Source organism: Oceanimonas baumannii (assembly GCF_002245495.1).
Lineage (GTDB): Bacteria > Pseudomonadota > Gammaproteobacteria > Enterobacterales > Aeromonadaceae > Oceanimonas > Oceanimonas baumannii.
Map to the genome: position 1 here is coordinate 1 of NZ_NQJF01000018.1, position 57,019 is coordinate 57,019.

The 57,019-nt window shown below is 52.3% G+C and carries 59 protein-coding genes, 4 tRNA genes and 1 pseudogene (1 of these 64 cut by a window edge); 43 read left to right on the forward strand and 21 right to left on the reverse strand.

Annotation, left to right across the window (positions count from 1 at the left end; translation table 11 throughout):
• The 24 genes and pseudogenes from B6S09_RS16760 to B6S09_RS16875 all read left to right on the forward strand — a co-directional run.
• A partial coding sequence (locus B6S09_RS16760; protein WP_141201994.1) for an ISAs1 family transposase occupies positions 1-420 on the forward strand: 420 nt, incomplete at its 5' end.
• A gap of 536 nt (positions 421-956) precedes the next feature.
• The gene (locus B6S09_RS16765; protein ID WP_208321797.1) at positions 957-1,316 is read left to right on the forward strand and encodes a GNAT family N-acetyltransferase; all 360 of its coding nucleotides are present in this window, start codon (positions 957-959) and stop codon (positions 1,314-1,316) included.
• Between the two features lie 39 nt (positions 1,317-1,355).
• Positions 1,356-1,919 (forward strand): dihydrofolate reductase family protein, encoded by a 564-nt coding sequence (locus tag B6S09_RS16770; RefSeq protein WP_094279644.1) that lies wholly within the window; start codon positions 1,356-1,358, stop codon positions 1,917-1,919.
• Positions 1,920-2,208: 289 nt separating this feature from the next.
• Complete coding sequence (locus tag B6S09_RS16775; protein ID WP_244900108.1) at positions 2,209-2,967, forward strand: leucine-rich repeat domain-containing protein; 759 nt, start codon at positions 2,209-2,211, stop codon at positions 2,965-2,967.
• A 150-nt stretch (positions 2,968-3,117) separates the two neighbouring features.
• Positions 3,118-3,630: a peptide deformylase gene (gene def / locus B6S09_RS16780; RefSeq protein ID WP_094279646.1), complete on the forward strand. Its 513-nt coding sequence runs from the start codon at positions 3,118-3,120 to the stop codon at positions 3,628-3,630.
• 422 nt (positions 3,631-4,052) lie between these two features.
• Positions 4,053-5,234, forward strand: a complete 1,182-nt coding sequence (locus B6S09_RS16785) for an MFS transporter (RefSeq protein WP_094279647.1) — start codon at positions 4,053-4,055, stop codon at positions 5,232-5,234.
• Positions 5,235-5,335: 101 nt separating this feature from the next.
• The gene (locus B6S09_RS16790; protein ID WP_094279648.1) at positions 5,336-5,677 is read left to right on the forward strand and encodes an SH3 domain-containing protein; all 342 of its coding nucleotides are present in this window, start codon (positions 5,336-5,338) and stop codon (positions 5,675-5,677) included.
• A 40-nt stretch (positions 5,678-5,717) separates the two neighbouring features.
• Positions 5,718-5,921 (forward strand): annotated as a pseudogene (locus B6S09_RS18805) (putative quinol monooxygenase); the annotation flags it as partial.
• A gap of 110 nt (positions 5,922-6,031) precedes the next feature.
• Positions 6,032-6,628, forward strand: coding sequence for a DUF998 domain-containing protein (locus B6S09_RS16800; RefSeq protein WP_094279650.1), 597 nt, complete (start codon positions 6,032-6,034; stop codon positions 6,626-6,628).
• Positions 6,629-6,824: 196 nt separating this feature from the next.
• Positions 6,825-7,808 carry a hypothetical protein gene (locus tag B6S09_RS16805; protein WP_094279651.1) on the forward strand — a complete coding sequence of 328 codons (984 nt, stop codon included), beginning with the start codon at positions 6,825-6,827 and terminating at the stop codon, positions 7,806-7,808.
• 227 nt (positions 7,809-8,035) lie between these two features.
• Positions 8,036-8,920, forward strand: a complete 885-nt coding sequence (locus B6S09_RS16810) for an alpha/beta hydrolase family protein (RefSeq protein WP_094279652.1) — start codon at positions 8,036-8,038, stop codon at positions 8,918-8,920.
• 142 nt (positions 8,921-9,062) lie between these two features.
• Complete coding sequence (locus B6S09_RS16815) at positions 9,063-9,587, forward strand: LysE family translocator (RefSeq protein WP_279586681.1); 525 nt, start codon at positions 9,063-9,065, stop codon at positions 9,585-9,587.
• Between the two features lie 110 nt (positions 9,588-9,697).
• Positions 9,698-10,468, forward strand: coding sequence for a hypothetical protein (locus B6S09_RS16820; protein ID WP_094279653.1), 771 nt, complete (start codon positions 9,698-9,700; stop codon positions 10,466-10,468).
• Position 10,469: 1 nt separating this feature from the next.
• On the forward strand, positions 10,470-10,931 hold the full coding sequence (locus B6S09_RS16825) for a hypothetical protein (RefSeq protein WP_094279654.1): 462 nt from the start codon (positions 10,470-10,472) through the stop codon (positions 10,929-10,931).
• Between the two features lie 76 nt (positions 10,932-11,007).
• A complete protein-coding gene (locus tag B6S09_RS16830; RefSeq protein WP_094279655.1) occupies positions 11,008-11,325 on the forward strand; it encodes an antibiotic biosynthesis monooxygenase family protein in 318 nt (105 codons plus the stop codon).
• A gap of 60 nt (positions 11,326-11,385) precedes the next feature.
• A complete protein-coding gene (locus B6S09_RS16835; RefSeq protein ID WP_094279656.1) occupies positions 11,386-11,949 on the forward strand; it encodes a GNAT family N-acetyltransferase in 564 nt (187 codons plus the stop codon).
• Positions 11,950-12,045: 96 nt separating this feature from the next.
• The gene (locus B6S09_RS16840; RefSeq protein ID WP_094279657.1) at positions 12,046-12,474 is read left to right on the forward strand and encodes an N-acetyltransferase; all 429 of its coding nucleotides are present in this window, start codon (positions 12,046-12,048) and stop codon (positions 12,472-12,474) included.
• Positions 12,475-12,497: 23 nt separating this feature from the next.
• Positions 12,498-12,737, forward strand: a complete 240-nt coding sequence (locus B6S09_RS16845; protein WP_094279658.1) for a hypothetical protein — start codon at positions 12,498-12,500, stop codon at positions 12,735-12,737.
• Positions 12,738-12,777: 40 nt separating this feature from the next.
• Complete coding sequence (locus B6S09_RS16850) at positions 12,778-13,662, forward strand: acyl-CoA thioester hydrolase/BAAT C-terminal domain-containing protein (protein WP_094279659.1); 885 nt, start codon at positions 12,778-12,780, stop codon at positions 13,660-13,662.
• Positions 13,663-13,718: 56 nt separating this feature from the next.
• Positions 13,719-14,471, forward strand: coding sequence for an alpha/beta hydrolase (locus B6S09_RS16855; protein ID WP_094279660.1), 753 nt, complete (start codon positions 13,719-13,721; stop codon positions 14,469-14,471).
• Positions 14,472-14,562: 91 nt separating this feature from the next.
• Positions 14,563-15,612 carry a lipoate-protein ligase LplAB gene (gene lplAB, locus B6S09_RS16860; RefSeq protein ID WP_094279661.1) on the forward strand — a complete coding sequence of 350 codons (1,050 nt, stop codon included), beginning with the start codon at positions 14,563-14,565 and terminating at the stop codon, positions 15,610-15,612.
• Between the two features lie 165 nt (positions 15,613-15,777).
• Entirely contained in the window at positions 15,778-16,116 is a 339-nt protein-coding gene (locus B6S09_RS16865; RefSeq protein ID WP_094279662.1) for a zinc ribbon domain-containing protein YjdM, read from the forward strand.
• Between the two features lie 111 nt (positions 16,117-16,227).
• The gene (locus tag B6S09_RS16870) at positions 16,228-16,887 is read left to right on the forward strand and encodes a DUF2959 domain-containing protein (protein ID WP_094279663.1); all 660 of its coding nucleotides are present in this window, start codon (positions 16,228-16,230) and stop codon (positions 16,885-16,887) included.
• A 7-nt stretch (positions 16,888-16,894) separates the two neighbouring features.
• Complete coding sequence (locus B6S09_RS16875; RefSeq protein ID WP_094279664.1) at positions 16,895-17,374, forward strand: 2-thiouracil desulfurase family protein; 480 nt, start codon at positions 16,895-16,897, stop codon at positions 17,372-17,374.
• 55 nt (positions 17,375-17,429) lie between these two features.
• Here the strand turns inward: B6S09_RS16875 and B6S09_RS16880 are convergent, their stop codons facing one another.
• Together B6S09_RS16880 and B6S09_RS16890 are read right to left on the reverse strand one after the other, a co-directional pair.
• Complete coding sequence (locus B6S09_RS16880; protein WP_094279665.1) at positions 17,430-18,737, reverse strand: DUF945 family protein; 1,308 nt, start codon at positions 18,735-18,737, stop codon at positions 17,430-17,432.
• Between the two features lie 303 nt (positions 18,738-19,040).
• Complete coding sequence (locus B6S09_RS16890; protein WP_134114018.1) at positions 19,041-19,331, reverse strand: hypothetical protein; 291 nt, start codon at positions 19,329-19,331, stop codon at positions 19,041-19,043.
• A gap of 28 nt (positions 19,332-19,359) precedes the next feature.
• On the opposite strand from B6S09_RS16890, the gene B6S09_RS16895 reads away from it, so the two are divergent.
• The 4 genes from B6S09_RS16895 to B6S09_RS16910 all read left to right on the forward strand — a co-directional run bounded on the left by B6S09_RS16895 (position 19,360) and on the right by B6S09_RS16910 (position 21,626).
• Entirely contained in the window at positions 19,360-20,418 is a 1,059-nt protein-coding gene (locus B6S09_RS16895) for a linear amide C-N hydrolase (RefSeq protein WP_094279668.1), read from the forward strand.
• Positions 20,419-20,663: 245 nt separating this feature from the next.
• The gene (locus B6S09_RS16900; protein ID WP_094279669.1) at positions 20,664-21,029 is read left to right on the forward strand and encodes a SpoIIAA family protein; all 366 of its coding nucleotides are present in this window, start codon (positions 20,664-20,666) and stop codon (positions 21,027-21,029) included.
• A 65-nt stretch (positions 21,030-21,094) separates the two neighbouring features.
• Positions 21,095-21,457: a hypothetical protein gene (locus B6S09_RS16905; RefSeq protein ID WP_094279670.1), complete on the forward strand. Its 363-nt coding sequence runs from the start codon at positions 21,095-21,097 to the stop codon at positions 21,455-21,457.
• Positions 21,450-21,626, forward strand: a complete 177-nt coding sequence (locus B6S09_RS16910; protein ID WP_094279671.1) for a DUF1289 domain-containing protein — start codon at positions 21,450-21,452, stop codon at positions 21,624-21,626. The genes B6S09_RS16905 and B6S09_RS16910 overlap by 8 nt, the downstream gene beginning before the upstream one ends.
• A gap of 41 nt (positions 21,627-21,667) precedes the next feature.
• Here the strand turns inward: B6S09_RS16910 and B6S09_RS16915 are convergent, their stop codons facing one another.
• Together B6S09_RS16915 and B6S09_RS18490 are read right to left on the reverse strand one after the other, a co-directional pair.
• A complete protein-coding gene (locus B6S09_RS16915; protein WP_094279672.1) occupies positions 21,668-22,216 on the reverse strand; it encodes an OmpA family protein in 549 nt (182 codons plus the stop codon).
• Positions 22,217-22,247: 31 nt separating this feature from the next.
• The gene (locus tag B6S09_RS18490; protein ID WP_169713358.1) at positions 22,248-22,391 is read right to left on the reverse strand and encodes a hypothetical protein; all 144 of its coding nucleotides are present in this window, start codon (positions 22,389-22,391) and stop codon (positions 22,248-22,250) included.
• 79 nt (positions 22,392-22,470) lie between these two features.
• Between B6S09_RS18490 and B6S09_RS16920 the strand changes: the two genes are divergently transcribed.
• Together B6S09_RS16920 and B6S09_RS16925 are read left to right on the forward strand one after the other, a co-directional pair.
• Complete coding sequence (locus B6S09_RS16920; RefSeq protein ID WP_094279701.1) at positions 22,471-23,619, forward strand: mechanosensitive ion channel family protein; 1,149 nt, start codon at positions 22,471-22,473, stop codon at positions 23,617-23,619.
• A gap of 3 nt (positions 23,620-23,622) precedes the next feature.
• Positions 23,623-24,141, forward strand: a complete 519-nt coding sequence (locus B6S09_RS16925; RefSeq protein ID WP_094279673.1) for a lipocalin family protein — start codon at positions 23,623-23,625, stop codon at positions 24,139-24,141.
• 66 nt (positions 24,142-24,207) lie between these two features.
• On the opposite strand, the gene B6S09_RS16930 is transcribed toward B6S09_RS16925, so the two are convergent.
• The 7 genes from B6S09_RS16930 to B6S09_RS16960 form a co-directional block, all read right to left on the reverse strand.
• Positions 24,208-24,768 carry a histidine phosphatase family protein gene (locus B6S09_RS16930; protein ID WP_166670366.1) on the reverse strand — a complete coding sequence of 187 codons (561 nt, stop codon included), beginning with the start codon at positions 24,766-24,768 and terminating at the stop codon, positions 24,208-24,210.
• Positions 24,769-24,865: 97 nt separating this feature from the next.
• Entirely contained in the window at positions 24,866-25,462 is a 597-nt protein-coding gene (locus B6S09_RS16935) for a PqiC family protein (protein ID WP_094279674.1), read from the reverse strand.
• Positions 25,462-27,099, reverse strand: a complete 1,638-nt coding sequence (gene pqiB / locus B6S09_RS16940) for an intermembrane transport protein PqiB (RefSeq protein ID WP_094279675.1) — start codon at positions 27,097-27,099, stop codon at positions 25,462-25,464. Before pqiB ends, B6S09_RS16935 begins: the two co-directional genes overlap by 1 nt.
• Positions 27,092-28,438, reverse strand: coding sequence for a paraquat-inducible protein A (locus B6S09_RS16945; protein ID WP_243832901.1), 1,347 nt, complete (start codon positions 28,436-28,438; stop codon positions 27,092-27,094). Before B6S09_RS16945 ends, pqiB begins: the two co-directional genes overlap by 8 nt.
• Positions 28,439-28,555: 117 nt before the next feature.
• Complete coding sequence (locus B6S09_RS16950) at positions 28,556-29,746, reverse strand: amino acid aminotransferase (protein WP_094279677.1); 1,191 nt, start codon at positions 29,744-29,746, stop codon at positions 28,556-28,558.
• A gap of 102 nt (positions 29,747-29,848) precedes the next feature.
• A complete protein-coding gene (locus B6S09_RS16955) occupies positions 29,849-31,039 on the reverse strand; it encodes a Bcr/CflA family multidrug efflux MFS transporter (RefSeq protein WP_094279678.1) in 1,191 nt (396 codons plus the stop codon).
• A gap of 64 nt (positions 31,040-31,103) precedes the next feature.
• On the reverse strand, positions 31,104-32,003 hold the full coding sequence (locus B6S09_RS16960; protein ID WP_094279679.1) for a DNA replication terminus site-binding protein: 900 nt from the start codon (positions 32,001-32,003) through the stop codon (positions 31,104-31,106).
• Between the two features lie 326 nt (positions 32,004-32,329).
• Here B6S09_RS16960 and B6S09_RS16965 point away from each other — a divergent pair, with 326 nt between their 5' ends.
• Positions 32,330-32,617, forward strand: coding sequence for a YebG family protein (locus B6S09_RS16965; RefSeq protein WP_094279680.1), 288 nt, complete (start codon positions 32,330-32,332; stop codon positions 32,615-32,617).
• Position 32,618: 1 nt separating this feature from the next.
• Here the strand turns inward: B6S09_RS16965 and B6S09_RS16970 are convergent, their stop codons facing one another.
• A complete protein-coding gene (locus B6S09_RS16970; protein ID WP_094279681.1) occupies positions 32,619-34,406 on the reverse strand; it encodes an ABC transporter ATP-binding protein in 1,788 nt (595 codons plus the stop codon).
• Positions 34,407-34,479: 73 nt separating this feature from the next.
• Between B6S09_RS16970 and B6S09_RS16975 the strand changes: the two genes are divergently transcribed.
• The 8 genes from B6S09_RS16975 (at position 34,480) to B6S09_RS17010 (ending at position 47,326) form a co-directional block, all read left to right on the forward strand.
• On the forward strand, positions 34,480-34,941 hold the full coding sequence (locus B6S09_RS16975) for a free L-methionine (R)-S-oxide reductase MsrC (protein WP_094279682.1): 462 nt from the start codon (positions 34,480-34,482) through the stop codon (positions 34,939-34,941).
• Between the two features lie 94 nt (positions 34,942-35,035).
• Positions 35,036-35,581 (forward strand): RNA chaperone ProQ, encoded by a 546-nt coding sequence (gene proQ, locus B6S09_RS16980; RefSeq protein ID WP_094279683.1) that lies wholly within the window; start codon positions 35,036-35,038, stop codon positions 35,579-35,581.
• A gap of 10 nt (positions 35,582-35,591) precedes the next feature.
• On the forward strand, positions 35,592-37,598 hold the full coding sequence (gene prc / locus B6S09_RS16985; protein WP_094279684.1) for a carboxy terminal-processing peptidase: 2,007 nt from the start codon (positions 35,592-35,594) through the stop codon (positions 37,596-37,598).
• Between the two features lie 80 nt (positions 37,599-37,678).
• Positions 37,679-40,285: an aminopeptidase N gene (pepN, locus tag B6S09_RS16990; protein WP_094279685.1), complete on the forward strand. Its 2,607-nt coding sequence runs from the start codon at positions 37,679-37,681 to the stop codon at positions 40,283-40,285.
• On the forward strand, positions 40,285-40,503 hold the full coding sequence (locus B6S09_RS16995) for a DUF2835 domain-containing protein (protein WP_094279686.1): 219 nt from the start codon (positions 40,285-40,287) through the stop codon (positions 40,501-40,503). The genes pepN and B6S09_RS16995 overlap by 1 nt, the downstream gene beginning before the upstream one ends.
• Before the next feature lie 302 nt (positions 40,504-40,805).
• Positions 40,806-45,638, forward strand: a complete 4,833-nt coding sequence (locus tag B6S09_RS17000; protein WP_094279687.1) for an NAD-glutamate dehydrogenase — start codon at positions 40,806-40,808, stop codon at positions 45,636-45,638.
• A 58-nt stretch (positions 45,639-45,696) separates the two neighbouring features.
• Positions 45,697-46,704: a quinone-dependent dihydroorotate dehydrogenase gene (gene pyrD, locus B6S09_RS17005; protein WP_094279688.1), complete on the forward strand. Its 1,008-nt coding sequence runs from the start codon at positions 45,697-45,699 to the stop codon at positions 46,702-46,704.
• Between the two features lie 88 nt (positions 46,705-46,792).
• Positions 46,793-47,326 (forward strand): cell division protein ZapC, encoded by a 534-nt coding sequence (locus tag B6S09_RS17010; protein ID WP_094279689.1) that lies wholly within the window; start codon positions 46,793-46,795, stop codon positions 47,324-47,326.
• Positions 47,327-47,390: 64 nt separating this feature from the next.
• On the opposite strand, the gene B6S09_RS17015 is transcribed toward B6S09_RS17010, so the two are convergent.
• The 4 genes from B6S09_RS17015 to B6S09_RS17030 all read right to left on the reverse strand — a co-directional run bounded on the left by B6S09_RS17015 (position 47,391) and on the right by B6S09_RS17030 (position 47,802).
• Positions 47,391-47,467 (reverse strand) — tRNA-Met (locus tag B6S09_RS17015).
• Positions 47,468-47,496: 29 nt separating this feature from the next.
• Positions 47,497-47,573: transfer RNA gene (locus B6S09_RS17020), tRNA-Met, on the reverse strand.
• A 42-nt stretch (positions 47,574-47,615) separates the two neighbouring features.
• Positions 47,616-47,692: transfer RNA gene (locus B6S09_RS17025), tRNA-Met, on the reverse strand.
• Positions 47,693-47,725: 33 nt separating this feature from the next.
• Positions 47,726-47,802 (reverse strand) — tRNA-Met (locus B6S09_RS17030).
• Between the two features lie 215 nt (positions 47,803-48,017).
• Here B6S09_RS17030 and rlmKL point away from each other — a divergent pair.
• The 4 genes from rlmKL to rmf all read left to right on the forward strand — a co-directional run bounded on the left by rlmKL (position 48,018) and on the right by rmf (position 52,708).
• Positions 48,018-50,120 carry a bifunctional 23S rRNA (guanine(2069)-N(7))-methyltransferase RlmK/23S rRNA (guanine(2445)-N(2))-methyltransferase RlmL gene (gene rlmKL / locus B6S09_RS17035; protein ID WP_094279690.1) on the forward strand — a complete coding sequence of 701 codons (2,103 nt, stop codon included), beginning with the start codon at positions 48,018-48,020 and terminating at the stop codon, positions 50,118-50,120.
• Positions 50,117-50,350 carry a glutaredoxin family protein gene (locus B6S09_RS17040; protein WP_094279691.1) on the forward strand — a complete coding sequence of 78 codons (234 nt, stop codon included), beginning with the start codon at positions 50,117-50,119 and terminating at the stop codon, positions 50,348-50,350. Before rlmKL ends, B6S09_RS17040 begins: the two co-directional genes overlap by 4 nt.
• Complete coding sequence (gene uup, locus B6S09_RS17045; RefSeq protein ID WP_094279692.1) at positions 50,347-52,248, forward strand: ATP-binding cassette ATPase Uup; 1,902 nt, start codon at positions 50,347-50,349, stop codon at positions 52,246-52,248. Before B6S09_RS17040 ends, uup begins: the two co-directional genes overlap by 4 nt.
• Before the next feature lie 283 nt (positions 52,249-52,531).
• Positions 52,532-52,708, forward strand: a complete 177-nt coding sequence (gene rmf, locus B6S09_RS17050) for a ribosome modulation factor (protein ID WP_014292547.1) — start codon at positions 52,532-52,534, stop codon at positions 52,706-52,708.
• Positions 52,709-52,777: 69 nt separating this feature from the next.
• Here rmf and fabA read toward each other — a convergent pair whose 3' ends face one another.
• The 5 genes from fabA to B6S09_RS17075 form a co-directional block, all read right to left on the reverse strand.
• Positions 52,778-53,308, reverse strand: coding sequence for a 3-hydroxyacyl-[acyl-carrier-protein] dehydratase FabA (fabA, locus tag B6S09_RS17055; protein WP_208321795.1), 531 nt, complete (start codon positions 53,306-53,308; stop codon positions 52,778-52,780).
• 93 nt (positions 53,309-53,401) lie between these two features.
• Positions 53,402-55,357 carry an AAA family ATPase gene (locus B6S09_RS17060; protein ID WP_094279694.1) on the reverse strand — a complete coding sequence of 652 codons (1,956 nt, stop codon included), beginning with the start codon at positions 55,355-55,357 and terminating at the stop codon, positions 53,402-53,404.
• Positions 55,358-55,387: 30 nt separating this feature from the next.
• Positions 55,388-56,116 (reverse strand): PhnD/SsuA/transferrin family substrate-binding protein, encoded by a 729-nt coding sequence (locus B6S09_RS17065; RefSeq protein ID WP_094279695.1) that lies wholly within the window; start codon positions 56,114-56,116, stop codon positions 55,388-55,390.
• Positions 56,117-56,282: 166 nt separating this feature from the next.
• Positions 56,283-56,582 carry an MTH1187 family thiamine-binding protein gene (locus B6S09_RS17070; protein WP_094279696.1) on the reverse strand — a complete coding sequence of 100 codons (300 nt, stop codon included), beginning with the start codon at positions 56,580-56,582 and terminating at the stop codon, positions 56,283-56,285.
• Between the two features lie 211 nt (positions 56,583-56,793).
• On the reverse strand, positions 56,794-57,019 hold the 3' end of the coding sequence (locus B6S09_RS17075; RefSeq protein WP_094279703.1) for a tyrosine-type recombinase/integrase. It continues 1,067 nt past the right edge of the window; 226 of the gene's 1,293 nt are visible here — the last part of the coding sequence; the start codon falls outside the window, past its right edge; its stop codon occupies positions 56,794-56,796.

The following is a 57,019-nucleotide window of genomic DNA, read 5'->3' on the forward strand; positions in this document are numbered from 1 at the left end:
GTCATGGACGATCTTAGTATCCTGGGTGATCAGGAATATGAGTGGCCTGCGCTGAAAACACTGGGAATAGTAGGGACAATCCGCGAAGAGCGTGGCCAGCCGGCGAAAGAGCTGGATATCACGGTGCACTACTACATCAGCTCGGCGCAGCTGTCGCCTAAAGAAATGCTGGAAGCTACCCGCTCACATTGGTCAATCGAGTCGCAACTACACTGGCGGCTGGACGTGGCCATGCGGGAAGGTGACCGTCGCATTCGCCGTGAACAGGCGGGTGAAAACATGGCGGCAGTTCGCCATATCGCGTTCAATGCCTTGAACAGTGATACTAGTTTCAAGGCTGGTATCAAACGTAAACAAAAACGGGCAAGTCGAAATACCGCTTACCTGTCGCAAGTCCTGTCAGGGCTGGGGCTTTCGTAATCTTGCCCTGTCAATACAGCCCGCCATCTGGTGGGCTGTATTTTTTTGCATCCTGAGACACCCATTATGCAAAGTTCCATTTGAATTCTATTCATCTGCAGGCACAATTACTGTTTCCCCCCGGTGAAAGCAGAGAGGCCCGGTCGCCCACAAGATCCGGGCGGTAGCGTGGCCAAAGCAGATGTGGTTATTTCAGGCAGCCTGTTATCCGCTCAGAAGATGCCATGCGCTAGTCACCAGACCATGCTCGAATTCAGCCTACAGGCTACAAAAATATTGTAATTAAAGTGGGTTTATATCCGGGTGTTTGGGTAGTGCAGAAGCTTCTGTTGATATTGCGTATGCTTAATCTTGCTCATTTCAATTATTTAAGTGGTGACTGATAAATTTATTGTTATCAATACGTCATGAGTAAAGAAAGTTAGGCTAACATAATAAATATGTGTACTATTATTTATAATATTATGCACATTGAGAGTGTAGTGAATATGGAAGTTTAAATTGAGGTAAACGGTAAAATCGTTCAAGAAGAAGTGTTGGTTCTTTACAGAGAGAATGGATGGTCTTCTGCTGAAAAGCCAGAGCAGCTACTAGCTGGTCTGCGTAACTCCCACACGTTAGTCACGGCCAGGCTAAATGGCGAGTTAGTCGGTATTGGCAACGCAATTTCTGACGGTCATCTTGTCGTGTACTATCCACATATGCGTGTTAAGCCAAAATATCATGGTAAAGGGATTGGCCGCAAAATGATGGATGTAATGCAGTCTATTTACGGTCAGTTCCACCAACAAATGCTTACGGCAGATGGCAAGGCAATTGACTTCTACAAATCTGTAGGCTTTGAAAGGGCTGGCAAAACAGAGCCCATGTGGGTTTATAGCGGTACGGAGCACTAAGTGCATAACAAGCGGCAGCAGGCATTATAGGTAACCTTGATGAAGTGTTCAGTATTCATAGCAACAAGTGCAGACGGTTATATTGCAACCATTGATGGTGGCATTGATTGGCTAGAAACATCGGGTAAAACCGATATAGATTTAGGCGATGGTACTGATATGGGGTTCAACAGTTTTATTGCTTCTGTTGACTGTATGATCATGGGTCGTGGCTGTATGGAAAAATTAGCAAGTTTCAACCTGACTCCAGAACAATGGCCATACGGAACCATTCGGATCATTGCCCTCAGCAGAAGTGTTAAGGAAGTTCCTGGTAGCTTAAAGGGCAAGGTAGAACTCCATTCTGGTGATGTTTCTACACTCGTATCTGAACTGGAAACAGCAGGCTTCAAAAAAGCATATATTGATGGTGGTGCAACCATTACTTCCTTTCTTAATGCGAAGCTCATTAATGAGATAACCATTACACAAGCACCGATATTACTTGGCAACGGTAAACCACTATTTGGTTTAATAAATCATGAAGTCAAACTGAAAGATGCCAAAGCCACTGTGTTCGGGAATGACTTTATCCAAGTGAAGTATGAGGTTAGTTACCTGTAAAGGTCCTAATATCGCCAGCCTCATTTGCTTCTATTAGTGTAGCTTTTTCTTACTCAGGCGGTTCATCTAGATGTTAAATATATCTGAAAGTGTTTGAAGTTTTTTACCAAAAAGCCCTGCTTACCATATGACATTAAGGTCTTGTTTTGTTATTATCTTCTGCTTGAAGAAATTTTTTCAGAGACTTCTTGGATATTAAAAAGAGTATAAGATGAACTGTCATAAACAAAAAACTGTACTGGCTACATGTGGCTTACTGGTATCGCTGAATGTGTTTTCCAAGGAGGCCTTGGATATCAATGATATCAAGTTTGAAGATGGCAACTTCCAAAAGTGCGTGTTGGAACAAAAAATATCCGATCCTGCCAAGGTTACTAAGTTGATATGCCGCCAATTTAATGTAGACAGTGCCAATGAAATTAGCTATTTCCCAGCTATAGAAGAATTATGGTTGTCTGGTAAAGGACTAAGTAGCATTGACTTAAGTAAAAACACTGAGCTAACTTCTGTTTCTATCACTAAATCAAATCTCTCTGGCTTAGATTTAAGTAATAACTTAAATCTGACCGAGCTGAATGTTAGTTTTAACCAGATTTCTGAGTTAAATCTCACAAAAAACTCTAAAATTACTGACTTAAGTGTGGTTTCTAACCAAATTGAGAGTCTGGACTTGTCAAATAATATTGAACTGAAATATTTTTGGGCGAAGGAGAATAGGCTGAAAAGTGTAGATTTTAGCTCCAACCCCAAGCTGGCTCAGGTTGGTTTAAATAACAACCAGATATCGAAAGTTAACATCAATAAAAACGAAAAACTAAATAAGCTCAGCTTGATGTACAATAAACTATCAGAGTTAGATGTAAGTAAAAACATTGAACTAAAAAAGTTGTACCTCACAGACAATAACCTTACTGAATTGGATGTTAGTCACAACTCTAAACTGAGGGCATTGTGGGCAACCGAAAACCCGCTGGCTGAACTTGACATTAGTTCTAACCCTTCATTGAGCGATTATGAAGTAGACGAAGGCGTTTTGGTGCAAGAGTAATTTGGCCCTGTGAAATATAATAAAATAATTTAAGAATGATTCCCAACGCTTGGTACTTTTGGTTCAAGGTTGGGAATGCTTTAGGTTTAATCGTGACGTTGTTTGCTGCTTAATTATGTGTTGTAGACATCCAGCAATGAAAAGGTCAATATGGCAGTTTTAGAAATCCTCACAGCACCGGATCCCAGGCTTAAGAATGAAGCGGAAAAAGTAAACGATATTTCGTCAGTGCAAACGTTAATTGATGATATGTTGGAAACGTTGTATGCGACCAAGGATGGTATCGGTTTGGCTTCGATTCAGGTAGCTCGAAAAGAAGCGGTTGTTATTATCGATCTTTCTGAAGCCAGAGATGAGCCGTTAATTTTAATCAACCCTGAAATCGTCAATGGTAGTGACAAAAGAATGGGACAAGAGGGCTGTTTGTCTGTGCCAGACTACTACGCAGACATAGAGCGATTCACTTCGGTGGTCGTTTCGGCTTTAGATCGAAATGGTAACCCGCTCACCGTTGAAAGCGATGGTTTTCTCGCCATAGTAATGCAGCACGAAATAGATCATTTGTCAGGTAACCTGTTCATTGACTACCTTTCTCCATTGAAACGTCAAGTTGCGATGAAGAAAGTAAAAAAATATGTCAAGGCTCATACTAAAGCACGCTAATAACAAAAAATCGGAGAGTCATTAACCGTGCTTGGAACTTTTGTCTCGTCTCCACTTACTCCCTCTACCGGGATGCCGGGTATCGGCTCCTTAATCATTTATGCCGGGTTACCGTTGCTCCTCTTGCTCAATGCGTGGCGTGGATATTCTCATCAGATGGCAAAGTATGTGGTGGTGCTTCAGGGTTTGTGCATGCTGGGTGTTACCGGCTGGTTACTGTTACTTCAGGCAGGGGTATTCAGTAATGCCGGTTAATAAGGCGGTGTTATTCCAGCAGCCGGGACGACCATAAGATCCTCTCATCACTCGGCAGTTTCCATAGCATGAGCCTGCCGCATCCGTAGCAATCTGGCCAATGCAACACCTGCGCGCTGACTCGGATCGCTCGGCAGATTCACTTTCACAATTAAGGAGCCGTGATAATGTCAATAAGCTGGTTGTATCTCTGCAATGCCCTGGCCCTGGGGGCCATGATGGTGTTTGTGCCGGTCATTGGCCCGCTGATCCGTGAGCTGGGATTACAGGAGTGGCACAGTGGTCTGGTAGTGGCTATTTCCGGTGCCTTATGGATGTTAAGTGCCCAGCGCTGGGGTAAAGCCAGCGATAACAAGGGGCGAAAACCTGTGCTGCTGCTGGCTATCTGTGGTTATCTGGCAAGTTATGCGCTGTTGGCGGCCTTTTTTGATATGGCGCTGGATGCCAGTTGGCCGGTATTGAGCGTGTTAGCGATATTGATACTGCTGCGCGCGCTCCTCGGCGTATTTTATGCCGGTATTCCGGTTACCAGCGCGGCGTTGCTGGCAGAGAATACCCCGCCAGGACGGCGTACCCAGGCGATGGCCGGACTGGGGGCTGCTAATGCCATGGGGATGGTGGTGGGGCCGCTGATCGGTGGCTTGCTGGCTGTATGGGGGCTGACCCTGCCTTTGTATTTTGCTGCGGTAATGCCGCTGCTGGCATTGCTGATTGTGTTTAAATTACCGGACCATAAACCTGTTGCACAGGCGGTGCAACCGGCTCTTAAACTGACCGACGCACGTCTGCGTTTACCTGTGCTCAGCGCGTTACTCGCCATGTCCGGGGTGATCACCGCTCAGATGTGTGTCGGTTTTTTTGCCATGGACAAGCTGCGTCTGCCGGCGGATGCCGCCGCTCAGGCTGCGGGCTTTGCCATGGCCACTGTAGGCATGGTCTTGGTGCTGGTGCAGGCCGTGCTGGTGAAAAAACTGACACTGTCTGCTTCCAGGTTACTGGTGCTGGGTGCCTCTGTTGCTTGCGTGGGCTTTGCGCTGATGATGCTGGTTGACGGACTGTTGATGCTCCTGCTGAGCTACGCGGTGATGGCGTTGGGGCTGGGGATGGTGTTTCCCGCTATGCAGGCGCTGGCGGCAGACAGTGTGGAATCCGCCAGACAAGGGGCGGCAGCCGGTGCTGTATCCGCCGCCCAGGGGCTGGCGATGGTGATAGTCCCCTTGATTTGTACCGGCTTATATCACCTGGCCCCGGTATTACCTTATCTGCTTGCTGCCTTTATGTTGCTGCTGTTGTCGCTGGCGGCCTGGCGCTGGCATATCAGCACGGAAGTTGTAACGGGGGAGATCTGAGCTGCAGAATATTGTAACGGCATGGGCACTGCCACAGGCATCGGGCCTGAGGTGTATAAGTGGCATATCTTTTATTGCTGGCAGTAATTCGGAGTACATATATGGAAGTAATTGTAGTTGAAGAGCATATATCAGAATTCCCAAACCCGCTATATTTGAAGCGCGGCGATAGGGTCACCCTTGGTGTGATGGACGATGATTTCCCTGATTGGGTCTTTATAACCAATGACGCGGGTGAACAGGCCTGGGCTCCGGTTCAATATATAGAGCATATTGAAGGGGCTTCTACCGGTATCCTGCTTCAGGATTACGATAATCTGGAGTTCAATACCGTTTTAGGTGAAAAGTTTTCAGTGCTGTTCGAACTTAATTCCTGGTATCGGGTTTCAAGGTCTGCGGATGAAAAAGGCTGGGTACCAGTGCATACGGTGAAACGTATATAATAAGGTATTTCTTTGCTCGGATGAGTTTGTAGTCAATGAGCCTGGTTGTGAGCAGTATGAGTCATTTATAGATGGGGATGTGTTTATAACACTGGAGCGCTGGACTGATCAGGCTTGCCTTGAGCTGCACCTGGAAGCGGAGCATGTGAAAAAGTATGTACCTGAACTCAGGAAGTGTGTTGAAAATGGAGAGTTCTCAGTTCAGTTTATTGAAACAGATAACATCCGCTTTATAACCATTTAGCACCTGTCATAAATAAAACGGCGTTATACAAGTGAGAGGGGTTGTCACCAGGGATAGCAAGTGTGGCAATTCCTCAGGAAGGATAATCCGTTCTAAATAAGGATTTGAGCATGGATAGTTTGATTCAGTATACCGGCATTATTGCATCAGTATGGATAGTTTCAGGCATTGTTGTTGCCTCTCTTTTTTATCCGGGTTACAGCCATTCCAGGCAATTCTGTAGTGAACTTGGTGCATTTGGTAGCCCAACCCAGAAACTGTCGCCAGTGATTAATAATTATCCGCTAGGCCTCCTTTTTATACTGTTCGGTTATTATCTGATCAGCACTTATTCTCTGCATATGCCAACCATTGTAATTGGTATCATGGTCATTACTCATGGTTTGTGCACCTGGATTTGTGGCTTTTTCCCAATGGATGCGGATCCTTATACTACCGAGCCGTCGATGAGCTGTAATATTCACTCATGGTCGGGGATGATTATGCTTGTTTCTTTTATCGTGGCTCCGATAATTGTCGTTTTTTCAAGCATGTACCCCTTTGCTGTCAGAGTGTTTTCATTGCTTTGCATTATTGGATGCTTCTATTTTTCATACAGGCTTTCCGTTGCTTTCAAGGCCAGAACTATCCCGGGTACTTACCAAAGGCTAAGTTACGGGTTTCAGATATTGTGGCTGTTCGTTTATTCCTGGTTCGTAGTCTCATGAAAACCCCAAAAACAGTATGGCGAGTGTGAACGTTACGGGTTTTAACAGGCACGTTCCAATAACGGTAAGAAGAGAACCACAACAGTGACTTGGGCTCACCCGTTCCATTGAGCAAGCCGCTTACCAGCAATGTGTATGTGTACTGTTGCGGCAATCGTCGTTTTTCCATTCTCTGTAAATAAAGGCCTCAATTTTAATGTCAGTCCCACTTATCGCCGTTGATGTTAATGATGAATATTCATTAGCCGCTGCGCTGTCGGCGTTTTCAGCACAACTGGAGCAAGCCTGTCAAAAAGGATGTTTGCAAGAAGGTGTTGCTGGTTTCGTCAGCACCCGGGGGCAGCTATTTCAACATGCTGATTTATTAGCCGTTGAACCGATTAAAAGCATGCTCTACAGTTTCGATTTGATGCATTATGAATTTAATGAACTGGCCGATTTACGAGAACAAACTATTGATGGCCTTGATGATCCAAGCAGTTATGTGCGTTATTCACAGCTCCTGGTATTTCAGCATGGGTTAACATCCCCCAGTGTTAAATCAACAATCATTGACATTTGCCAGCGGCTGGTGGCCTTTAGCCAGCAACAGGATGATTCACAGGTGCTGTATCTTTCTGAAGATAAGCTGTTTGGTATTTATCTGCTGGTGTTGCTTGCTGAAAGTGAGCCGGATTATGCTTACTTGATTGGAGCATACTTTCCTGAAGGCAGCGATGATGATGACATAACCTTGTATGGTTCGGGCTTTATTGCTTACTTGTTCGAACGTTATGGTTATCACAACCTTGTTCTCGATGTTCTTGCAGCTTGCCGTTTTAACGGCTTAATCGACGCGGTACGTTATAACTACTGGGCTGATAAAGAACAATACGCACCTAACTTGTTACAGTGTTTTTTAACCCAGCCGGAGCGGTATCGATATTACAAGGACGCATTATACCTTGCCTTTGAGCGTTACCCCGTCAACTCTGATACCTTCGATCCTTTTGCCGGTCTTGTCAGTGATTTTGAGGAGCTTGCAGAGCAGTATGCAAGCCAGGCAACTTACTCTCATCCGTTGATTTCAAGGCAACAGGCGGAAGCCGGATTGGATGCTCTGACGTTGGATGGAATGAGACTGGGGGATGAACGGAAAACACTACTACAGCAATTACAGGCGTTATCCGAAAAAGCGTGATACTGTCGAGCTCAGCCGGAAACGAGGTTTAAATATGGAGGTGGTGGTTACCCATTGCTCACGATATTCCTGATTTTAAATTGAGAAAGTTTTAATTTTTTACTGAAGAAAGGGTGATAAAGCAAGTATGAGCAGGAAGATATTGTGGACGTTGTGTTTTCAGTCCGGCAAGTCTGGCGAACATCGGCATCGCTGAAGAGCACTATCACGATGCAGAAAGAAAAAGGATGATAGAGGCGAGGGTACTCTATCCAACAGCCGCATCGGCCTCAGCGCGCACTTTTGCTGAAAACCCTGCATTCTATGGCTTCAAGGCAGTAGAAAATGCAACGCCTGCCGGTAGTCAATTACCTGTATACATTCTTGTGCATGGAACGTCAGGAAGCTGGAAAAATCTGTCATGGTTAGGTAGTTACCTGGCAGAACAAGGTGCGCTGGTTGTATCCGCCAATCATCCGGACTATACCACCGGGCAGGCTACACCTGAACGTGTTCTGCGTATGTGGGAGCAGCCACGAGATGTATCATTCTTGATTGATGAAATCCTGTCTGGCAAATATGCCCAATATGTAGATAAAAAAGATATCACCGTTATCGGCTATTCTTTAGGCGGGTACACCGCGCTGGCATTAGCTGGTGCCAGGTTTGATATTGCAGGGTATCAAAACTATTGCTCACAGCATCGGGATATATCATGTCACTTTTATAAAAACGCTTTCGAAAGTCTTTCGCCAGAGGATCACTCCATGATCTCGGGGGATTACAGCGACGAGAGAGTTATGAAATCCGTTGCCATTGCTCCGGGCTATGTTCCTGCAGTTATACCCAACGCATTGACGGGGCTCTCTGCCGATACGGTTATCGTCGGCGCGGAGCTTGACAAGACCATACCTCCTCAGTTGCAGATAAAGCCATATATCGGTGAAAACATAAACAACCTTCATTATCAAGAGGTTGCTGGAGCATCGCATTTCAGTTTTATGCAAAATTGCAAGCCTCAGGCTATTGCTATTCTGGAAGAAGAGGATGCTGCTTTTGTATGTGAAGAAGCAGAGAATGTTGACAGGCGGTCTCTGCATCAGAGCTTGATTGAAATAGTAGAGCAGCTTTAATCTTATCGAAAAAATCATCATTGATATTTATAGGGTAAGGATCTTATATGTTTCCATTAGAGGTATTTATTCCCTATACATTGGCATGTTTACTGTTGGTGCTGTCTCCCGGGCCTGATAATCTACTCGCGATTGGCCGGGGCTGAGTCAGGGGCGATGGGCGGCAATGATGTCAGGCCTGTCATCAGGTGCTGGCATTTTATTTCATGTGGTGGCGGCGACATTTGGCCTGACCTGGCTTATTCAGACTTCAGAAATAGCGTTCTATGTTGTGAAGCTGTTGGGGGCTACCTATTTGGTCTGGTTAGGTTTTAAAGTTCTTCGTGCTAAAAACCTGTTCTCATTGGAACCGGTGAAAAAGCAGTCATTAAAATTTATTTTCTCTACCGGGTTTCTTTCTGCAGCACTGAACCCAAAGCCAGGGATGTTTGTTCTTGCCTTTGTTCCTCAATTTGTGAATCCGAATCTGGGATCGGTAACATTGCAGATGATCGGCTACGGAGTCTGGTTTGCTGTTTTGACGGCAACTGGCTTTAGCTTAATGGGAGTCTTCTCATCCCAGATTTCTGCATGGTTCAGAAATAAGTCCAGGCTGATGTCTGGGCTGAATATCGGTGCCGGGGTTACCTTTATTTCTTCCGGTTTAGCGATTGCATTTATGAAGTAACGATAACCGGTGCAAGTGCAGATTTTGGCCATGGAGCGGATGCAGACTTGCTATGCAAAAAAGTCAGGATATCTGGCTACATTATGATCGAAAATTAATCAGGAAGGATTATGTCGCAACAGACAGACTACCTGGCGTTAAGTAAAGGTGCTCGTATGCACCTGAAGCGAACGCCTGATAACCGGTTCTATTTCAGAACGTCAAGACAAACGAAATGGTTTATTTGGGGGATGATAGCATTAGTCTGTTTACTGAGTCCTTTGTTGATGTCAGTTGTACTTGATGGTGGAGAGCAGATTTTTTACATGGTGGTTTCCGTCTTGCTGATGCTCGGCGCGGTTTTCGCGTTGGGGGTACGGCGACACCTGTTACTGAATCCGGTTTCCGGGATGCTTGAGCTTGAAACCTCCTGGTGGGGGCTGGGAAAATCTGTACGCTCGAAAAGCGCGCTGGCAAAACAGCGGGTGGTGGTGGCACCGATAGCAGAGCTCGAAGCAGGTTGCCTACTCGAAATCTCCGATCAAAAATACACTATTGGCACTGCGGATGAAGTACGTCAGCTGGCACTTTTTATTCATCAGTATTTTGCTGTGCCAGCATTTGATAGGGTTGCTCAATGGCCAAAAGAAATTGAGTTGCAAAGCCTTGGTGGAACAGCCTCCATACACGATGGGGGTACCGAAGGGGAGCAAGTGGTGCCAGGTGCAGCTTGGGTGGATCCTGGAGCAGCATATGACTCCAGCGCAGCCATAGCGAATCCCGGGGCCAAATATACGTCTGTCTGGGAACAGAAAGTTCTCCTCAAACTGGCCCTGCCTTTCCCGGTTTTTCTTGTTCTGGGTTTTGTGCTTAGCCTGCTTGCAAATAAAGGAGGTGCATAAGATGAGTGCCTGGCAGTCGTTATCGCCTAATGTCCGTAAGCTGGTTCTAACACGCAAACTCCGGATTGTTGCGGTTCCGCTTTTTCTTACAGCATTGCTTATGGTGTATCTGGGTCTCTCCCGTGAGTTTCCCGTTATCCTGAGCTGGGCTCTGGTGGCAACACTGGCCTTGCATGGTTTATGTGCCCGTCATTACCTGCTGATCGATAAGAACAAAGGGATCTTGCTCCACCATCTGAGCAGCCTTTACCCCATTGCCCGGTCAGAGTTACCGCTGGATCGGATTGCGGGTTTTTGTGTGACTAAAACATTTCTCAAAAGACATGGTTTCAGTCTGATTGTGATGATGGATGATGGCCAGCGAGTTGTTCTGTTACGCAACAGGGCGCTAAGCGAAATGGAGCAGTATGGCAAACACCTTGCAACCTTTTGTCAGCAGCCGTTCCAGACGGAAATTCTTTAATGATGGATTCAGCCTTGCCCATCGGACTCAAAGAGTTCGTGGGAAATATAAAAGCATTACATAAAAGGGAATGACAGTGTCTTTAATAGCAAAAACACCAGAACCACCCTATTACGCGGTTGTTTTTACCTCTATTCGCACGGAAGATAATGATGGCTATGAGCAGATGGCGAATAATATGGCTGAGTTGGCGGCAAAGCAATCAGGGTTTCTTGGTGTTGAATCAGCGAGAGAAGGTGTGGGCATTACCGTTTCGTACTGGTCAGATCTTGAGTCAATAAAAAGCTGGAAAGCGAATGTGGAACATCAGGAGGCACAACGGCTTGGACGTGAAAGGTGGTATTCATCGTTTAAAACGAGAGTGTCAAAGGTTGAGCGTGACTATGGTATTTAAATATGCTGAAAATTCTTTTAGAAGTTGATGTGGCAGCATGTGAAAGTTAAGGAGTGATAGTTGCAAGAGTTATTTTTTCCGGTAATTGAAACTGAGCGGTTAACATTAAAACCCCTGATGCCTGAAGACTCGGGCAGTCTGTTGGAGGTTTTTTCTGACCCTGCGGTGATGAGATATTGGAATACAGCTCCCTGGTCAACGATTCAGGACGCGCTTACTTTTATTAGTGAAAGTAACGCATCAATGCAGGGCCAGGAAGCGCTTGTGCTTGGTGTTTACCTGAACGCTACCGGTGAGCTGGCCGGAAAATGCATGTTATTCAGCTACGAGCAGGAATCCAGACGGGCCGAGATAGGCTTTGGTTTAGGCTGTGATTATTGGGGGAAAGGTTATGTCAATGAGGCGGGGGAGGCACTCATTCAGTATGGGTTTGACTCATTAGGCCTTCGCCGGATTGAAGCGGAAATTGATCCGGATAATTATGCCTCGGCCAAGGCACTGGAAAAGCTGGGGTTTACTCTGGAAGGCTTGTTGCGCCAGCGCTGGGAAGTGAACGGTGTTATTTCAGACTCGGCGATGTATGGAAGGCTGGTTACCGATAACCCCGGCATAAAATGTGGGTGAATATTAGCCTTCTTTTTATTATGACACTTTGAGATAGTCACTACATGGCTGGAAACGTGATATTCCAGCCGTGATACTGATTATGTGGAGAGAAAAATGATAAGAAAGTACAGCAGTAAAGATTTGGACTCGGTACTGGAATTGTGGCTTGATACCTCACTGCAAGCGCATGATTTTGTCGCTGATGGTTTTTGGGAGTCGCAGGTTGAAAGCATGCGGGATATTTATATTCCTGCATCAGAGACTTACGTCTATGAAGTAGAGCAGAACGTCGTCGGATTTTATTCGTTGTATGAAAATAATCTGGCGGCCATATTTGTCAGTGCTGAATTTCAGGGCAGGGGGATTGGAAAGCAACTGCTGCGTCATGCCAAGGAGCAAAGATCAATATTAACGTTATCTGTGTATAAAGAAAACCAGGCCAGCTACCGGTTTTACTTATCACAAGGCTTCAGGGTGATCAGTGAGCAGAATGACGAGCATACGGGACATCCTGAATACACAATGAGTTCAGACACCGTTTAATATAAATAAACCGGGAAGGGAAGATGGCGTTCTCAGATGATGAAAAAACAGCATTGCTGGCGGTGAAAGGCGTTGGCCCGACCGTTCTGAAAAGGCTGGAAGATATCGGGCTTGACTCATTTTCCGCGCTGGCTGTTTGTCAGGCGGAAGAGATCGTAGAAAGGGTTGCCTTTATGTTGCACACAACGTGCTGGAAAAACAGCCCACAAGCGAGAAAGGCCATTGAAGCAGCCATCTCCCGGGCACAACAAGGGCTGTCATGATGGGTATCGGTGTAGTGCAACAACAGTGAACGAGGGACGCATGATAAAACAACTGGGTGTGGCAGTAGGTTTGTTGGCGGCAGCCTGGCAGGCAACGGCGGTGGAAGCAACTTTTGAGCCAGTGACAGGAACGCCTTTTGTGGCGGACTACAGTCGTGGTACGAAACAGGGTGATTACGGCATTATTGTGCTGGAAGGGTCTCGGGGCGGGCAGTCTAACCATCTGGCCAGCAAGGTTGCCGGCCTGGGGTATCCGGTGTTGTCAGTGGCTTATTTTCGGGCTCCGGGGTTGCCACCCGCTCTGGATCAGCTACCGCTGGAATATTTTGATGCTCCACGTCAGTGGCTGTTGCAGCAACCGGAAACGCGCACTGACGGAGTGATATTGCTCGGCTGGTCGAAAGGCGCGGAGCTGGCCTTGCTGCTGGCTGCACAACATCAGGAATATGCTGGAGTGGCTGCAATTGCACCCAGCTCGGTGGTTTGGGCGGCACCGGCTCAAGCATCGCAGCCAGCCTCCGTCAGTAGCTGGAGTCTGGCTGGTGAATCACTGCCGTTTGTGCCACTGAACGCACCGCTGGCTGAGCGGGAAGGGTTGCTGGCGGCGTTTGTGGCGGGTCTGGAAGATCGTGATGCTGTGGAGCAGGCTCGGATCCCGGTTGAACGTATTGCCGGGCCGGTATTGCTGCTGTCTGGCGAAGATGACCGTATCTGGCCCGCGGCCAGAATGGGTGATCAAATATGCAACCGTATGCCGGACGATGCCTGTACCCATATCCGTTATCCGGAAGCGGGGCACTTGCTTGATCCCGGCTTTAAGATGGGAGGCACAGTCAAGGTGAATACGGAGGCAGAGCGTGCTGTCAGGCAGGAACTTGCCCGCTTTCTGCACAGTCTGAATAGCAGCAGTGAGCATGAACGATAATGCCGTAGCGAGTGTTACCGTTCTCTGCTGTGGTGAATCAATATTAAGGATATAAAATGCGTTGTGTTCGCGGAGCGCTGGCTTTTTTCGTGTTTTTAAGCAGCATGGTGCATGCTGAAGAAGTTTATGATGAGTCCAGAGACAGAATGATTCCTGTTGAACTGTCTTATCCCAAAGCGCATGCCCACTGTACCAGTGAAAATAAATGTCCGGTGGCTTTCCTGAGCGCCGGATATGGTGTTTCCCATACCGACTATGCTTTTCTTTCCAGCCAGCTGGCCGGACTGGGATACCTGGTTGTTGCCATTGGGCATGAGTTGCCACAGGATCCTCCTCTTTCTGTAAAGGGAAACCTTTATGAGACCAGAAGTGAGAACTGGCAGAGGGGCGCAGTGACGCTGGACTTTTTAAAGAACAAGCTGCAGCCTCGTTTCCAGCATTATGATTTTGAACGTCTTACCCTGCTGGGACACTCTAATGGTGGCGATATATCTGCCTGGCTTGGCAATGAAGCCAAACCTTATATCCAGACTATTATTACCTTTGACCACCGGCGTGTTCCTCTGCCTCGCACTGCAAGCATCAATATACTGTCCGTCAGGGGCAGCGATTTCCCAGCAGATCAAGGTGTTTTACCGACCGAGAAGGAACTGTCCGTTTACGGCGACTGCATAGTGAGCATTCCTGAGTCGAAACACAATGACATGTCTGATCACGGGCCGGTCTGGCTGAAAGAAAAAATGTCTGACATCGTTACAGGATATTTGAACGGAGCATCCTGCGATGAACTCCGGAAATTGAATGGCTGATACTGACATTATTTTATGGCATCCCCAGACAGGATTAGCGAGTCTGTCTGGCGGTTGCTTATGTTTGTTCTTGTTAATGAATGGTGATGTTATGCACGGTGAATATAAAGTCCCGGGTGGCAAGCTGGTGGTAGCCGACGTTGAGGTTGAGCAGGATTGCCTGACCCGGGTGAGTATTTCCGGTGATTTCTTTCTGGAGCCAGACAGCGCTCTGATCCGCATAAATGAAGCCTTGACCGGTTTGTCGGCAAGCGCCAGCCATCAGACGCTGACGGCAGCGATCAAGGACGTGCTGGATGACGGCGTTATGATGTTCGGCTTTTCTGCCGAGGCAGTGGCCACAGCGGTGCGCAGGGCTTTGGGCAAGGCCACCAGCTGGCATGACCATCAGTTCACGGTGATCCCGCCGGTCAGCCTGCCGGCGGCGGAGCATGTTGCGCTGGATGAAGTGCTGGTCAGCTCTGTGGCCGAGGGGCTGCGCGGGCCCACATTACGGTTCTGGGACTGGAACGATTCGGTGGTCGTGATCGGTTCGTTCCAGTCGGTAAAAAACGAGGTAGACATGGTCTCTGCGGCCGAGCATGGGGTGCAGGTGGTGCGGCGGGTCACCGGGGGCGGGGCCATGTTTATGGAGCCGGGTAACTGCATAACCTATTCGTTAACGGTGCCGACTTCACTGGTGGATGGGGTGAACATTGAACAATCCTATCAGCAGCTGGATGCCTGGGTGCTGGCGGCGCTGAATACGGTGGGCATCAAGGCCCATTACGTGCCGCTGAACGACATTGCTTCCGGCAAGGGCAAGATCGGCGGAGCCGCGCAAAAGCGCTTTGCCAATGGCGTGCTGGTACATCATGCCACCCTGGCTTACGACATAGATGCCAGCAAAATGCTGCAGGTATTGCGCACCGGTCGCGAGAAGTTGTCGGACAAGGGCATTACCAGCGCCAATAAACGGGTGGATCCCATGCGCAGTCAGACCGGACTGGATCGCAATACCATTATTGACGCGTTTATCAGCCACTTTTCTCAGGTGTATCAGACCCGGAATGGCGGTTATTTACCCCAAGAGCTGGCAGCGGCCAAAGCGCTGGTCACGGAAAAGTATGTAACCGACGCGTGGCTATACAAAGTAAATTGAGATTCTCGGATCTGGGCTTGAACGAAACATGCGCTGATAGATGGCATTATTGCCGTTAAAAAACGTGAATGTCGGGAAAGCGAGCCATCGCTGTAAACCCACTCGAAAAGTCGGGGCATAACGGGTAGAATAGCGGGCAAAATCACTTTGAAGAAGAAGCAAACCATGTCTTTACCTCCGTGCCCCCAGTGTAACTCCGAGTATGTTTATCAGGATCAGGAGCAGCTTATCTGCCCCGAGTGTGCTTATGAGTGGAACCCGGCAGAAGCTGCCGCCGAAGATGCCCCCATTACTGCCAAAGACGCCAATGGCACTCTGCTGCAGGAAGGTGACCGGATCACCGTGGCCAAGGATCTCAAGGTAAAGGGCAGCTCCATGGTGATTAAAATTGGCACCAAGGCACTGATCCGCCGTATTGTGGATGCCAAGGATCACGAGCTGGACTGCAAGGTCGACGGCGTAGGCGAGATAATGGTAACCGCCGCTTTTGTGAAAAAAGCCTGAATATACAGCCAGTAAGACTACAAGATTAAACGCAATGCCGGGGTGCTGGCATTGCGTTTTTTTATGAGTACGACAAAATAACCAGACAAACCGTATTTCGAGAACGAACCAATGACAAAAGTGAGACCCGCTTTGCAGGCGCTGCTTCTGGCCGGTGCCGTCACCCTGTTCACCGGCTGCCAGGGGGCATACTACTCGGCCATGGAGCAGGTGGGGGTACATAAGCGAGAGATTCTGGTTAACCGGGTAGACAGTGCCAAAACATCTCAGCAGCAAGCGCAGGAGCAGTTCTCTTCGGCGCTTGAACAATACCGGGCTGTGGTGAGCGTTAATGGGGGAGAGCTGGAAACACTGTATGACCGTCTGAACGGAGAATATGAAGACAGTGAAGCAGCGGCGGCCAGGGTGCACGAGCGTATTGCCAGTGTTGAAAGCGTGGCCGAAGCCTTGTTTGATGAATGGGAAGATGAGCTGGAGCAATATACCAACAGCAATCTTCGTCGTCAGAGCGAACGGCAGCTGAATGATACCCGCAGTCGTTACCAGAGCCTTATCCGAGCCATGAAACGAGCAGAACAACGTATGCAGCCGGTCCTTTCTGCCCTGCAGGACAATGTGCTCTATCTTAAACACAATCTTAATGCCCGTGCCATTGGTGCCCTTAAGGGGGAGCTGGAGGGGATCCGGCAGGATGTGGATCTGATGATCCGGGAAATGAACACCGCCATTCAGGAATCGGATCGTTTTATTGCGGGCATGAAGCAGGGATAAACCGGATATGGAGAGCATTCTTGTCAGCGGCTGCCTGATGGGGGCCCCGGTCAGATACAATGGTAAAAGCCTGGGGCTGCAGCCCCATGATCTGACCTGGTTGCGCCAGCACTTTACGATCAGAACACTGTGCCCGGAAGTGGCTGGCGGCTTGCCTGTGCCCAGAGCGCCGGCAGAAATCAGGGGAGGCGCAGGAAGCGAGGTGCTGTCAGGGGCTGCCCGCATCAGCGATAGCACCGGCACCGATTACACGGCTCCGTTTTTGCGCGGAGCGGAGCAGGCACTGGCACTGTGCCGGTTGCACCACATCAAGTATGCCATTCTGGCGGAAGCCAGCCCGTCTTGTGGCAGCCGGAAGATTTATGACGGTACCTTTACCGGTACCAAAATACCGGGGCAGGGCGTGACCGCGGCCTTGCTGAACCGCCATGGCATTATGGTGTTCAGCCAGCATACGATTGCTGAGCTCAGAGCAAAATGGGATTAACGTACGGTGCAGCGGCGGGCCGTGAGCCTCGGGGTTAACCCCGAGGCTCACAAGCTCAGAGTTGTTGGCCGTTCAGTGTGACGTTACCGTCCTCCATTTTAAAACTGAATGTTTCACCGGACTCGGCCAGCAGGGCCGCCACAGAAAGGTCCAGCATGGCAACGGCTGCGCCGGCCGACTGGCCCAGCGTGGCTTCAATGTCTGCAAAAATGGCCTTTTCTACGTCTTGCGGATTGAGCGAGTAAGGGTTATCCAGCACCGAACGAACAAAGTTGTCTGGTAGCCGGGCAGCATTCAGCTTTACCAGCCCCTTGCCGTCTATCAGCAGTTCGTCGTTCAGTGTTGCCTTGATGCGGTTAATTTCCAGGCTGGGGTTATGAGCCAGCAGCTGGTCGCCTCGGTCCACCATGATCTCTTCAATGGCCTGTTGCAGTCTGTACTCGCTCCAGCCCTCCTGAGCCGCATACTGAGAAATATCGACGGTGTCGAGAATGGCCTTGCCGTCGATACCGGCCAGGGTATAGCTGAACTCTGCGTCGGAAAGAAGCTGAGTGTTGCCTTCAAGCTGGTCGAATGTGAGGCTGACATTGTGGATCAGCTGTTCGTCAATGTCTGTGCTGGTGATTAACGACAGCCCTTTTATGCCAATATATTCGTTATCACGCTGGGCGCGTTTATTGATGACGCTGGCGTTGGCAATGTTCAGAGCTGCTTTGATTTTTCCTGTATCAATATCGTACTCACTGTCGATAAGCAGTTTGCCATCGGTCAGCTCAAGGGTTTCATCAGGGCTGTTAAAGCGAAGAGAAGGAATATGGGCACTGATGTCATAGACAGCTGAGCCGCCACTGCTGAAGTCGGTAAGGGTAAATGCTGCAGTAATCGGGGGGGAGTCCAGCTCAATGTTATCTTCGTTCAGGGCGATGATCGGAACGGTGAGCTCTCCGGTCAGCTTTTCCGGGGCCATATGTCCGGAAAGCAGGACGGGTTTGCCGTTCAGTAGCGTTGAAGTGATGGTTTTATCACTTTGCCCGCTTATCTGCGTATTGGTGATTTCAACATGATAGTCGGAGCCTGTCAGGAAGGTGGTGGGCCCGTGAACGATTTTGTAAGCCAGCTCAAAGGTCATTGGATCCCAGCTGGTGCCGGCAGTGAGAGTCATGGTGCCCGTTGAAGCAAAAGTACCGCTCTGATGCGTGCTGAGCACGGCGCTGACTTCCTGCTCCGGAAAGTCGGATGTATTGATGGTGTAAACCAGATCGTCTAGTACCTGCTTCAGGTTTTTCGAATAATTGAGCTGATTAAAGCCGGCAAAGCCGACCAGAGCAACGCCGATGGCGCCTGCAATATACTTTTTCTTCATTTTATCCCTTTTTCTTTTATCTAGAAGTTAGCATCTTGATGCATTATTTCTTAGGTATGAGCACTTGTTGCCTTAAAAACGGTAACTGAGACCAATGGCCGGTCCGCCCAAGTGTGTATGGTAAACATAATTATCGTGGTTGTAATTTACACTGATCGCTTTATAACCGATGATAGCTGAAAATTGCGAGGGTAACTGATAATGGGCGGCTGCCAGCAGTGACCAGGTGTCATCCGCTTGTCCCGTGTATCCGCCGGTGTCTGCCTGCACCAGTAACCTGAAGACGGGCACCGATAAGTGGGTCTACCCAGCCAAAGCTTTCTTTATGGTCTCCCTGGTGTGGCTAATAAGCGGGTGTGAGGCGTGAACGGAGACCCGGTTGGAAATATGCCAGAAACGCGCTCCGGCCAGCATATCAAAGGTGATTCTGTCGTCGTCGACAAGACGATATCCGCCCAGCAAGGTGGCTGACAGCTGCCGGCTGTCCAGGTAGGCTGCGGTACTGGCACCGGGAGGAATGGTAACGCCCAGCCCCGGTAGTTGCATGGCCGGCAAGGGGCACCTTGCTTCACTGTTACTGGTGTCGGTGAACATCAGATTTTAGCTATCAAGGGAGTGTCCAATGGTTGTTAAAGCTCATCCCGTCGCCTGCCTGGGAGCGGCATTGCTGTTACCGGCGTTGCTGACCACGGCCGAGGCCTGTACCCGCTTTGTGTATCACGGTGCCGATGAACAGGTGATTACTGCGCGTTCCATGGACTGGAAGGTTGATGTGGGCACGAATCTATGGGCATTTCCCCGGGGTATGTCCCGTACCGGAGAGGCCGGTGCCAACTCGCTTGAATGGACCTCCAAATATGGCAGTGTGATTGCCAGTGGCTACGATATCGCGACCACCGATGGGATGAATGAAGCTGGCCTGGTGGCGAATGTATTGTGGCTGGTGGAGTCTGCCTATCCGGAACGTGATGACAGTAAACCGGGACTCTCTCTGTCTGTCTGGGCGCAATATGTGCTTGATAATTTTGCCACGGTTGAAGAAGCGGTTCGTACCCTGGAGCAGGAGAAATTCACTCTGGTCACTGACTTTGTGCCGGGTGAAAACCGCCTGGCCACGTTGCATCTTTCCATTTCCGATGCTGAAGGTGACAGTGCCATTATTGAATATATTGATGGCAAGCAGGTGATCCATCATGACAAGAGCTATCAGGTCATGACCAATTCCCCCACCTATGAAAAGCAGCTGGCGATGGAGGAGTACTGGAAACAGGTGGGAGGGACTGTGATGCTGCCGGGTACTAACCGGGCTGCGGATCGCTTTGCGCGCGCGTCTTTTTATACCAATGCCATTCCCAAAACAGATGACGCACAAAAAACCATTGCCAGTGTGTTCAGCGTGATTAATAACGTTTCTGTGCCTTATGGTATCAGCACACCCGGCCAACCCAATATTTCGTCAACACGCTGGAAAACGGTATCTGATCAGAAGCGCAAACTGTACTTCTTTGAATCGGCACTCACTCCCAACATTTTCTGGCTGGATCTGAAAAAGCTCGACTTCTCGGAAAACAGCGGCAAGGTGCTGAAGCTTGATCTGGGACCTGAGCAGCAAAATATTTACTCCGGTATGGCGAACGGGCAGTTGCAGGAAGCGAAGCCCTTTACTTTCCTCGGCGTGTAAGTCACCCCCTCAGCCGGGCAGGCGCTGTGTCTGCCCGACTTTCTCTTTCAGCCAACCCCTCCTGCGTTATTAGGTTGCCTGTTCAATTTTTTCACCTCCGGGCATTTCTGCATGGGGTGTTGTCATTCCTCCATTTCTCGTGAAGTGCGCCGGTATGGTGCGGTTGCAATGTTTTGTGACCATACTGCTGATGACGGGGGTATTGGTCCGTTAGCCAGTGATGATGACAGGTTAAGGAGAGTGTGATGTTTAAGGTAACGAAAACCGGGGAGCATCAACTGGAGCTGGTTTTGTCCGGCCGGCTCGACAGTGAGGCGATGAAAGTGGCGCTGGATGAACTGGTGGAGGTAAGCCGGCAGATGGAGCACGGGCGCATGCTCTATTGTATTGGAGATTTTGAGTGGCCCACCATGGGGGCCATGGGGGTGGAGTTGTCGCGGCTGCCGGCACTGCTCGGCATGATACGCCGTTTTGACAAAATTGCAGTGGTCGCGGCAGAGCGCTGGATCCGCTCTGCCAGTGAGCTGGAAGGTGCCCTGATCCCGGGTCTTGAAATCCGGGCGTTTTCACCGGCAGAGGAAGAAGCCGCCCGTACCTGGCTGGCCGGCTGAGCCATTTTCTGTGAAGACAGGGTCATGATACTCTGCTGCCCATCTTTCAAGACGAGATAATATTGATGAAATTATTGAAGCTTGGTGCATGTATTGCACTAGTGACGCTGCTGTCTGCCTGTGATCACGGTTTTGAGGGGGTGTATGAAACCCGTGCAGACTCTTCCAACGAGATGATGTCGCAGCTGATGAGTGATTTCTCGGGCCTGGTGGGCAGCGAGCAAATAGTGATTGGCAAAGACTATATGGAGCATAATGGTGAGCGCACCTACTTTGACGATATTTTGGTGCGGGAGTCGGCGGGCAAGCAATATCTGGTGTTTGTAAAAGACGGACAGGAAGAAGTCTGGACCATCGTCAACGAGACCACTCTGATGAAAGGCAATGGCTTGGTCAATGTGGTGATGGAGCGGGTAGCTGATGAGTGACGCCGTGCAAAGCCCCTGCATTGGTTACTGTAAGCTGAATGAAGAGAGAGTGTGCGCAGGTTGCTTTCGCCACGTGGATGAAATAGCCGGCTGGCGGGACAAGCCGCAGGCTGAGAAGCGAAATATTATTCAGCGTTGTGCCGAGCGCAAAAGCATTCAGCCATCATAAAAACAGCCCCTTGCGGGGCTGTGGGGTCAGGTAAGCGTTGATCAGAAGTTAAGACCCATACCTATGGTGTAGGCCCAGGCTCCGTCATCGAAGTTGTTTTCGGCGCTATCGCCGTCATCGAACAGGAACTGGTATTCTGCACGTGCCTGTACAAAGGTGGTGGGCAGAACGTAATATTTAACACCGGCCTCCAGTCCTGCAATGCCGGTATCTTCTACACCATCACCATAAATCCCCCCCAGAGAGGCGCCAACAAACGGTCGGGCGGCACCCTGGCCAAAGTGGTAGTCGGCGAAAACACTGGTGCTGCCGTTCCACACATCATCACCGTTCTCTACACTGGCGTAGTTGACACTCTGACGGACACCAACCAGAGTTTTGTCGGTCAGGTACCAGCCGTAATCACCGATGACGCCGGCGCTGCCATTATCAAAATCTTTGCTGCTTTTACCGGTACCGGAAAGTGAAAATTCGCGGTCGCCTTCGTTCGGGCCGATAGAATGTTGGCCGTGCATGTTGGCCATGGCCATAGCGGGCAGAAGCGTTGCACCTGCAACAATAGCCAGCGGAGCTTTTTTCAGCATCTTCATTATTACACCTCGGATTAATCACTGATTTCAATCAAGCACTTGCTGCTGTCGATCCTTGTTTTTTAATCCTTGCCACTGCTGCAGCCAGCAAAACTGCAGCAACATTTAGTGTAGAAGCTGTGATAAAAAATGTCGTTTTTGTGACAACCTTTCTCCGACAGGTCTCGTCGGTCATATTTTGTCCGGCACGGTTTATGGCCTGTTGCTGCTATAGTTTCTCCACCGACACTATCGCCGATGCTGAGGGTAACTGCATGAATGAAAAGGAGATCGCGCTGTTATGGCAGCAGTTCGAAAAAAGCCTGCAGGAAACCGGTGCCGCGCTTGGGCTGGAAGGGCTGAACTGGCAGGAACTGCTTATTTTCAGTGTGGGGCAACTGTTGGTCACGCTGATGATAGGGCTGTTATTTGGTTTGCTTTATATTGCCGGGCGCACGGTGATGCGCTGGTTGCTGAGCCGCCTTGGTTATGGTGAAGGGCCGTACCAGAACGGCCTTATTATACTGCGCTATTTACTGGGGCTGGCAACTCTGGTGGCCGTGCTGGCTCAATATGGTGCCGAACAGGGTGTGCTGAAAGGCACGGCTCGGGCTGGGCTGATGGCACTGTCGTTCTACGTTGTGTGGGTGTTACTGTCACGGGGACTGATACATCGTCTGTCGAGGCGGCACCTGGACTCTTCCCTGGTTCAGCTGTGCAAGAACACCCTGTCGGTCACGCTGATGGCTCTGGGTGCGATTACCGTGATGGCGCAGTTCGGGTTTGATGTGCTTTCTATTGTGGCTGGTCTGGGTATTGTGGGGATTGCGGTCGGTTTTGCTGCGCAGTCAACATTGTCCAATTTTATTGCTGGTATTACGCTGCTGATTGAACGCCCTTTCCGCATTGGTGACTGGGTTCGGATTCATGGTGAGGAAGGCAGGGTGGTGCGTATTGCCTTCCGTACCACCTGGCTGCGTACCCGGGATAATGTATTTACCATGATCCCGAACGACAGCGTTGCCACCACCGACATTATCAACTTTAGTGCAGAAGGGCCTACGCGCATTCGTATTCCATTGCGGGTGGGGCTTAATGAATCGCCGGAGCGGGTACGTGAGGTAATCATGCCTGTGCTGAGGTCACACCCGCTGACGATTAATGACCAGACCTTGTTTCCCCGAGTACAGATACGAGAGCTGGCCGATTCGGCCATGATACTCAGTGCTCAGGTGTGGGTCAGTGCTAAGGACGTGGAAGTGAAAGGGCGTATTTCCTGTGAGCTGCTGGAATCGGTTCACCGGGCGTTGGCCGAAGCAGGGATTGATATTCCGGTGCCCCATCTTCAACTTAAAATGGATCACGGTGAGGCACGTGGAGAGCAAATACCTGCTCTGCCTGAGGTAACCAAAAATAAGGAATAATCCATGAAACAAGGCTTATTGATATTGCTGCTGTTCCTGGCCGGTTGTACTGCTAAACCGGAAGGTATCACCCCGGTGTCAGGTTTTGAACTGAATCGTTATCTGGGGAACTGGTATGAAATTGCCAGACTGGATCACCGCTTTGAGCGGGGGCTGGAAAGGGTAACAGCCAGTTACAGCATGCGAGAAGATGGGGGAGTGAGGGTGATTAACCGTGGGTTTGATACAGCCAAAGGCGTCTGGAAACAGGCCGAGGGCCGGGCTTATTTTGTAAACCGGCCTGATATTGCTCATCTTAAGGTATCGTTTTTTGGTCCGTTCTACGGTGCTTATGTGGTGTTTGAGCTGGATGATAACTACCAATATGCATTGGTTTCAGGCCCGGATAGGGGTTATTTCTGGTTGCTGGCGCGTACACCAGAGCTCCCCCCTGAGGTACAGAAACGGTTAATTTCCAGTGCCCGTGAAGCGGGGTTTGCGACCGATGAGCTGATATTCCTGGAGCACCGGAAAGATATTTAGTTATGCCAACATACATGTGGTGCTCAAAAATAGGCGATACCGGCTTCAAACATTTCACACAGCCTATTATGGTCTGATACTGGCCAGTACTTTTGGCCGGTTTTCCAGAGGGAAAGCCAGGATCAGTGCCTCACCGGCTGCCGGAAAGCGTCCGGTGAGTACCGAAATGTTGACCTGATGGCTGATAAGGATAACAGGCCGGCCCGGCTCAAGTCCGGTAATAAATCGTTTCAACTGTTCGGCCTGAAGTGACCGGCGTTCACGGGTCAGAAAAAACGAATTAAGGGCAGGGACAGGCTTGACCTTACCAATATCAAGCAAACGAGCGGTGTCCTGGGCCCGGCAAAATTGACTGCTGAACACCCTGGCCTGGTTGATGCCATGTTCTTTAAGGCGGTTGCCCCAGGCGATGGCTTCCTGCCTGCCTTGTTCATCGAGGTTGCGCTGCGTATCACAGCGGTGCAGTACTGCACCGCTGGACACCCCGGAGCCGGGAGCATGAGTATGACGCATCAGCAACATGGCTTTGCCTTCCTGCAGTGCCTGCCATGCTTCGCTGTCGGTACTGGCTGCGGCCGGTAATGGCAACAGTAACAATAACAGTAAACGCATGATCACGATGTGCATAGCATGTCCTTTGTTCTGCAGATCCATTCCCAATACTCACGTTACCCCAGGGAAACACCTTGTCAATGGTGCTCTTTGCCCTGTCGGGGATAATGCTTTACCGGATGCTGTCTGCCAGCGCCTGTGCCAGTTGATCGGCCACCTGTTCCCAGCCACTGGCCAGTGCGCGCACCAGCTCAGGGTAGCCATCTTCATTCAGGGGCGTTTCTACGGTAAAGGACTGTTGCTTCAGCAGCGTCTTTTGTTTGTCCAGAATTTGCCAGTGACCGCGGATAAGGGCGACACCATCAAAACGCCCCTGAAAACGGTCCAACTGTATACGAACCTCACGACCGGGAGCGGGACCTTGTGGTTGCCCACGGGCTACTACTTGGGAGCCGGGCATGGCAGTGGCGAGGCGGTGGATCAGCAACTGGCGGAGCTGGGCCGGCAGAGCTTCCGCCCACAGGTGATGGCGGGCCTGGTGTACCTCAATATGGTTCAACTGCATCACTATGCTGTCATTATCCAGGAATGCAGCGGTGGTGACCTGGGCTACCATGACCGACAGGTGCGCATCATATTGCTGGCTGGCCGGGGTCTCGGGCAGTAAATAGGCCGTACGGTTACCGGCGCTGTCCGAGCCGGCACAACCGGCCAGAACAAGGCCAGCCAGCAGAGGAGCAAAACGTAAAAAGGAAGTGTTTATCAGCATTATCTGGCAGCCTTTGGTTGAGGATCCTGAGTGGGTTCACGGTCAAAAATGAGTGCGTTGGGCTGGTCGTTCAGGGTCCGCAGCACCGGTTGCATATCGGCCATCAGTTTTTCGAAACGAGCGAGACTTTTGGTCAGCTCGTTATACCCTTCGGAGTCGGGGGAGAATCCTTCCAGGGCATCATTAAGCTGGCGCAGTGTCTGGTTCACACTGGCAGGCAGCTCACCCGTAGCCGGATCGGCCAGCAGTTTATCGACGGAGGCGGCAATGTGATTGACTTTTTCCATGGTTTGCTGAGTGGCAGCCAGGGTTTTGTTCAGGTTATCCACAACCGGCTCTATCTTGAGGTTATTAAACTTGTCGAGCAGGTTAGATACCTTTTGCTCAATCTGTGCAAAGCCCCCGGTGGTGGTGGGGAAGACCTGGGTGTCAACAAAGCTCAGCGCAGTAAAGGGCGGGACATCCTTATGAAAGTTGAGATCCACGAAAAGGGCTCCGGTAAGCAGGTTGCCTGCTTTGAGTGAGGCACGTAAACCATGGCCGAACATGCGTTCCATACGGGCATACCACTCATCCACATCAATGGTTTGTGTACTATTGTCGAAACGCTGTGGCTCGATACGAATAAGCACCGGAATGGCGAAACGATTGAGAGAGTTAGGCTGGGGAGCAGTGAAATTCCAGGGGACCCGGACCACAGTGCCAATACGGACACCGCGGTATTCCACCGGTGCACCAGGCTGTAATCCGCGCACGGTATCGTCCACCAGCAGCACATATTCCAGGTATTGTTCAAAGCTGCCTTCGTTGGCGCTTTCCTCATCGGCGAACAGCGTATAGGTGGCGTTAGCGTTGGCCTTGCTGCCCATGGGCGTGTTGTCGGGCACACCAAAGGTAATTCCGCCGCCCACCAGTGATTCAAGCGAGCCCACTTTTACCCGGATCCCCCGGGAGTCAAGGCGCATATCCACACCAGCGCTGCTCCAAAAACGAGTGTTGGTGGTGATCAATGAATCATAGGGAGCCTGAATATAAAGGCGAAGCTTCATTTCCCGCTGTTCGGTATCAAATTCGCTGTGTTCCACACGGCCAACGGTAAAGCCCTGATAGCTGACCGGGTCACCTGCTGAGATGGCATTGCCTGCCTGGCTTATCAGATTAATACGAATACCTGCGGCATCGGGCGGAGCGACCGGCGGTTGATCCAGCATTTCAAAACGACGGTTGCCTTCTTCACTACTGCCCGGTAACAGCTGAATATAGGCGCCGGAAAGCACCGTGTTCAGGCCGCTGATACCTTCCCTGCCAATGCGTGGTTTGACTACCCAGAAACGGGTGTCGGCATTGAGCATATCTTCCGCCTGCGGGCTCATTCGGGCAGTGATGACGGCGTGTTGCAGATTATCTGACAAGTTCACTTTTTCAACCCGCCCAACTTCTACATTACGGGTCTTGATCAGGGTTTTACCGGCCTCAATGCCTTCGGCATTATCCGTGATCAGAGTAATAGATGGCCCAAGTTTGCTGAAGTTGTCGTAAATCATCCAGATCCCGATCAGTATGGCAACCAGTGGCACTATCCAGATGGGGGACAGCGAACGTTGGGGTTTACGTTCGGCGCGGGAAGGTTCAGACATGGTTTGATTCCTTGGCATTATCGTAATTTTTTTGTTCCTGGGGCGATGGTGCCGCTCGGGTACCGGCCCAGATACTGCGTTGATCGAATAGCATGGCAGCCAGCATGGTCAGCACTACCACGGCAGCAAACGCCAGCGAAGCCGGCCCAGGCTCAATGGACATCAGGTTGCCGTGGCGTATAAGGGCAACCAGGATGGCGACGACGAAAACATCGACCATGGACCAGCGGCCGACAAATTCGGTGACTCGGTACAGACGGATGCGGTTAATGCGGCTGAGGCCGCTCCGATCCTGCTTAACGACATAGCATAACCACAGCAGGGCCAGAATCTTGCTGACCGGCACCACCACACTGGCCATGAAAATGATAAAGGCAATGGGCCAGTCGCCGTGCTGAAGAAAGAGTAACACGCCGCCCATAATGGTGGATGGTGTGCTGTTGCCAAGCGATGTTGTCACCATAATCGGATAGAGGTTGGCCGGCAGGTACATAATAAGGGCAGCCGCCAGCAATGCCAGCGTGGCCTGGTTGTTAATACCGTGCCAGGGGTGCAGGGGTTCATAGCACCGCCGGCAACGAGGTTTGTGTTTGCCGGAAAGGGCATTTACCAGGCCACAGGTGGCACAGCCGCACAGGTTTTGCTCACTGGCCGAGCGGCCGGCCTGGGTGCCGGCGGGGGCCATGGCCCTGCGATCCAGCGAAAACCACAGCCAGTCTTTGTCGACTGATTGGGTGGTCAGCAGTAACAGCATGGCAAAGGCACAAAAGGTCCAGAATGACAGCCCCAGCTCGATCTCGGCCATACCCACAATTTTGATCAGGCTGACCAGCGTGCCGATCACAAACACATCGGCCATCATCCAGGGAGTGACATGCCGCAGGGTTCTGGCTATTTGCCGGCTGCGGGGTAAAGGATGCCCAAGCAACATGCCAAGGCATAGCCAGCTGATACTCAGCAGATAAATCAACGGCAGAATAATTACCGTGAGCAGCACGCACATTGCCACCAGGGGCTGATGCAGGCCGATTAGGGTAGACGCGCTGTCAGTGAGTTCAATACGGTTGCCGATGCCACTGAGCTCAAAGCCGATAAAAGGAAAGACTACAGATAACGTCAGTGCAATCAGGGTAGCCAGAGCCAGTGCCAGGGAGCGCTCGGCCGGATTGGCATGGCGGCGCACCAGCGTGTGCCCACAGCGGGGACAGTCAGCTTTTTGTCCTGCCGCCAGGGCAGGCAGCGCCACCACCAGATCGCACTCGTGGCAGACCCTGAAGCGTCGGCGTGACACCGAACGACGTTGGTGAACTGTAGTGTGTGGCGGATGCGTTTGAGTCAAATCCATATCCGAGAGTATAAGTGTATAGCGTCTGATACTACGACAGGTATTCAGCTGGAATAAAGAGGAATAAAAAAGCCCTGCATGAGGCAGGGCTTAATCGCTGAAATACCGGCCTTACAGGACGGCGGCAATACCGTCGCAGAGAGCGTCGATATTGGCTTTGGTGATGCCGGCAACACTGATGCGGCCCGAGCCCACAATGTAGATGGCAAACTCGTCTTTCAGGCGTTCAACCTGCTCTTTGGACAGGCCGGAGAAAGAGAACATACCATTCTGACGGGCAATAAAGCTGAAGTCCTGGTTTACACCGCGGCTGGCCAGCTTTTCCACGAACAGGGTGCGCATTTCCTGAATACGGTCACGCATTTCTGCCAGCTCGGCCTGCCAGTCGGCATACAGCTCGGGATCGTTAGCGATGATGGCCACGACATTGGCACCGTGCGAGGGCGGGTTGGAGTAGTTGGCGCGGATAATGGATTTTACCTGGCTGAAGCTGGTATTGGCGCTGTCTTCATCGTTGGCCACCAGAGTAAAGGCACCCACGCGCTCATTATAAAGGCCAAAGTTTTTGGAGAAGGAGCTGGCGATCAGCAACTCAGGGTTGTGCTTGGCAAACTCGCGCAGGCCAAAAGCGTCTTCTTCAGTACCCTGTGCAAAACCCTGATAGGCGAAGTCGAACATGGGCAGCCAGCCTTTGTCGGCAGACAGTTTGGCCAGTTGTTGCCATTGTTCGGCGGTAGGATCGATACCGGTGGGGTTATGGCAGCAACCGTGGAACAGCACCACGTCGCCGGCTTTAGCATCTTCCAGGCTGGACAGCATGGCATTAAAGTCCAGATCTTTGGCATCGGCGTTGTAGTAGCCGTATTCCTTCACCTCCAGGCCGGCGGCAGTAAACACAGCGCGGTGGTTGGCCCAGGTGGGGTTGGAGATCCAGATGGTGTTGGTATCCAGCTGGCGGGCGATAAACTCACCGGCAATGCGCAGGGCACCTGTGCCGCCCGGAGCCTGAGCGGTGCGGGCGCGTTTGTTGGCAATGATGGCAGCATCTTCACCGAACAGCAGCTTTTGCACTACCTGACCATAGGCTTCAATGCCTTCTATGCTGAGATAGTTTTTGGTGGTTTGCTCTTGCACCAGGCGGGCCTCGGCCTTTTTGACACAGCGCAGTACCGGGGTCTGACCGGCTTCGTCTTTATAGATACCAACGCCCAGGTTGATTTTGTGGGTACGGGTATCTTTACGGAACGCATCGGTCAGACCCAGAATAGGATCGGCCGGTGCAGCAGTGACCTTCTCAAACATAGTGTTGTCAATTCCTTCTTGTAAAAGCGAGAGTTGCCGCGATGCGGCGCCTGTTAGTTATATCATTTGCACTGGTATTAAAAAAAGCTTTCAAAAGCGAATTTATGCTGATGTTGCGAGGGAGGGCCTGATTAACAGCCAGTAACTGGCCAGAGCCAGCCAGGCACACAGGCTCATAACGGCGGTCATGGGCAGAGCCGAGACAGCTTGGCTGGCATTGACTGCAAAGGTGGCCAGGGCACCCAGTCCGAACCGGACCGTGCCGGCCAGCGCTGAAGCGGTGCCTGCCGCTTCGGGAAAGTGACTGAGCAGACCTGCCATGGCGTTGGCCCCGACCAGGCTGATTTGTGCAATTAACAGCATCACCGCCGGTACCAGTCCCCACAGGCCGCCCATTCCTGTAATGCCGCAAAACAGCAGTGCAACGGCAGCCAACGCGGCCAGTACCAGCCCGGTTTTAAGCAGACGATCACTCCCCATACGCTTGACCAGCCGGCTGTTGGCAAATGTCAGCACCATCATCAGAATAATGTTCAGGGCAAACAGCAGGCCGTAGTGCTGAGCGGGCACACCATAAAGCTCGATATAGACCAGCGGCGAACCCGAAATAAACGCAAACATGGCTGCGGTGGTTAAACCGCCACAGCCAATGTAGCCCACCGCTGCCCGATGACGCAGTACTCTGCTGTAGTTTTGCAACACCGGCCAGATACGGAACGACTGCCGGTGCTCGGGCTTCAGGGTTTCGGGAATACGCAATGCCAGCGCCACGGATACCAGAGCGCCGATGATGGCCAGCAGCACAAAAATGCTGTGCCAGTGTCCGATAAGCAGCAAGTAGCCCCCGATAATGGGCGCGACCAGCGGTGCCAGCGTCATTACAAGGATCACCATGGACATGACTCTGGCAAACATATCTCGTTCAAACATGTCCCGCAGCAGGGCATTGAGTACCACCGAACCGGCCGCACCACCAATTGCCTGCAGCAGGCGAAAAGTCATCAGGGTTTCAATACTGTCGGCAAAGGCACAGCCCAGGCTGGCCAAGGTAAACAATGCCAGGCCACCCAGCATGACCGGCTTGCGGCCGATGGCATCTGCCAAAGGGCCATAAAACAGCTGACCCAGCGCGAAGCCCGCCAGAAACATGCTGATGGTGAGCTGCGCCTGAGCGACCGGGACACCCAGATCGTCAGCTATGGTCGGCAGGCTGGGAAGATACATATCGATGGCCAGCGGCGTAAGCCCGGCCAGGCTGGCCAGCAGCAATAATAGTGAAAAGGGCAACGCCATATCGGTGTCCAACGGTTACAAGAGAAACAGTTTAGCCATCATAGCACCCCGTCAGGGAGCAATGTCAGGGCTCAAACGGATAAATATGCAGCCGGGGGATCAGGGGCTCACCGCCAATACGAGCCGCCCGGCGCTGACGTACTTTGGTAGGAGGGTAGTTGCATAATGGTGTGATCGCCGGTAATTCGTCCTGGCATAATAGCAACGGCAGATGGGCCTTAAACTGCTGCTGACGGGGAGAGAGGGGCTCCTGCCAGCGTACATTGACCATGGGGTGGGTTTTCACCGGCCGCCGTAACCTGAGCTCAGTGTGGGCTGGCAGGCGCTTTACATCATAAATTTCCCTGTCTATACACTGCTGCCAGGTATGCTCATTCACCAGCGGGGGAGGGCTCAGACGGCTTTGCATCAGCTGTTCAACCAGCTTGTTCTTATCCACTTTCTGAATGATTTGCTTATTTGCCCAGGTAAAGCCGAGGCGTGACGCGGCATAAGGCAGCAAGGCAAGCTGCCGGTAAACCTGCAGGGTAATCAGTCCCGGAAAAGTATCGTGAACCAGTGTGAACTTTTTGTCTTTGTCGTCCAGTTGCTGTACCAGGGCGCGAAATGCCTGCTTCTGCCGGTTAACAGCTTCAACCCGGCCGCTGATCACCTCCCGGGTTGAAGCTGGCAACACTATAAATCCGGGGAGTCGGAAACTGGCTTTGGCAGAGCAGTCAGCTTTCAGGTGCCAGCGGGAAAAGGCGGCAAGTGTAGCTTCCAGCGCCTCTTTACCGTTTAGCTGACGGGTAATCACAATGCTTTCAAGCGGTTCGTGCTCTTTTCCTGTTGGTGTTTCTGGCAGGCAATAACAACCAGCAATCGGTGATGAGCCCACTTGCTGGCGCAATGTCTGACTAAAGTTAGCAAGTGCAGATTCCAGCTGTTCCATGATATGGCGCAGTTCAGCGGCAAGAGTAAACATGATAGTTATGCCAACATACAAGTGTTGAATTAATAATAATACACATGCAGACCCAGTGAAAGACCCGGAGATATCATCATTCCATGCCACATTCTCGTTCAGCACAAAAAAAGCCAGGTACGAAATCCGTGTACCTGGCTCAGGGGAATGGCTCATTTACTGAGCCGTGCGCTAAGAAAACGCCCGGCGACGGGCGCTCTCCTTACCAATTCTAGTCTTGAATCCCGAGCACGCCAGTTCATGGTTCAAATGCTAAAGGTGAAGGGTTGGCTTGCAATTAAAAACAGGCTTGTTTACTGTATGTTTATACAGATAAGGAGTCCGCTATGGCTGTCGAAGTTCAATATCGCGTTGTGCGTAATGGGATTGAAAAAATGACCTTCACCAATAAGAAAGAAGCAGATGCCTATGATCGTCTGCTGGATCTGGCCGACCATATAGAAACCGTGCTGGAAGGGGCACCGGTCACACTGGACGAAGCAGAGCGGGAAGCGCTGGCGCTGTACCTGGCAGAAAATCAGCAGGCCCTGACGGGCCCGAAGAAAAAAACGGCTAAAAAAGAGGACATCAACAGTGACAATGCGGCTGATAAACCGGTAAAGGCTGTCGCCTGAGTTAACTGTACAGGGTCCGATACAGGCCGGGTTTATCGAGCAACTCATGATGGGTTCCCGACTGGCTGATGTTACCATCTTCAAACACAATCACCCGGTCTGCCTGGCGCACTGAGCTTAACCGGTGCGCTACAATCAGGGTCGTACGGCCTTTCAGAAAGCCCGACATGGCCTGATGCAGCCGCTGCTCGGTATCTGTATCAAGGGCCGACGTGGCTTCGTCCAGAATAACAATGGCAGGATCTTTCAGGATCATACGGGCCACCGCCAGCCGTTGTTGCTGACCGCCGGACAAACGAACGCCCCGGTGTCCCACTTCCGTATCCAGTCCCTTATCCATTGCGGCCACTACATCATCAAGTTGTGCAACTCTGAGCGCCTGCCAGATGTCGGCATCGTCGTGGTCATCCCCCAGGTTCAGGTTCGCCCGTACAGTGTCATTAAACAGTACGGGTTGCTGCAGTACAGTCGCCACGTGCTCACGGACAGTGGAAAAACCAATCTCCTTGCTGCTGACACCGCCAAACCGGATCTCACCTGCATCTGCGGGGTAGAGCCCGAGCAACAGTTGTATAAAGGTAGATTTACCGCCGCCACTGGCACCGACCAACGCGACTTTTTCACCGGCGGCGATGGTCAGGCTGACATTATCCAGTACCCGGCGCTCACCATCGTAGGAAAAGCTGAGGTTATTCACCTCGATTGGCAGGGTAGTGTGGCCGGCAAAAGGGTTCTTTTTACCTGCAGGCTCCTCTTCTCCGCCCAGCTCCAGCATGCTATTAATGCGCTTACGGGCAGCATCGGCGGCATAAAAGGAATACTGTATATTCAGTAACTCCTGCACCGGCCCCATCATGAACCACAGGTAGCTGAATACCGCAAAAATCTGACCCACGGTAAGATCGGTATAAAGCACCATGATCATGCCTACGGCACGGAACAGCTCAACACCGGATAAAAACAGCAAAAAACTGGCCTTGCCGGCGGCTTCACTTTTCCAGTGATACTCAATGGCAGTGTCTCGGACTCCTCTGGCCCTGTCGATAACCCGAAGCAGGTAATGACGCTCCCGATTGGCGGCACGGATCTCCTGAATACCATCCAGGGTTTCCACCAGGGCCTGCTGAAACAGCTCGAATGCTTTGTTTTCATTGCGCTTCAGATATTTCACCCTGGAGCCAAGGCGGCTGGAAAAGTAAACCACCACCGGATTCAGCAACAGAATAAACAGCCCTAACTGCCAGTTCAGCAGCAACAACACCACAGCGGTTCCCGCCACACTGAGCAGACTGATCAACAGTCTGCTCAGCGTCTCACCCAGAAATTTGTCCAGGGTTTCCACATCCGTAATGTAGTGAGAGCTGACACTGCCGGCACCGACGGACTCAAAGGCCCGCATGGGAGTCCGTTGCAGCTGGCGGGTCAGCCGGCGACGGATCTGAAAGGTAATATGTTTGGCCACCCGGGCAAACTGGCGTCCCTGCAGAACATTGAAGACCAATGCCATCAGACGTAACAGCAGGGTAATAAACAATACTGCCGTGATGTAACCGACACCGGTCTGCCAGGTCTCGGGCAGCACGGGATCAAGGCCGGCTATCAGAGTACCGGGCTGGTTCAGCAGCACTTCATCCACCAGCAAGGGCATCAGCAAGGGGACGGGCACGGCCAGTAGCGTGCCGGCAATGGCCAGCAGGTGTGCTCTGATCAGCAGCTTCTTGTGACGACGCATCATGTCGAACAGCCCTGACCAGTGCAAAATACCGTCGTTTGGATTTTTTTTATTCATTCACCACCATCTTTGGTTTTCATTTTTCCAAAGGGCAGGTAAGTTAACTCCAAATTGTTAACTCACTGACACCATGAGCGAAAAGCATACACTGTATCAAAGCCTGATCTCCCAGGCACTGGCATTGTGCGAAGGCGAGCCCGACCGTATTGCCAAACTGGCGAATTTGTCGGCACTGCTGAATCTGGCACTGGAAGACATCAATTGGGTCGGCTTTTATCTGGATGACGGCCGTGAACTGGTGTTGGGTCCGTTTCAGGGCAAGCCTGCCTGTGTGCGTATTCCTCGAGGAAAGGGCGTATGCGGCACGGCGGCCGCCACCGGACTGGTGCAACGGGTAGCAGATGTGCATGCCTTTGCCGGGCATATTGCCTGTGATGCGGCCAGCAATTCGGAAATTGTGTTGCCGTTAACGGATGACAGCGGTCATGTCTGGGGGGTACTGGATATTGACAGCCCGATCCTTAACCGCTTTGATGCCGAAGATGAGGCGGGCCTTGCCGGACTGGTGCAGGCGGTACTGCCATTACTGTAGTAAGATGCCGGGGTCGCTTTTGTTAATGCGCCCATTATAATGTCAATGTTTCAACGGGCGGTGCGCCCTCTGGTTTTAAACCCCAAGGTAATTCATGGAAAACTCTGAAAAACTAAAAAATAGTAAAGAAGTCATTGCTTATCTGGCCGAGTGCTTTCCCCTGTGCTTTATAGCAGAAGGCGAAGCCAAGCCACTCAAGATTGGTATCTTTCAGGATCTGGCTGAGCGCATGACGGACGATCCCAAGGTATCCAAGACGTTACTGCGCACCGCGTTGCGTCAGTACACGTCCAGCTGGCGTTACCTGCATGGCCTCAAGGCCGGCATGAGCCGTGTTGATCTTGACGGCAATGCCTGTGGCGAGCTGACCCAGGAACACATTGACCACGCCCGGCAGGCCCTGAAAGAAAGCAAAGAAAAGGTCTTTGGCCCGCGCAAGGAAAAGCCCGCCGGCAAAAAGCCCCGTCCCCGTGTGAAAAAGGTCGACCCCGCGAAACTCACTGTAGAGCAGAATGTCAAAGTTTTGCTGGGCAAGTCACCGGTTCCCGCTACCATTAAAGAAGTGACCCGGGACGATGTTCAGGTGGAACTGAAAACCGGCATGTCGGTTCGCGTCAAATTTGAACACATAGTTCTCTGAGGAGTAGGGTTTGATCAGTCACGGAATTCGTTATTCCCTGGTGGCCGCCGCTGTGCTGGCCACCGGGCTGGCACAGGCGGTTGCACCGGCCACTGACGCCGATGCCATTCCTGTTCTGGCTCCGGAAAGTCAGCATGCGGCCGCAACCAAGCGGATTACCGCGCTGTTCACCCGCTCTCATTACAAGCAATTCAAGCTTGACGATAGTTTTTCCCAGGCAATCTTTGATCGTTACATAGAAAGCCTGGATTACAGCCGTAATATTTTTACTCGACAGGACATACATCGCTTTGAGCAGGTTCGTAACAGTTTCGATGATCTGTTACGGGCTGGGCGGCTTGAGGCAGCCTTTGAGATATATAACGAAAGCCTGAAGCTGCGTTATCAGCGGTTGTCGTATGCACTTTCATTGCTCGACACACCGATGACCTTTGATGACAACGAACATTATCAGTTTGACCGTACCGATGCCGACTGGCCAGCCAGCCAGCAGGAGCTGGACGAACTGTGGCGTAAGCGGGTTAAATTCGATGCGCTGAGTCTGGCCCTGGCCGATAAAGACTGGGACGAGATTAAAACCACGCTGGCCAAGCGTTACAACAATGCCATCAAACGCTTGTCACAAAGCGAGAGTGAAGACGCTTTCCAGAGTTTTGCCAATGCCTTCGCCCGGGCCATTGAGCCTCATACCAGCTATCTCAGCCCGCGTAATGCCGAGCGTTTTGAAACCGAGATGAACTTGTCTCTGGAAGGAATCGGCGCGGTATTGCAGTCGGAAGACGACTACACCGTGATCCGCTCACTGGTACCCGGCGGTCCTGCGGCCAGGTCAAGCGAGCTGCAACCAGATGATCGTATTATCGGGGTAGGGCAGTCGGCCGAGAAAATCACCGATGTGATCGGCTGGCGGCTCGACGAGGTGGTAGATCTGATCAAGGGGCCAAAAGGTACTAAAGTGTGGCTGCAGATCCAGCGTGGCCAGGCTGTGGCCAATACCCCTAAAATCATTGAGCTTACCCGGGATACCGTGCGCCTGGAAGACAGAGCCGCCAGTGGCAAGGTGCTGGAGATCGATAATCATCGTATTGGCGTGATTGAAATTCCCAGCTTCTACGTCAATCTGAGCGTGGATGTAGCCCGGGAAGTAGATAAACTCCAGGAACAGAACATTCAGGGACTGGTGATTGATCTGCGTACCAACGGGGGCGGTGCCCTCACCGAAGCATCGGCGCTGACCGGCCTGTTTATTGACAATGGTCCGGTCGTGCAGATCCGCGACGGCCTGGGCCGGATCTCGGTCAACGGAGACGATGATGACCGCATCAGTTACGACGGCCCCATGGCCGTGCTGGTCGATCGTTATTCCGCTTCGGCATCCGAAATTTTTGCTGCCGCCATGAAAGACTATGGCCGGGCCATTATTCTGGGTGAAAACACCTTCGGCAAAGGCACGGTCCAGCAGCACCGGAGTCTGTCACGCATTTATGATCTGTATGAACACCCTATGGGCTTCGTCCAGTTCACCATTGCCAAGTTCTACCGCATTAACGGTGGCAGTACCCAGAATCGCGGCGTCAGCCCTGATATTCCGTTTCCTACCGCGATCAATGCCGATGAAACCGGCGAAAGCCTCGAAAAAAATGCGCTGCCCTGGGACCATATCGACAGTCTCGACTTCAGCCAGGTGCAGGATCTGACGCCTCATTTTTCCACCTTGCGTCAGCGCCATCAGGCCCGTATTGAGCAGGACCCCGAATTTGCCTATGTATTTGAAGATATTCGTGAATATCAGAAAATGAAAGACAAGACGTCGATTTCTCTCAATCTCGCCGAGCGCAAGGCCGAACTTGAAGAGCAGGATGCCAAATCCCTGGCCCGGCTGAATGATCGTCTGCGCAGGGCCGAAAAGGATCCGGTAGACAGTCTGGACGATGCCCCCAAAGACTTTGAACCCAAGGACAGCTATCTGGAGGAAGCGGCCCGTATTACCGCCGACCTGGCCGACATCCTGGGCTGACATAACCCTTTTGCACACGGGGCCGGCTGCGGCCCCGTTCTTCTTATTATTACCATTCATCACTTGCTACGAGATTCACTATGAGCCAAAGTCAACCTCAGGTGCAATATCGCGACGATTATCAGCCACCTCATTACTGGATAGATACGCTGGATCTGGATATTCAGCTGCACGACAGCACCACTGAGATCGTGGCTATCAGCCGGGTACGCCGTAACGGTGACCACAACGAACCGCTGGTGCTGGATGGCGAGCAGCTGGAGCTGCTGTCGGTATCGATTAACGGCCTGGAAACTACACAGTTTGAGCAAGGGGCGGGAAGCCTGGTACTGCCTCAGGTACCCCAGGAATTTGTCCTGACCATCCGCAATCGTATCAACCCGGCTGCCAACACAGCGCTGGAAGGTCTGTATAAGTCCGGAGCGGCCTTCTGTACCCAGTGCGAAGCTCAGGGGTTCCGGCGCATTACCTATTACCTGGACCGACCCGATGTGCTGGCTCGTTTCAGCACCCGTATTACCGCCGACGCCAACGCTTATCCTTATTTGCTGTCCAACGGTAACCGTACCGGGCAGGGTGTGCTTGATGATGGCCGCCACTGGGTACAGTGGCAGGATCCTTTTCCCAAGCCAGCCTACCTGTTTGCGCTGGTAGCCGGTGACTTTGATGTACTGCGTGACAGTTACACCACCCAGAGCGGCCGGGACGTTTCTCTGGAAATTTTTGTCGACAAGGGCAACCTGCACCGTGCCGGCCATGCCATGGACAGCCTAAAGGCCTCCATGCGCTGGGACGAGCAGCGCTGCAATCTGGAATATGACCTCGATATCTACATGATAGTAGCGGTGGACTTTTTCAACATGGGGGCAATGGAAAACAAAGGCCTTAACGTGTTTAACGCCAAGTTTGTGCTGGCCGATACCCAGACCGCTACCGATAACGACTACCTGGATGTAGAGCGGGTGATCGGTCACGAATATTTCCATAACTGGACTGGCAACCGGGTAACCTGCCGGGACTGGTTTCAGCTTTCCCTGAAAGAAGGCCTGACGGTATTCCGCGATCAGGAGTTCTCCTCCGATCTGGGCTCTCGTACCGTTAACCGCATCAGCAATGTACGCATTATGCGCGGTCCTCAGTTCGCCGAAGATGCCGGCCCCATGGCGCATCCCATCCGCCCCGATGCGGTGATTGAGATGAACAACTTCTACACCCTGACCGTGTATGAAAAAGGCTCGGAAGTCATTCGCATGCTGCATACCCTGCTCGGGGAGCAGGCGTTCCAGGCTGGTCTGGCACTGTATCTGCAGCGCCACGATGGTCAGGCTGCCACCTGTGATGATTTTGTGGCTGCCATGAGCGAAGCCAGCGGCCGCGATCTGACCCGCTTTAAGCGCTGGTATGGCCAGTCGGGCACGCCGGTGCTGACGGTACGTGATGAATACGATGCCGCGAGCCAGTGTTATACCCTGAGCGTACACCAGCATACACCGCCCACCCGGGAGCAGCCTGAAAAGCTGCCCCTGCATATTCCGCTGAGTGTGGCACTGTATACCGAGCAGGGCGAGCCTGTTTCTCTTCAGCTTGACGGTAAGCCGGCGAATGCCGTGCTGGATGTGCTGGAAAGCGAGCAAACGTTTGTGTTTGAGCAAGTGCCGTCCCGTCCGGTACCGGCTCTGTTGCAGGGGTTTTCTGCCCCGGTAAAGCTGGATTACCCCTATACCGATGAGCAACTGGCATTGCTGGCCCGGGTAAGCCTGGACGAGTTTATTCGCTGGGACGCGGTGCAAATGCTGATCAACAATACGGTTCGCCATAACATAACGCTGTTGCAGCGACACCAGGCACCGGTGTTGCCCCGCAGCCTGCTGGATGTGTTCCGCTGCACCCTGGAAGATACTGGCATGGACAGGGCACTCAAGGCAGAAATGCTGACGTTGCCCGATGTGAATAGTCTGCTGGAACTGTTTGAGCAGGCAGACATCGAGCAGCTGGCCCGGGTTCGTCATCAGCTGGCACAGGAGCTGGCTGATTCCCTGCTGCCGGCCTGGCAGCAGACCTACGAAGATAATCTGACGCCGGAGTACCGGATTGATCATCATGACATGGCCCGTCGTGCTCTGAAGAATACTGCACTCGGCTATCTGGCCCTGAGCGGAGATGAGCAACGGGTCGCAGCTCAATATGATCATGCCGATAACATGACCGACAGCCTGGGCGCCATGCGCGCTGCCGTACGTGGCGAGCTGGATTGCCGGCACCGGATGCTCAGCGACTTTGAGCAGAAATGGCGTGAAGACGGCCTGGTGCTTGACAATTGGTTCCGTCTGCAGGCCACGGCTCCCGGTGCTGACACCCTCTCTCAGGTACGAGAACTGATGCAACACCCGACGTTCAGCCTGAGCAACCCTAACCGGGTCAGGGCGTTAATCGGTGCTTTCTGCCAGGGTAATCCCGAGCAGTTTCACCGTCTTGATGGCACCGGTTATGATCTGCTGACCGAGGTCCTGATCCAGCTGAATGACAGCAACCCTCAGGTGGCCTCCCGCCTGCTGACACCGCTGATCCAGTTCGGCCGGCTCGATGATGCCCGCCAGAGCCTGATACGCTCGCGGCTACAACAACTGATGGGGCTGCCAGACTTGTCACGGGATCTGTTTGAAAAAATCAGCAAGGCTCTTGACTGATGAAACGGCTACGCTTTCGGCTGGCTATTTCTGCAGCCGAATTGCAGTACTACTATGCCGGCCAGGTGTCGGCATTAACGGTGATGACCGAGCAGGGGCTGCGTTTGCAGCTGCCTCTGCATCATTTACGCCGTTTTGTAAGCCATGGCGGTCTGAACGGCCGGTTTGAAGTGGTGCTGAATGATCATAATGCGCTGCAACAACTGGAACGAATATAGTCTGACAACTATCCATTTGCGGCTGGCGGTGAAGAAGGGCTTCGCCGTTTTGCCATGCAACACAATACATCATCATTTAAATATTCCTTTTTATGGAATATAAATTCATAAAACCCCATTAACATTTTGCATATATTCTGTACATTAGTGATCGTTGCGATATTTTTAATATTCTTGTTCCGCTAATACCTCGCTTTCCCGTTTCAGCAGGCATACACTGAACATCATTCCAGTGGGTCTGTCTTGTCCCATTGGTACCTCTTCTTCTCCATGGTCAGCCTGCTCATGAGGAATCCGATACCATGACTCTTAATGCAAGCACCTCTGTATTACTTGAAAACGTTGCACAATTGGTTAGTGAAAAATTTCCCGAAAAAACCGCCGCACTGGTGCAGACGTTTGTCTGCAAACTGTACAGCGGGATGACCTACGACGATTTAAATCACCGTAACGACAGCGATCTGTACGGTGCCGCGATTAATCTGTGGAACGACTTTGAAACCCGGCCCGACGACCAGCCCCATGTTCAGGTCTATAACCCGACACTGTCCCGTCATGGCTGGCAATCACCTCATACCATTGTTGAACTGGTGCTGCGTGATGCACCGTTTCAGGTAGACTCCATTCGCATGACCCTGAACCGCATGGGCATCACTTCCCATTTGATGTTGCATCAGCCCATGCACCTGGTACGCGATAAAGATGGCCGGCTGGAGCGCATTCTCACCAGTCAGGACAAAGCCGGACAGAACTGTGCTGAAACCGCCTTCTTGATTGAAATTGATCGGCAGCCCGATCAGAACAAGCGGGAGCAATTACGCGATGAGTTGCTGTCGGTTGTAGAAGAAGTAGCCCTGGCCGTCGACGACTGGCAGCCCATGGTCGATACCCTGAGCGGGGTCATTGATTCCCTGCCAAAGCAGGTCAAGCATCATGAGCAGCAGGATGTACAAGAGACTTTGTCTTTTCTGCGCTGGGTAGCGGATCATAATTTCACCCTGATGGGCTATCGCCGCTACCATATTTCCGCGATTGAAGGGGATTATGAACTGGTGCCCGACCATGACACCAGCCTTGGCCTGATGCGCAATATTCAGCACAGTGACGGCCTGCGCTTGAGCACGCTGACGCCGACGGCACAACAGGAAGCCTTAAGTAAAAACATTCTGGTGCTGACCAAAACCAATCATAAATCCCGGGTACACAGACCAGCCTATATTGACTATATCGGCGTTAAACGCTTCGACAAGAAAGGCAATGTGATCGGTGAAGATCGCTTTATCGGTCTTTATGCCTCCAGCATTTATAACACCAGTGCCATGCAAATCCCGCTGATCGGTGAAAAGCTGAAGCGTATTATTAATGCTTCGGGCCTGGAAGCCGGCTCTCACGCCTATAAGGCCTTGCTGAACATTCTTGAAACCTATCCCCGGGATGAGTTAATCCAGGCGCGGGAAGACGAATTGCTGGATATCGGCATGGGTGTGCTGGGCATGCAGGAGCGGGACATGACCCGGCTGTTTGTGCGCCGGGATCTGTTTGGTCGTTTCTTTTCCTGCATGGTGTATGTGACCAAAGATCGCTATAACACCGCCCTGCGTGAGAAAACCCAGCGTATTTTTCAGCGTTATTTCGGCTCGGAAGAAGAAGTGGAATTTACCACCTACTTCTCGGAAGGAGTACTGGCCCGCACTCACTATCTGATCCGCGTGCAGAACAACACCATGGACATTAATGTGAATGAAATTGAGTCTAACCTGATTGAAGCGGCCCGCAGCTGGGACGACAAACTGGAATATGCTCTGTCGGCAAGTTTTGGCGAGGCAGAAGGTAACCACCTCAAGAATAAATATCATCAGGCATTCCCCCGTGCCTATACCGAAGATGTGATGCCGGGCACTGCCGTGGCCGACATTGAACAGCTGGAAGCCCTTAATGATGATAACCGCCTGGGGCTGCTGTTTTACCGCGCTCAGGAGCAGGCCAGGGATTCCAACCGGGTGCGCCTCAAGCTTTATCACCGGGCGGAGCCCATTCACCTGTCAGATGTGTTACCCATGCTGGAAAACCTGGGGTTGAGGGTCATTGGTGAAACCCCCTATGAAGTGGACTGCGGCAACGAAACCTTCTGGATCCTCGACTTTTCCATGCTGCACCCGCGCGGGCCGCTGGAGCTGGATGCCAGCCAGCAGCGTTTTCAGGACGCCTTTGCACAGATCTGGAATAACCAGCTGGAAAACGACGGCTTTAACCGTCTGGTGCTGGCCACTCAGCTGACCGGCAGGGAAGTGAGTGTACTGCGTGCTTATGCCCGCTATATGCGCCAGACCGGTGTTACCTTCAGCCAAAGTTATATTGAAGAAACGCTGTATCGCTACCCGCACCTGTCGTGTCTGTTGTTCCGTCTTTTTGAACAGCGCCTGTCACCGGCTCATAAGCAAAGCGATAAAAAGCTGCATGCACTGCACCAGGATCTGCTTGAAGAACTGGATAATGTCGCCAACCTGGACGATGACCGTATCATTCGCCGTTACATGGAAATGATCGAAGCGACCCTGCGCACCAACTTCTATCAGACCACGGCCGAGGGCGGCGACAAGGAGTATGTTTCCTTTAAGATGGCCCCCGAGTCCATTAGCGACATGCCGTTGCCCTTGCCCAAATTTGAAATATTTGTGTATTCACCGCGGGTGGAAGGGGTTCACCTTCGCTGGGGCAAGGTCGCCCGGGGCGGTTTGCGCTGGTCTGATCGCCGCGAAGATTTCCGCACCGAAGTACTGGGTCTGGTAAAGGCACAGCAGGTGAAAAACACCGTCATTGTGCCCGTGGGGGCCAAGGGTGGTTTTGTATGCAAACAGTTGCCGGAAGGGGACAGAGCCGCTTTTCTGAAGGAGGGTCAGGACTGTTACCGGCTGTTTATTCGTGGTCTGCTCGATGTGACCGACAATATCGTTAACGGAGAAGTAGTTCATCCCGTCAAGGTTGTTCGCCACGACGAAGACGATTACTACCTGGTTGTGGCTGCCGATAAAGGCACCGCCACCTTCTCGGATATTGCCAACGGCATCAGCGCCGAATATGGCCACTGGCTGGGCGATGCATTTGCCTCCGGCGGCTCTGTGGGATACGACCACAAGAAAATGGGCATCACCGCCAGGGGAGGCTGGGAGTCGGTGAAGCGCCACTTCCGCGAGTCCGGCATCGACTGCCAGACAACCGATTTTACCTGTGTCGGCATTGGTGACATGGGCGGAGACGTATTTGGCAACGGCATGCTGTGTTCACCGCACACCCGTCTGGTCGGTGCCTTCAACCATCTGCATATCTTTATTGATCCTGAGCCGGATGCAGCGGCCAGCTTTAAAGAACGCCAGCGTCTGTTTACCACGCCCGGTACCACCTGGGACGACTACAACAAAGAGCTGATTTCTGAAGGCGGTGGTGTTTTTGCACGTTCAGCCAAGTCGGTGAAACTGTCACCCCAGATGAAAAAGCTGCTGGGCACTCAAAAAGCCACGCTGACCCCGACCGACGTTATCCGCCACCTGTTGATGGCCCAGGTCGATCTGATCTGGAACGGCGGCATCGGCACCTATATCAAGTCGCGTCATGAGACCGACACCGATGTCGGCGACCGCGCCAATGACGCCGTACGGGTTAACGGTGAAGATCTCCGGGCCCGAATTGTGGGTGAGGGCGGTAACCTGGGTTGTACCCAGCTGGGACGTATTGAGTACGCCAGCAAAGGTGGCCGTATCAATACCGACTTTACCGATAATGTGGGTGGTGTGGATTGCTCCGATAACGAAGTCAATATCAAGATCCTGTTGAACAAGCTGGTGGCCGAGGGTGAGCTGACCAAAAAGCACCGCGACGAGCTGCTGTTCGACATGACCGACAAGGTCGCCGACATCGTGTTGACCAATGCCTATCGCCAGTCCCAGACGATTTCCATTACTCAGCACCGGGGAGCCCAGGCGCTGAAAGAGCACCAGCGCTTTATGCACTGGCTGGAACGGGAAGGCAGACTGGATCGCGCCCTGGAATATCTTCCCAATGAGGAAGAGCTGGCCGAGCGCATGGCTGCCCACCGTGGTCTGACCCGGCCCGAGCTGGCGGTACTGGTGGCCTATGGAAAAATGGTGCTGAAGGATATGCTCAATATTCCTGAAGTCACCGATAATGATTACATTGCCCGTTTGCTGCCGACCAGCATGCCGGAAAAATTGGTGTCCCGCTTTGGCGAGGCACTGATGCAGCATCCCTTGCGCCATGAGATTATTGCTACCCGCCTGGCCAATATCATGGTGAACGACATGGGCTGCAACTTTGCCAACCGCATGCTGGATGAAACCGGTGCCGGCATCGGCGATATCGCCATCAGCTTTATGATTGCCCGGGAAGTGTTTGGCATGGATCAGCTGCTGCGTGATATTGAAGCCTTGGACAACAAGGTGCCGGCCCAGCTGCAACTGCAGATGTTCTATCAGTGCCGGCGCATGGTACGCCGGGCCACCCGCTGGTTCCTGCGTAACCGTAATCGCAACCTGAGCCTGGAAGACACCATTGCTCAGTACAAACCCGCGTTTGATACACTGAGCGAACATCTGTATGAAGTGATGGTAGACAGTGAAGTGGCCGAGCATAAAGCAGAGGTAGCAACACTGACGAAACAGGGTGTGCCTGAGTCACTGGCTGCCCGTATCAGCCATATGAGCTCGCTGTTCTCGGCACTGGATCTGGCTCAGATCAGCCATGAGCATCAGCAGGGCATTCAGGCTGCGGCCAAAGTGTATTTCCACCTGGGAGCGGCACTTGAACTGCACTGGTTCCTGGAGCAAATTAACCAGCAATCGGTGGGCAATCACTGGCAGGCCCTGGCCCGGGCATCATTCCGTGAAGATCTGGACTTCCAGCAGCGCAGTCTGGCATCGGTGGTGCTTAAAAACTGTAAAGAAAAAGGGGAATGCGATACCATGCTCGACCAGTGGCTTGATGAGCATGAGCAGCTGCTCAACCGTTGGCGGCATCTGCTGGCAGACTTTAAAACCTCCAGCAGTTACGAGTTCGCCCAGTTCTCTGTCGCATTACGCGAACTGAACCTGCTGCATCTCAATTGTGTGAACGCCGCCTGATAAGCGGCCACAACAAAAGCCCCGGCCTGTCCGGGGCTTTTTTATAAGGAACGAAAACGTGTACTCCCTGGTAAAACCTTTTCTTTTTCAATGTGATCCCGAACATATACACGAGCTGACCATCAAGACGCTGGCCAAGACTCAGCGCACACCACTGGAAGCCTTGTATCGTCGCCGGCCAGTGAGCAACCCCACCAAAGTGATGGGCTTGACCTTCAGTAATCCGGTCGGTCTGTCCGCCGGCCTGGACAAGAACGGTGAATGCATTGACGCGTTTGCCGCCATGGGCTTTGGTTTTGTGGAAGTAGGTACCGTGACGCCCCGGCCTCAGGATGGCAACCCCAAACCCCGCTTGTTCCGGGTACAGCCGGCGGAAGGCATTATCAACCGCATGGGGTTTAACAATAAAGGCATTGATTACCTGATCGAAAACGTAAAACAGGCGCGTTATAACGGCATTCTTGGGATCAATATCGGAAAAAATAAAGATACTCCCATCGAGCATGGCAAAGACGATTACCTTATCTGCATGGAAAAGTCCTATGAGCATGCCAGCTATATCACTGTGAATATTTCTTCACCCAACACGCCGGATCTGCGTTCGCTGCAATATGGTGATGCCCTTGATGATCTGCTCGGATCATTAAAGGAAAAGCAGGCAGAGCTGGCTCAGAAACATCATAAGCAGGTCCCGCTGGTAGTAAAAATTGCCCCGGATCTGGATGAAGCGGAAATAGAGCAGATTGCCGACAGTCTGGTGCGTTTTAATATTGATGGTGTTATTGCCACCAATACCACACTGGACAGAGAGCTGGTCTTCGAGCTGCCTCATGCTCATGAAGCCGGAGGTCTTAGTGGTCGCCCGGTGCAGAACAAAAGTACACAGGTCATTGCCGAGCTGTCTCGCCGGCTGAATGGCAAGTTGCCCATCATTGGGGTAGGGGGCATTGATTCCCTGACGGCCGCACGGGAAAAAATGGCGGCCGGCGCCAGCCTGGTCCAGGTTTACTCCGGATTTATTTACCAGGGACCTGCATTGGTGCAAAATCTGGCCCGTTATCTCTGATAAATTGAATAATTAATTGCCCCTGGTTGCCAATTTCCTTATATAGTGAAAGGACTAGGGGAATTTATAATCTTCACAAGGTGTGTGAATGCTGCTACAACCAAACGACCACTGGTGCTGGTTTGTCGGCAAAGACCGGCACCTGATGCTGGATCTGGGAGAGGAGATGTTGTTTTCCACTCCCTATCAGCAAAAACGACTGCTTTGCGCTGACGATATGCACCAGAGCTTTTCGGTGGAGGATACCGGGCTCTACTATACCTTTCTCGATAAACTCAGCTGTGTGGCAACCCCATCGCGGCGGGTTCAGGCTGCCCTGAACGGCGTGGCCGTCGCCCGTTTTTACAAGCCGTTGATGCCCCAAAGCTGGTTTTTTGAACCGCAGGCTGATTATCATAAACCACAACTGGGTGAACTGATTGGCCTGGAATGCAGTGAGCGCCATCTGACCATGATGGTGGTGGAAACCTCACCTGCAGCCTCTCTGTGCATTTCACTATCGGCAGATGTTGAGCTGAATGAGTCTAAAACACTGCCCGTGTTTGGTGCCATCAAGGTAATGAACGACAGATTGTTCAGCCTGGAAGGAAGCTTGGCAGAGGAAATACGCCGGGTCGGCTGATGCCGGCCAGCATAATCTGGATCTGATAAAAAGGGAAATATACTAAAAGAAGAGGGCACCGGATTGGTTGCGGGAGCCGGATTTGAACCGACGACCTTCGGGTTATGAGCCCGACGAGCTACCAGGCTGCTCCATCCCGCGGCCGGTGAAATATCAAGTTGCTTATCAGTTGGTTGCGGGAGCCGGATTTGAACCGACGACCTTCGGGTTATGAGCCCGACGAGCTACCAGGCTGCTCCATCCCGCGCCGATAACTGATAATGCTTGTGTGTCGCTGGTGTTAGCCGATTGGTTGCGGGAGCCGGATTTGAACCGACGACCTTCGGGTTATGAGCCCGACGAGCTACCAGGCTGCTCCATCCCGCGGCCGGTAACACTACAACGTACACATCTGAGAACTGGTTGCGGGAGCCGGATTTGAACCGACGACCTTCGGGTTATGAGCCCGACGAGCTACCAAGCTGCTCCATCCCGCGTCCTCAGGTGGTGCATAGTAGTGATCCGCTTCACCAAAGGCAAGCCCTTGTTTGAAACTTTATGTTGTTCGCTCAACAAAACAGCGATATGTTCACCTGTTGCTCGTATTGCGGTGTTTTCATGCAGTGCTCACTGGAGGTAATCCATTAATCCGGAGAAATCACTACCTTACTAATGTATAATGCGGCCCTCTCATTTCTTACCATGCGTGATTATGCTGCCGTTTTTTGCTACCTGCCCCAAGGGCTTGGAATCCTTACTCTCAGACGAACTGCAAACCCTTGGCGCCAGCCAGGTTCAGGAAACCGTGGCCGGCGTGTCCTTTCAGGGCAAACTGGACGTGGCTTACCGTGCCTGTTTATGGTCGCGACTGGCTTCGCGCATCATGTTGCAACTGGCCGACTTTCCCATGCGCGATGACATGGACCTTTATCTCGGCGCCAGCAACATTGAATGGGAAAAGCACATCCAGGAAGGGCAGACCTTTGCCGTAGACTTTTCCGGCAGCAACCGTGCCATTACCAATACCCAATATGGTGCACTCAAGATAAAGGACGCCATTGTTGACCGCCTGAGCAAGCGCAGAGGGGAGCGGCCGAATGTTGACAAGCGCTATCCCGATATCCGCATTCTGGCGCATTTAAAGCGTGAGCGTGTCAGCATTACGCTGGACTTGTCCGGTCCGGCGTTACATCAGCGCGGCTATCGTCAGCAGGCCGGCGAGGCACCATTAAAGGAAAACCTGGCCGCAGCCATTTTGCTGCGCAGTGGCTGGGATGCCAAACGGCCGCTGCTTGACCCTATGTGCGGTTCCGGCACCTTGCTGATAGAAGCGGCTCTGATGGCGGCGGATCAGGCACCGGGCCTGTTGCGCCCGCGTTTTGGTTTTATGGCCTGGTCTGGTCACGACCGGGAGCTATGGCAAAGCCTGCATGCCGAGGCCACCGTACGTGCCACCCGTGGTATGAATAAGGCCGAGGCGGTGATCTATGGATTTGATCAAGACAGGCGAGTGCTGGAGTTCGCCCGGGAAAACGCCGGAGCAGCCGGTGTTGAACATCTGATTAACTTTACTCAGGGCGCACTGAGTGAGCTGACTAACCCGAGTGAACAGCCGGGCTGGGTTATTTCCAACCCGCCCTACGGTGAGCGCTTGAGCGAGTTTCCGTCCTTGCTGGGCCTGCATCAGGGGCTGGGCGACACCCTGCGTGCGCAATTCAAAGGCTGGCATGTCAGCCTGATCTCCAGCTCCCCCGAGCTGCTCAGCTGCCTGCGTCTGCGTCCGGAAAAAACCTATAAGCTGTTTAATGGTGCCCTGGCCTGTGAGCTGCGTAACTACGCCATTGCAGAAGACGCCAAACCGGCACGGCCACTGGCAGAGGACTTCGCCAATCGCCTGGCCAAAAATATCAAGGCGCTGGACAAGTGGGCCCGGACAGAAGGCATTGACTGCTACCGTCTGTACGACGCGGATTTGCCGGAATACAACGCCGCCATCGATCGGTATCAGGATCATCTGGTTATTCAGGAATACGCGGCACCAAAGAGTGTTCCCGAACACAAGGCTCGGGCCCGTTTCTTTGATCTGGTCCAGGCGGCCATGACGGTGACCGGCGTACCTGGCAGCAAGGTAGTGCTGAAAGTCCGTGCCAGGCAAAAGGGCAGAGAGCAGTATGAAAAGCTCGACAAGCGCGAGCAGTGGATGGAAGTGCAGGAGCACAATGCCCGTTTGCTGGTCAACCTGCATGATTACCTGGACACTGGTTTGTTTCTGGATCACAGACCCATTCGCAAACGCCTGGGTGAGCTGTCCAAGGGCAAGGACGTACTAAATGTGTTTGCCTATACCGGCAGCGCTACTGTGCATGCGGCCCTCGGAGGTGCGCGCTCTACTACCACAGTGGATATGTCAAAAACCTACCTTGGCTGGGCTGAGCGTAATATGCAGCTGAATGGCATGACCGGTCGCCGTCACCAGTATGTGCAGGCCGACTGCCTGAACTGGCTGGCCAAATCCGGCGACGATTTTGATCTTATTTTTGCCGATCCGCCGACCTTCTCCAACTCCAAACGGATGGAAGACAGCTTTGATGTTCAGCGGGATCACCTGGAATTACTGCATTTACTGAGCAAGCACCTGCGCAAAGGCGGTTTGCTGGTGTTCTCCAACAATAAACGCAACTTTAAAATGGACATGGACGGACTGGCGGCCCTGGGGCTGACCGCGAAAGACATTACCCGTGCAACCTTGCCCAAAGATTTTGCCCGTAATCCGCAAATTCATAACTGCTGGGAAATCCGCTGGAGTGAGCAATGAGTCTGACGCTGTTTTCCACGGATGGCTGCCACCTGTGTGAGCAGGCCTGGCAGCTGTTTGAGCAGACCGGGCTTGACGCCAATGCCGAGATAAAAGACATCATAGATAATGAGCAGTGGCTGGAGGCTTACCGCATTCGTATTCCGGTGGTACAGCGGGCAGACGGTGCCGAGCTGGACTGGCCTTTTACCGCTGACCAACTTATTGCATTTAATCAGGAAAATTCATGAGTCTGTTAACCTTGCAAAATGCCCTGCTGGCCTATGGTGATGCACCATTGCTGGATGGAATTGAGCTGAATATTCAGGCCGGTGAGCGGCTGTGTATTGTTGGCCGCAATGGGGCCGGCAAGTCGACCCTGATGAAAGTGATCGCCGGTGATATCCAGCTGGATGACGGCCGTCGCCAGGTGCAGCAGGATGTGGTGATTGCCCGGCTGGAGCAGGATCCGCCTCAGGCCGATGACGATCAAACCGTGTTCGATTATGTATCCGCCGGTCTGGCTGAACTGGGGGAGTTACTGGCCCGTTACCATCATCAGCTGGAAAAGGTCAGCCACGACAGCTCTGAAAAAGCCATGAACGAGCTGATGCGACTGCAAGAGCAGGTAGAGCACGCCAATGGCTGGCAGTTTGATACCCGCATTAATCAGAGCCTGACCCTGCTCGGACTGAACGGTGATACCCGCCTGCAGGACCTGTCCGGTGGCTGGCTGCGCAAGGTGGCACTGGCCCTGGCGCTGGCCAACGATCCGGACATTCTGTTGCTGGATGAGCCCACCAACCACCTGGATATTGACGCCATTGCCTGGCTGGAAAGCTTCCTGATGGACTTCCGTGGTGCCATTGTGTTTATCAGCCACGATCGGGCCTTTATCCGCAAAATGGCTACCCGGATCCTCGACCTTGATCGGGGCAAGCTCTCCAGCTGGCCCGGCAACTACGACGATTATCTGATCAACAAGGAAGAAGCGCTGCGGGTAGAAGCTGAACAAAACGCCCTGTTCGATAAGCGCCTGGCTCAGGAAGAAGCCTGGATCCGTCAGGGCATCAAAGCCCGGCGCACCCGCAACGAAGGCCGGGTGAGGGCACTGAAGGCCTTGCGCACCGAACGCAGTCAACGCCGCGAAAGCCTGGGCAAGGTGTCCGTCACCCTGGATGATGTGCGCCGCTCGGGCAAAATCGTGTTTGAGGCCGAAGAGCTTGGCTTTGAATATGAAGGCAAACCACTGATCCGCCAGTTCTCTGCCATGGTACAGCGCGGCGACAAGATTGCGCTGGTTGGTCCCAACGGCTGTGGCAAGAGTACCCTGATAAAATTATTGCTGGGCCGCATTGATCCTCAGCGAGGCACCCTGAAGTGTGGTACCAAGCTGGATGTGGCGTATTTTGATCAGTATCGGGAACAGCTTGATCCCGAGCGTTCGGTCATGGATAACCTGGCCGATGGCAAGCAGGAAGTGGAAGTCGGTGGCAGAAGCCGCCACGTGCTGGGCTATTTGCAGGACTTTTTGTTTGAGCCCAAACGTGCCCGGACACCGGTAAAGGCGCTCTCCGGCGGGGAGAAAAATCGTCTGTTACTGGCCCGGCTGTTCTTGAAGCCCAGCAACCTGCTGGTGCTTGATGAACCGACCAACGACCTGGATGTGGAAACCCTGGAACTGCTCGAAGAGCTGCTGGCAGACTATCAGGGCACGCTGCTGCTGGTCAGTCATGACCGGGATTTTATCGACAATACTGCCACTCATTGCTGGACCTTTGAAGGCAACGGCCGTATCGACGAATACGTTGGTGGTTATCAGGATATGCAGGCCCAGCGGGTACGTCAGCCAGAGCCGGTACCGGTAAAAGCGGAACAAGCCGCACCGGCCAAGCCGCAAAAACCGAAAGCCACGCCGGTTAAAAAGCTGTCTTATAAACAACAGCAGGAGCTGAATAGCCTGCCGGCCCGCCTTGAGCAGCTGGAGCAACAGATTGACAGCCTGCAGCAAGAGATTAATGGCCCGGACTTTTTTGTGCAGCCTGAAGCGGTTACCCAGGAAAAACTGCAACAACTGGCAACAGTGGAAGGCGAGCTGGAGCAGGCCTTTGCCCGGTGGGAAGAGCTGGAAGCACTCGCTGAAGGTTAAGTCTGCCCTTTAATGATATTGGTTAAGAGAGATGCCGGCACCGCCGGCATTTTTTGGCCCGGTTATCAAAGCTGCCATACTTCATACCTTCAAAGTGATCAATATCACACTTTTTCTATCTGAATTTTCATAAAAACTTCATAAATATCAGTCGCTAATATGAAATCATGGTCTATGCTCAAAAATTAACCCTTGAGATGTCCGGCAAACTCATCTATCAATTTAAGTGCGGCAGGACGATGTAGGCCGCGCACTTTTTGTTGATTAAAAGAGGGTGATACCTATGAAGAGACAAAAACGTGACCGTTTGGAAAGAGCGCGTACCCGCGGTTACCAAGCTGGAGTCAGTGGACGTTCCAAAGAGCAGTGCCCCTATAATGATTTTGACGCCAAAGGCCATTGGCTGGGGGGCTGGCGAGATGCCATGGAAGACAAGGGTTCCGGCCTCTTCATCAAGTAACTAACAATATTCATCATCAACAAAAAAGGCCCCGCATGTGCGGGGCCTTACTGTTTCGGCAAGCCATTATCAGAAGGTGGAGGTGTCGGTAAACAGACCCACTTTCAGATCTTTGGCTTCGTAAATGGGACGACCATCTACTTCTACCACGCCATCGGCAATACCCATGATCAGCTTGCGCCAGATCACCCGCTTCAGGGTGATTTTGTAGGTTACCTTTTTGGCGGTAGGCAGGATCTGGCCGGTAAATTTAACTTCACCTACACCCAGTGCACGGCCTTTACCTGGGCCGCCTTTCCAGCCCAGGAAGAAACCCACCAGCTGCCACATGGCATCCAGGCCCAGACAACCCGGCATCACGGGATCGCCGGGGAAATGGCAATCGAAAAACCACAGATCAGGGGTGATATCCAGTTCGGCCACAATTTCGCCCTTGCCGTGCTCACCACCTTCATCGCTGATATGAAGAATACGATCCATCATCAGCATGTTGGGGGCGGGCAGCTGGCTGTTACCGGGGCCAAACAATTCGCCCTGGCTGCAGGCCAGCAGTTCTTCTCTGGTAAAGCTGTGTTTACCCAGTTCTTTTTGTGAAGGCATTTCACTCTTCCATTTATCATCGGGCATACACTGCCCGGGTGTAAAATTGGCGTCACTTTAGCGAACAGCTGTGCGCCCGACAAGTCCGATTTGTTATCTACGCAGTAATCTGTGCCAAAAACTGCTTTCTACAGTATGGCCGTTTAAGTCGTCCAGACGTTCACGGATACGGCCAAACAGCGTATAGGGGTCGTCCACCTTGCCCGCTGCACAGCCCATCAGCAGGGCGATGGCGTCTTCCACCCGGGCCACCGGATAGATATGAAATTGCCCTGCAGCGACAGCACTGGTCACTTCATCAGACAGGTTCAGCTGCAGCCGGTTACTGGCCGGGATCAGCACTCCTTGTTCACCTGTCATGCCCTGCAGCCGGCACAGCCGGTAGAAGCCCTCAATTTTTTCATTAACACCTCCCACCGGCAGGACGTTGCCAAACTGATCCACCGCGCCGGTAATGGCAAAATGCTGGTAAATAGGCTCTCTGGCCAGAGCCGACAGCAAGGCACAAAGCCCGGCAAGTGCAGCACTGTCGCCATCAATTTCATGGTAAGACTGTTCAAATACCAGGTTGGCCGACAGCGGTGACGGATGCTCGGCGCCAAACAGATTGGCCAGGTAGCCATGAATAATCATCATCGCCTTGGCATGAATGTGACCGGCCAGATCTGCCTTGCGCTCAATGTCAGCCACATCACCGTCGCCCAGGTGCACCGTCGCGGTCAGCCGTACCGGCTCACCAAAGTCATAAGGGTGTCCGGCAATCTGGATCACTGAGAGGCCGTTTATCTGACCGACTTCACGCCCCTGAGTCTGCATCAGATACTGCCCGTCACGCACACCTAAATCCGATTGCTCTACCAGGAAGTTCAGCCGTTGATCCTGCTCTTGCTGAGCCAGCTGAAGGTGTCGTTCACTGATCAGCGCGCTATGTTCCCGGGCAGCAATCACATCCGCCAGCTGCATCATGGCAAGCAAGTGTGCTTCCACCAGCGACAAACGGTGCTGGTGCTCGGTAATGCGGCTGCCATAACGGCACAGCCGGGCCACGGCACCGGCATCCATATCGCGCAGACCGTGCTTCTGGCACAGATGAGCCAGATAACCGAGATAGGAAGGCAGGTCGGCTTCTGCATCCCATTCGGGAATAATGTCGGCGCGCAAGAAGGCGAGGGTATCCAGCTCTCGATCCAGCATATGCAGCTCTGCCACAGCCAGGCGATCGCCCACCAGAATAAGGTGTACATCCAGCGGAGGTGGCTCGGGCTGAAAGTAAAAGGCGGCCATCTCCGGCGGCCGGCTCCATTCTATCCGCTGTGTGGCCAGGGCATTTTTAAGGCGAAACCACAGATTCGGCTGCACCAGCAGCTCTTCAATGGGCACAATTAAATAGCCGCCATTGGCCTGATGGATTAGACCCGGCTCCAGCAGATGATGATGGCTGAATACCGAGCCCTGTTCGGTCTGGAAGTGAATGGCACCAAACAGCTGCTCGGGAGTGAATTGCCGGGCATGCACGATGGGAATGTGCTCATCGTGGCGGTGTACCATCAGATTAATCAGTACGGGATGACTGAAGCCGCCGCCGGCAGCCACATGCTGAGCCAGAGCCGACAGATAGTCAGCAACTTTTTCATCCTGCTCCTGTTTTTTGAGGATCCGCTCAACAATGTGCTCGGCTTCCAGGTGACGGGAGCTCAGCTCCAGCAGCTGTCCCACCAGCTCGCAGAACTCGATGCCGGTGCCGGCTTTCAGTCGTAACCAGACCGGCTTTTGCGGATGGTGCAGATTTTCGGCATAACAGAGGTCAAACAGATCCGCATGATTGGCATGCTGTTTCACCAGATCCTGCACCAGCTCTTCCACATCCAGGCCGGAAAAGCCGTTCATCAGCAAAATGGGATTGACCGCATTAAGCCCGGACAAGGTAGCAAAAGCCGAGTCGGCCCGTTGCTGCAATGCGCTGAAGGGCAGGGGATCCGCGTCTTTTAAGGTGGTCAGTTCGGGTAACGAAAATGCAGGGGCCAGCTCGGCCGGGCTCAGTGGGTGCACTGGTTAACTCGTTCTAATGGTTTATGGCCGTCAGTATACTTCAGCCGTGCTTATGTTACAGCCTGAGCGTTGATAATCCTGCCGTTGCGCGGCACGAAGTCCGCTGATGCCAATGCCGAGCCCCTTATGTTTTACCGCGCTCATCAGTGCTTCGGCCAGCATGTCAGGGGTCAATGGCGCGCTCACATGCATGACAAAAGGCGGAGCCAGGGCCTGCGTACTGTTATCCATAATATGGATATCGTGTGTATTGAGCAGACTCCAGCTGTGAGCATCAATCGCGGCCAGATCGGCCTGGCCTGTTCTCAGGTATTCCAGACTGCGAGCATGAGCACCGCTGATCACCACGGAGCCCGGGTCAATGTGATGCCGGCGAAGCCATTCATAAAGCGCAACACAACCTGAGCGTGAGCTGGGCGAATTCACCACCAGCCGTGGCCGTGCCGGCAAACGGGCATGAACAGTGACGATATGGCTATAGTAGTGACCGGGTTCGCAATCAAGGTGTGCAAAGACCGGCCGGGCTACCGGCTGAAGAGAGCGTGCCGCAGGTGTAAACAGATCCGGACCACAGCACTGACTGAGTACCAGCCCCGGACAGGCCCAGAGTTCCGCCAGCGGCATATTACGTTCAAGCTTTGCCGGCCACTCCAGATCTGAATGGCCGGCAAGCTCACTGCGCAGCTGCTGCCAGAAGGCATCGAGCCCGGTGCGTGCTGGTGGCAAGTCGTACCAGGGTAAGCTGGCTATCAGCCGCAAAATGGACTCCGCATATCATTCACACAAGGTGATGAAGTGTACCAGCCAGCACCGGCAAGTAAATAAACGGCTGTTTACGTTAATTTGGCAGCATAATTATCTGAGCTTATGGATGCAGGCCCGGTAATTTTTGAGACAAACCAGCATAAAATACTACCATTGAAGTTTACGATAGTTTTTCCTGCACACTGGAGACCTTATCGGCCATGGTCTGATCACGATCGTTACGGGTGCTCAGTTTGATATGGCTGGTAATGCGTACGGCACCGGCATCGTGCAACTCATCATGGCAGCGTTTCACCGCCGCCATCACTTCATCCCATTCACCTTCAACATTGGTACCAAAACCGTGCATGGTATAAGTGAGGCCGGCTTCATCAAAAATTTTCTGACACCTGGCTACATAGGGCGACACCGACAAACCAACGCCACCGGGTGAGACCATGATATCCATCAGCACGTACATAACAGCTCCTTGAGTAAACGAGTAAGATACATGGCCATTCGAGCCCGAATGAACTAGGCCAGCAAGAGCCAGATGCCAGCTTTGATGTGGCCAGATCCTGGTTTTATCCGCCATACATAAAACTTCGCATAATGTATATTATGTTAAATAAAGTATTCAGAAAGCCTGATGTCAGGCCTTGGCAACGGTAACACCCACCCTGTCGTTACTGTCATCCATCCCGCAACCGATCCAGACGTTTGTTGGCAGCACTTTCATGACGCTCTGTTTTGCCGGTATGCAGATATTGTGACGTGGTATCGATGCTGTCATGGCCGGCATCGGCTTGCACATGAGACAACGGCCGGCCGTTGTAATTGATGTCGTGGGTAATGCCGGTGTGGCGAATACCGTGCACCGTGAGTGTGCGCATCTCACTGGCATCCTGGTCAAAGCCA

Coding starts and splice junctions, on each gene's coding strand:
- B6S09_RS16785 (WP_094279647.1), top strand. CDS start 4,053: ATGTCAATAAGCTGGTTGTATCTCTGCAATGCCCTGGCCCTGGGGGCC.
- B6S09_RS16925 (WP_094279673.1), top strand. CDS start 23,623: ATGAAACAAGGCTTATTGATATTGCTGCTGTTCCTGGCCGGTTGTACT.
- B6S09_RS16890 (WP_134114018.1), bottom strand. CDS start 19,331: ATGTTCACCGACACCAGTAACAGTGAAGCAAGGTGCCCCTTGCCGGCC.
- B6S09_RS16920 (WP_094279701.1), top strand. CDS start 22,471: ATGAATGAAAAGGAGATCGCGCTGTTATGGCAGCAGTTCGAAAAAAGC.
- B6S09_RS16950 (WP_094279677.1), bottom strand. CDS start 29,746: ATGTTTGAGAAGGTCACTGCTGCACCGGCCGATCCTATTCTGGGTCTG.
- B6S09_RS16895 (WP_094279668.1), top strand. CDS start 19,360: ATGGTTGTTAAAGCTCATCCCGTCGCCTGCCTGGGAGCGGCATTGCTG.
- B6S09_RS16805 (WP_094279651.1), top strand. CDS start 6,825: ATGTCAGTCCCACTTATCGCCGTTGATGTTAATGATGAATATTCATTA.
- B6S09_RS16850 (WP_094279659.1), top strand. CDS start 12,778: ATGATAAAACAACTGGGTGTGGCAGTAGGTTTGTTGGCGGCAGCCTGG.
- fabA (WP_208321795.1), bottom strand. CDS start 53,308: ATGCCTTCACAAAAAGAACTGGGTAAACACAGCTTTACCAGAGAAGAA.
- B6S09_RS16910 (WP_094279671.1), top strand. CDS start 21,450: ATGAGTGACGCCGTGCAAAGCCCCTGCATTGGTTACTGTAAGCTGAAT.
- B6S09_RS16770 (WP_094279644.1), top strand. CDS start 1,356: ATGAAGTGTTCAGTATTCATAGCAACAAGTGCAGACGGTTATATTGCA.
- rmf (WP_014292547.1), top strand. CDS start 52,532: ATGAAGAGACAAAAACGTGACCGTTTGGAAAGAGCGCGTACCCGCGGT.
- B6S09_RS16935 (WP_094279674.1), bottom strand. CDS start 25,462: ATGCTGATAAACACTTCCTTTTTACGTTTTGCTCCTCTGCTGGCTGGC.
- B6S09_RS17070 (WP_094279696.1), bottom strand. CDS start 56,582: ATGTACGTGCTGATGGATATCATGGTCTCACCCGGTGGCGTTGGTTTG.
- lplAB (WP_094279661.1), top strand. CDS start 14,563: ATGCACGGTGAATATAAAGTCCCGGGTGGCAAGCTGGTGGTAGCCGAC.
- pepN (WP_094279685.1), top strand. CDS start 37,679: ATGAGCCAAAGTCAACCTCAGGTGCAATATCGCGACGATTATCAGCCA.
- B6S09_RS16960 (WP_094279679.1), bottom strand. CDS start 32,003: ATGTTTACTCTTGCCGCTGAACTGCGCCATATCATGGAACAGCTGGAA.
- B6S09_RS16995 (WP_094279686.1), top strand. CDS start 40,285: ATGAAACGGCTACGCTTTCGGCTGGCTATTTCTGCAGCCGAATTGCAG.
- B6S09_RS16870 (WP_094279663.1), top strand. CDS start 16,228: ATGACAAAAGTGAGACCCGCTTTGCAGGCGCTGCTTCTGGCCGGTGCC.
- B6S09_RS16865 (WP_094279662.1), top strand. CDS start 15,778: ATGTCTTTACCTCCGTGCCCCCAGTGTAACTCCGAGTATGTTTATCAG.
- def (WP_094279646.1), top strand. CDS start 3,118: ATGGCAGTTTTAGAAATCCTCACAGCACCGGATCCCAGGCTTAAGAAT.
- B6S09_RS16900 (WP_094279669.1), top strand. CDS start 20,664: ATGTTTAAGGTAACGAAAACCGGGGAGCATCAACTGGAGCTGGTTTTG.
- B6S09_RS16855 (WP_094279660.1), top strand. CDS start 13,719: ATGCGTTGTGTTCGCGGAGCGCTGGCTTTTTTCGTGTTTTTAAGCAGC.
- B6S09_RS17040 (WP_094279691.1), top strand. CDS start 50,117: ATGAGTCTGACGCTGTTTTCCACGGATGGCTGCCACCTGTGTGAGCAG.
- B6S09_RS16790 (WP_094279648.1), top strand. CDS start 5,336: ATGGAAGTAATTGTAGTTGAAGAGCATATATCAGAATTCCCAAACCCG.
- B6S09_RS17000 (WP_094279687.1), top strand. CDS start 40,806: ATGACTCTTAATGCAAGCACCTCTGTATTACTTGAAAACGTTGCACAA.
- uup (WP_094279692.1), top strand. CDS start 50,347: ATGAGTCTGTTAACCTTGCAAAATGCCCTGCTGGCCTATGGTGATGCA.
- B6S09_RS16975 (WP_094279682.1), top strand. CDS start 34,480: ATGAGCGAAAAGCATACACTGTATCAAAGCCTGATCTCCCAGGCACTG.
- B6S09_RS16810 (WP_094279652.1), top strand. CDS start 8,036: ATGATAGAGGCGAGGGTACTCTATCCAACAGCCGCATCGGCCTCAGCG.
- pqiB (WP_094279675.1), bottom strand. CDS start 27,099: ATGTCTGAACCTTCCCGCGCCGAACGTAAACCCCAACGTTCGCTGTCC.
- rlmKL (WP_094279690.1), top strand. CDS start 48,018: ATGCTGCCGTTTTTTGCTACCTGCCCCAAGGGCTTGGAATCCTTACTC.
- B6S09_RS18490 (WP_169713358.1), bottom strand. CDS start 22,391: ATGACCGACGAGACCTGTCGGAGAAAGGTTGTCACAAAAACGACATTT.
- B6S09_RS16800 (WP_094279650.1), top strand. CDS start 6,032: ATGGATAGTTTGATTCAGTATACCGGCATTATTGCATCAGTATGGATA.
- B6S09_RS16930 (WP_166670366.1), bottom strand. CDS start 24,768: ATGCACATCGTGATCATGCGTTTACTGTTATTGTTACTGTTGCCATTA.
- B6S09_RS16915 (WP_094279672.1), bottom strand. CDS start 22,216: ATGAAGATGCTGAAAAAAGCTCCGCTGGCTATTGTTGCAGGTGCAACG.
- B6S09_RS16845 (WP_094279658.1), top strand. CDS start 12,498: ATGGCGTTCTCAGATGATGAAAAAACAGCATTGCTGGCGGTGAAAGGC.
- B6S09_RS16825 (WP_094279654.1), top strand. CDS start 10,470: ATGAGTGCCTGGCAGTCGTTATCGCCTAATGTCCGTAAGCTGGTTCTA.
- B6S09_RS16955 (WP_094279678.1), bottom strand. CDS start 31,039: ATGGCGTTGCCCTTTTCACTATTATTGCTGCTGGCCAGCCTGGCCGGG.
- B6S09_RS16840 (WP_094279657.1), top strand. CDS start 12,046: ATGATAAGAAAGTACAGCAGTAAAGATTTGGACTCGGTACTGGAATTG.
- B6S09_RS16880 (WP_094279665.1), bottom strand. CDS start 18,737: ATGAAGAAAAAGTATATTGCAGGCGCCATCGGCGTTGCTCTGGTCGGC.
- B6S09_RS16970 (WP_094279681.1), bottom strand. CDS start 34,406: ATGAATAAAAAAAATCCAAACGACGGTATTTTGCACTGGTCAGGGCTG.
- B6S09_RS16820 (WP_094279653.1), top strand. CDS start 9,698: ATGTCGCAACAGACAGACTACCTGGCGTTAAGTAAAGGTGCTCGTATG.
- B6S09_RS16875 (WP_094279664.1), top strand. CDS start 16,895: ATGGAGAGCATTCTTGTCAGCGGCTGCCTGATGGGGGCCCCGGTCAGA.
- B6S09_RS17010 (WP_094279689.1), top strand. CDS start 46,793: ATGCTGCTACAACCAAACGACCACTGGTGCTGGTTTGTCGGCAAAGAC.
- B6S09_RS16965 (WP_094279680.1), top strand. CDS start 32,330: ATGGCTGTCGAAGTTCAATATCGCGTTGTGCGTAATGGGATTGAAAAA.
- proQ (WP_094279683.1), top strand. CDS start 35,036: ATGGAAAACTCTGAAAAACTAAAAAATAGTAAAGAAGTCATTGCTTAT.
- B6S09_RS16905 (WP_094279670.1), top strand. CDS start 21,095: ATGAAATTATTGAAGCTTGGTGCATGTATTGCACTAGTGACGCTGCTG.